Origin of the sequence: Pseudoalteromonas sp. SG41-1 (genome assembly GCF_014164575.1) — a bacterium.
In the GTDB taxonomy this organism is placed as follows: Bacteria; Pseudomonadota; Gammaproteobacteria; order Enterobacterales; family Alteromonadaceae; genus Pseudoalteromonas; species Pseudoalteromonas rhizosphaerae.
Map to the genome: position 1 here is coordinate 115,343 of NZ_JACJFL010000004.1, position 57,671 is coordinate 173,013.

At 40.7% G+C, this 57,671-nt stretch carries 47 protein-coding genes (2 of these 47 running past the window's edge); 27 read left to right on the forward strand and 20 right to left on the reverse strand.

Annotation, left to right across the window (positions count from 1 at the left end; translation table 11 throughout):
- The 6 genes from H5203_RS04905 to H5203_RS04930 all read left to right on the forward strand — a co-directional run.
- Positions 1-2,405 carry the 3' portion of a zinc-dependent metalloprotease gene (locus tag H5203_RS04905; protein ID WP_145240234.1) on the forward strand. It extends 112 nt beyond the left edge of the window, so the window shows 2,405 of its 2,517 coding nt (coding positions 113-2,517); its start codon lies off the left edge, out of view; the stop codon is at positions 2,403-2,405.
- A gap of 198 nt (positions 2,406-2,603) precedes the next feature.
- Positions 2,604-3,860 carry an efflux RND transporter periplasmic adaptor subunit gene (locus H5203_RS04910; RefSeq protein WP_182730697.1) on the forward strand — a complete coding sequence of 419 codons (1,257 nt, stop codon included), beginning with the start codon at positions 2,604-2,606 and terminating at the stop codon, positions 3,858-3,860.
- Between the two features lie 11 nt (positions 3,861-3,871).
- The gene (locus H5203_RS04915; protein ID WP_145240229.1) at positions 3,872-4,564 is read left to right on the forward strand and encodes an ABC transporter ATP-binding protein; all 693 of its coding nucleotides are present in this window, start codon (positions 3,872-3,874) and stop codon (positions 4,562-4,564) included.
- Positions 4,561-7,056, forward strand: coding sequence for an ABC transporter permease (locus H5203_RS04920; protein WP_182757876.1), 2,496 nt, complete (start codon positions 4,561-4,563; stop codon positions 7,054-7,056). Before H5203_RS04915 ends, H5203_RS04920 begins: the two co-directional genes overlap by 4 nt.
- Complete coding sequence (locus H5203_RS04925; RefSeq protein WP_259399541.1) at positions 7,022-8,422, forward strand: sigma-54 dependent transcriptional regulator; 1,401 nt, start codon at positions 7,022-7,024, stop codon at positions 8,420-8,422. The genes H5203_RS04920 and H5203_RS04925 overlap by 35 nt, the downstream gene beginning before the upstream one ends.
- On the forward strand, positions 8,409-9,650 hold the full coding sequence (locus tag H5203_RS04930) for a PAS domain-containing sensor histidine kinase (protein ID WP_182757875.1): 1,242 nt from the start codon (positions 8,409-8,411) through the stop codon (positions 9,648-9,650). The genes H5203_RS04925 and H5203_RS04930 overlap by 14 nt, the downstream gene beginning before the upstream one ends.
- Before the next feature lie 4 nt (positions 9,651-9,654).
- Here H5203_RS04930 and H5203_RS04935 read toward each other — a convergent pair whose 3' ends face one another.
- Both H5203_RS04935 and H5203_RS04940 read right to left on the reverse strand, forming a co-directional pair.
- Complete coding sequence (locus H5203_RS04935) at positions 9,655-10,443, reverse strand: PhzF family phenazine biosynthesis protein (protein WP_182757874.1); 789 nt, start codon at positions 10,441-10,443, stop codon at positions 9,655-9,657.
- Positions 10,444-10,524: 81 nt separating this feature from the next.
- The gene (locus H5203_RS04940; protein ID WP_182819442.1) at positions 10,525-10,968 is read right to left on the reverse strand and encodes a PQ-loop repeat-containing protein; all 444 of its coding nucleotides are present in this window, start codon (positions 10,966-10,968) and stop codon (positions 10,525-10,527) included.
- Between the two features lie 300 nt (positions 10,969-11,268).
- Between H5203_RS04940 and H5203_RS04945 the strand changes: the two genes are divergently transcribed.
- Together H5203_RS04945 and H5203_RS04950 are read left to right on the forward strand one after the other, a co-directional pair.
- Positions 11,269-12,408, forward strand: coding sequence for a PepSY domain-containing protein (locus H5203_RS04945; protein WP_145240219.1), 1,140 nt, complete (start codon positions 11,269-11,271; stop codon positions 12,406-12,408).
- A 46-nt stretch (positions 12,409-12,454) separates the two neighbouring features.
- Entirely contained in the window at positions 12,455-13,600 is a 1,146-nt protein-coding gene (locus tag H5203_RS04950) for a lipopolysaccharide assembly protein LapB (RefSeq protein ID WP_182757873.1), read from the forward strand.
- A 34-nt stretch (positions 13,601-13,634) separates the two neighbouring features.
- On the opposite strand, the gene H5203_RS04955 is transcribed toward H5203_RS04950, so the two are convergent.
- The 4 genes from H5203_RS04955 to H5203_RS04970 form a co-directional block, all read right to left on the reverse strand.
- Positions 13,635-16,475 (reverse strand): PD40 domain-containing protein, encoded by a 2,841-nt coding sequence (locus H5203_RS04955; RefSeq protein ID WP_182819457.1) that lies wholly within the window; start codon positions 16,473-16,475, stop codon positions 13,635-13,637.
- 145 nt (positions 16,476-16,620) lie between these two features.
- Entirely contained in the window at positions 16,621-18,156 is a 1,536-nt protein-coding gene (locus tag H5203_RS04960) for a PH domain-containing protein (RefSeq protein ID WP_182757872.1), read from the reverse strand.
- Entirely contained in the window at positions 18,149-18,721 is a 573-nt protein-coding gene (locus tag H5203_RS04965; protein ID WP_182757871.1) for a PH domain-containing protein, read from the reverse strand. Before H5203_RS04965 ends, H5203_RS04960 begins: the two co-directional genes overlap by 8 nt.
- A gap of 68 nt (positions 18,722-18,789) precedes the next feature.
- Positions 18,790-19,641, reverse strand: coding sequence for a D-hexose-6-phosphate mutarotase (locus tag H5203_RS04970; protein WP_145240211.1), 852 nt, complete (start codon positions 19,639-19,641; stop codon positions 18,790-18,792).
- A gap of 335 nt (positions 19,642-19,976) precedes the next feature.
- On the opposite strand from H5203_RS04970, the gene H5203_RS04975 reads away from it, so the two are divergent.
- The 14 genes from H5203_RS04975 (at position 19,977) to nudB (ending at position 34,678) form a co-directional block, all read left to right on the forward strand.
- Entirely contained in the window at positions 19,977-20,471 is a 495-nt protein-coding gene (locus H5203_RS04975) for a MarR family winged helix-turn-helix transcriptional regulator (RefSeq protein ID WP_145240209.1), read from the forward strand.
- A 118-nt stretch (positions 20,472-20,589) separates the two neighbouring features.
- Entirely contained in the window at positions 20,590-21,888 is a 1,299-nt protein-coding gene (locus tag H5203_RS04980) for a porin (RefSeq protein ID WP_145240207.1), read from the forward strand.
- Between the two features lie 298 nt (positions 21,889-22,186).
- Positions 22,187-22,582, forward strand: coding sequence for a YbaN family protein (locus tag H5203_RS04985; RefSeq protein ID WP_145240205.1), 396 nt, complete (start codon positions 22,187-22,189; stop codon positions 22,580-22,582).
- Positions 22,583-22,658: 76 nt separating this feature from the next.
- On the forward strand, positions 22,659-23,291 hold the full coding sequence (locus H5203_RS04990) for a PepSY-associated TM helix domain-containing protein (protein WP_145240203.1): 633 nt from the start codon (positions 22,659-22,661) through the stop codon (positions 23,289-23,291).
- The gene (locus H5203_RS04995) at positions 23,291-23,794 is read left to right on the forward strand and encodes a DUF2271 domain-containing protein (protein WP_145240201.1); all 504 of its coding nucleotides are present in this window, start codon (positions 23,291-23,293) and stop codon (positions 23,792-23,794) included. The genes H5203_RS04990 and H5203_RS04995 overlap by 1 nt, the downstream gene beginning before the upstream one ends.
- 36 nt (positions 23,795-23,830) lie before the next feature.
- Positions 23,831-24,673, forward strand: a complete 843-nt coding sequence (locus H5203_RS05000; protein ID WP_182717530.1) for a DUF4198 domain-containing protein — start codon at positions 23,831-23,833, stop codon at positions 24,671-24,673.
- 326 nt (positions 24,674-24,999) lie between these two features.
- The gene (locus H5203_RS05005) at positions 25,000-27,396 is read left to right on the forward strand and encodes a PKD domain-containing protein (protein ID WP_182819443.1); all 2,397 of its coding nucleotides are present in this window, start codon (positions 25,000-25,002) and stop codon (positions 27,394-27,396) included.
- A 227-nt stretch (positions 27,397-27,623) separates the two neighbouring features.
- Positions 27,624-28,514 carry a DUF4097 family beta strand repeat-containing protein gene (locus H5203_RS05010; protein WP_182819444.1) on the forward strand — a complete coding sequence of 297 codons (891 nt, stop codon included), beginning with the start codon at positions 27,624-27,626 and terminating at the stop codon, positions 28,512-28,514.
- A gap of 445 nt (positions 28,515-28,959) precedes the next feature.
- Positions 28,960-29,811 carry a pirin family protein gene (locus tag H5203_RS05015; protein ID WP_145240193.1) on the forward strand — a complete coding sequence of 284 codons (852 nt, stop codon included), beginning with the start codon at positions 28,960-28,962 and terminating at the stop codon, positions 29,809-29,811.
- Positions 29,812-29,863: 52 nt separating this feature from the next.
- Positions 29,864-31,717: a monovalent cation:proton antiporter-2 (CPA2) family protein gene (locus tag H5203_RS05020; protein ID WP_145240191.1), complete on the forward strand. Its 1,854-nt coding sequence runs from the start codon at positions 29,864-29,866 to the stop codon at positions 31,715-31,717.
- Entirely contained in the window at positions 31,710-32,606 is an 897-nt protein-coding gene (locus tag H5203_RS05025) for a LysR family transcriptional regulator (RefSeq protein WP_149982269.1), read from the forward strand. The genes H5203_RS05020 and H5203_RS05025 overlap by 8 nt, the downstream gene beginning before the upstream one ends.
- A gap of 116 nt (positions 32,607-32,722) precedes the next feature.
- Positions 32,723-33,412 carry a pirin family protein gene (locus H5203_RS05030; protein WP_182757865.1) on the forward strand — a complete coding sequence of 230 codons (690 nt, stop codon included), beginning with the start codon at positions 32,723-32,725 and terminating at the stop codon, positions 33,410-33,412.
- 28 nt (positions 33,413-33,440) lie between these two features.
- Positions 33,441-34,169, forward strand: coding sequence for a sulfite exporter TauE/SafE family protein (locus H5203_RS05035; protein WP_182735000.1), 729 nt, complete (start codon positions 33,441-33,443; stop codon positions 34,167-34,169).
- Between the two features lie 65 nt (positions 34,170-34,234).
- Complete coding sequence (gene nudB, locus H5203_RS05040; RefSeq protein ID WP_182819445.1) at positions 34,235-34,678, forward strand: dihydroneopterin triphosphate diphosphatase; 444 nt, start codon at positions 34,235-34,237, stop codon at positions 34,676-34,678.
- Positions 34,679-34,723: 45 nt separating this feature from the next.
- Here nudB and H5203_RS05045 read toward each other — a convergent pair whose 3' ends face one another.
- From H5203_RS05045 to H5203_RS05055, 3 genes are read right to left on the reverse strand one after another with little or no spacing between them, the layout of a single operon-like run.
- Positions 34,724-35,602, reverse strand: a complete 879-nt coding sequence (locus H5203_RS05045; protein ID WP_182819446.1) for a DNA-binding domain-containing protein — start codon at positions 35,600-35,602, stop codon at positions 34,724-34,726.
- On the reverse strand, positions 35,599-36,540 hold the full coding sequence (locus H5203_RS05050) for a DUF692 domain-containing protein (RefSeq protein WP_149982274.1): 942 nt from the start codon (positions 36,538-36,540) through the stop codon (positions 35,599-35,601). The genes H5203_RS05045 and H5203_RS05050 overlap by 4 nt, the downstream gene beginning before the upstream one ends.
- Positions 36,541-36,553: 13 nt before the next feature.
- Positions 36,554-38,827, reverse strand: coding sequence for a ferritin-like protein (locus tag H5203_RS05055; protein WP_259401911.1), 2,274 nt, complete (start codon positions 38,825-38,827; stop codon positions 36,554-36,556).
- A 552-nt stretch (positions 38,828-39,379) separates the two neighbouring features.
- Between H5203_RS05055 and H5203_RS05060 the strand changes: the two genes are divergently transcribed.
- On the forward strand, positions 39,380-40,690 hold the full coding sequence (locus H5203_RS05060) for a mechanosensitive ion channel family protein (protein ID WP_182819448.1): 1,311 nt from the start codon (positions 39,380-39,382) through the stop codon (positions 40,688-40,690).
- Between the two features lie 72 nt (positions 40,691-40,762).
- Here the strand turns inward: H5203_RS05060 and H5203_RS05065 are convergent, their stop codons facing one another.
- A complete protein-coding gene (locus H5203_RS05065; protein WP_182739472.1) occupies positions 40,763-41,908 on the reverse strand; it encodes a DUF1624 domain-containing protein in 1,146 nt (381 codons plus the stop codon).
- Positions 41,898-43,970: a TonB-dependent siderophore receptor gene (locus H5203_RS05070; RefSeq protein WP_182819449.1), complete on the reverse strand. Its 2,073-nt coding sequence runs from the start codon at positions 43,968-43,970 to the stop codon at positions 41,898-41,900. Before H5203_RS05070 ends, H5203_RS05065 begins: the two co-directional genes overlap by 11 nt.
- Before the next feature lie 175 nt (positions 43,971-44,145).
- Between H5203_RS05070 and H5203_RS05075 the strand changes: the two genes are divergently transcribed.
- A complete protein-coding gene (locus H5203_RS05075) occupies positions 44,146-44,592 on the forward strand; it encodes an energy transducer TonB (protein WP_182734996.1) in 447 nt (148 codons plus the stop codon).
- Between the two features lie 79 nt (positions 44,593-44,671).
- Positions 44,672-44,917, forward strand: coding sequence for a DUF3297 family protein (locus H5203_RS05080; RefSeq protein WP_149982278.1), 246 nt, complete (start codon positions 44,672-44,674; stop codon positions 44,915-44,917).
- A 55-nt stretch (positions 44,918-44,972) separates the two neighbouring features.
- Here the strand turns inward: H5203_RS05080 and H5203_RS05085 are convergent, their stop codons facing one another.
- From H5203_RS05085 to H5203_RS05110, 6 genes are all read right to left on the reverse strand, one after another.
- Positions 44,973-46,274 (reverse strand): DEAD/DEAH box helicase, encoded by a 1,302-nt coding sequence (locus H5203_RS05085; protein ID WP_182819450.1) that lies wholly within the window; start codon positions 46,272-46,274, stop codon positions 44,973-44,975.
- A gap of 225 nt (positions 46,275-46,499) precedes the next feature.
- A complete protein-coding gene (locus tag H5203_RS05090; RefSeq protein WP_259401912.1) occupies positions 46,500-47,411 on the reverse strand; it encodes a nucleotidyl transferase AbiEii/AbiGii toxin family protein in 912 nt (303 codons plus the stop codon).
- A gap of 26 nt (positions 47,412-47,437) precedes the next feature.
- Positions 47,438-47,842, reverse strand: a complete 405-nt coding sequence (locus H5203_RS05095) for a DUF6088 family protein (RefSeq protein ID WP_145240161.1) — start codon at positions 47,840-47,842, stop codon at positions 47,438-47,440.
- Positions 47,843-48,106: 264 nt separating this feature from the next.
- Positions 48,107-49,294, reverse strand: a complete 1,188-nt coding sequence (locus tag H5203_RS05100; protein ID WP_182819451.1) for an alpha/beta hydrolase-fold protein — start codon at positions 49,292-49,294, stop codon at positions 48,107-48,109.
- A 109-nt stretch (positions 49,295-49,403) separates the two neighbouring features.
- On the reverse strand, positions 49,404-51,224 hold the full coding sequence (gene glmS, locus H5203_RS05105; protein ID WP_182760551.1) for a glutamine--fructose-6-phosphate transaminase (isomerizing): 1,821 nt from the start codon (positions 51,222-51,224) through the stop codon (positions 49,404-49,406).
- A gap of 113 nt (positions 51,225-51,337) precedes the next feature.
- Entirely contained in the window at positions 51,338-52,096 is a 759-nt protein-coding gene (locus tag H5203_RS05110) for a DeoR/GlpR family DNA-binding transcription regulator (protein WP_182730667.1), read from the reverse strand.
- Between the two features lie 180 nt (positions 52,097-52,276).
- Between H5203_RS05110 and H5203_RS05115 the strand changes: the two genes are divergently transcribed.
- Positions 52,277-52,804 (forward strand): sugar O-acetyltransferase, encoded by a 528-nt coding sequence (locus H5203_RS05115; protein ID WP_145240139.1) that lies wholly within the window; start codon positions 52,277-52,279, stop codon positions 52,802-52,804.
- 172 nt (positions 52,805-52,976) lie between these two features.
- Here H5203_RS05115 and H5203_RS05120 read toward each other — a convergent pair whose 3' ends face one another.
- The 3 genes from H5203_RS05120 to H5203_RS05130 are packed head-to-tail and all read right to left on the reverse strand — an operon-like array spanning position 52,977 to position 57,350.
- On the reverse strand, positions 52,977-55,379 hold the full coding sequence (locus H5203_RS05120; protein WP_182730665.1) for an ABC transporter permease: 2,403 nt from the start codon (positions 55,377-55,379) through the stop codon (positions 52,977-52,979).
- A 1-nt stretch (position 55,380) separates the two neighbouring features.
- Entirely contained in the window at positions 55,381-56,085 is a 705-nt protein-coding gene (locus H5203_RS05125) for an ABC transporter ATP-binding protein (protein ID WP_182730664.1), read from the reverse strand.
- An 11-nt stretch (positions 56,086-56,096) separates the two neighbouring features.
- Positions 56,097-57,350, reverse strand: coding sequence for an efflux RND transporter periplasmic adaptor subunit (locus H5203_RS05130; protein WP_182730663.1), 1,254 nt, complete (start codon positions 57,348-57,350; stop codon positions 56,097-56,099).
- Positions 57,351-57,575: 225 nt separating this feature from the next.
- Here H5203_RS05130 and H5203_RS05135 point away from each other — a divergent pair, with 225 nt between their 5' ends.
- Positions 57,576-57,671, forward strand: partial view of a sigma-54 dependent transcriptional regulator gene (locus tag H5203_RS05135; protein WP_182819452.1) — the 5' portion only. It continues 1,302 nt past the right edge of the window; only the first 96 of its 1,398 coding nucleotides appear in the window; it begins with the start codon at positions 57,576-57,578; its stop codon lies beyond the right edge, outside the window.

Below are 57,671 nucleotides of genomic sequence, written 5' to 3' on the forward strand. Positions count from 1 at the left end.
TCAAAGATAAAACCGAGTTTGCGGGGATATTTAGCCTCTATCAAGATGAAAAAACCGGTGATCACTTAATGGTAATTGATGAATCACAGCTTGATACCCCATTTGTGTACTTTGCCCATACTGTCGATGGCGTTACTGATGCTGGTCACTTCCGTGGGGCTTATCGTGAAACAAAGCTTATTGAATTTAGAAAGTATTTTGATCGCATAGATATTATCAGTAAAACACCTCGTTACCAGTTTGATGAAAGTAGTGCTATTGCAAAAGCTGCTAATGCAAACATCAGTGAAGCGGTACTAGCTAGTATTAAGATTGAAAAACAAGAGCAAGGCAAAATTGCTTTTAATGTAAACAAACTATTTTTAAGTGAAGCACTACATAAAGTTTCTCCTTGGCCAAACCCAGATGATAAAAATGCCAAAAAACGCTTTAATCTTGGTAAATTGAGCGACAAAAAGTCACGTATTATCAAACAGCGCCCTTACCCTAATAACCTCGATATTGTTGTTGACTACGTATTTGAAAATGCTAACCCAAGCGTGCGCGGCTCAAGTGCAGTAAGTGATCCTCGCAACGTATCCTTAAAGGTACAGCATTCATTCGTAGCACTGCCAAAGAATGATTACCAATCTCGTATTGACGATGCTCGCATTGGTTATTTCACAAATCAGTTTGATCAAATGACCTCCCCAGACTGGGCACCATATAATGATGTGATCAAGCGTTGGGACTTACAAAAGAAAGATCCAAGCGCTGCGTTATCCGAACCTGTAAAACCAATTACTTGGTGGATTGAAAACACCACCCCAATTGAGTGGCGCGACACCATTGCAAAAGCAACCCTGGCATGGAATAGCTCATTTGAAAAGGCTGGTTTTAAAAATGCTATAGAAGTAAAAATCCAGCCGGATGATGCAAAGTGGGACGCAGGCGACATCAACTACAACGTGCTACGTTGGACTTCATCACCAAAGCCACCATTTGGCGGCTACGGTCCAGCCCTAGCAAACCCATTAACCGGTGAAATTTTAGGCTCAGACATCATGCTTGAGTTTGTATTTATGAAAAATCGCTGGATTTACGATACGCTATTTACACAAGGCACTATGAGCCACAGCAATGGTGCTGCTAATACCGGTGAACTAAACTGCTCGCTAGGACATGAAATACAACAAAATATGATGCTAGCAAACAGCCTTTCAACCGGTGCAAGCATTGAAGACAAAGAAATTTTACGTCAAGGTTTAACCCAACTAGTGCTACATGAAGTTGGCCACACACTAGGTTTAAACCACAATATGAAATCATCCATTTTGTGGAATGAAAAAGACGTTCACGACAAAAATAAAACACAAGGGATCGTAACAGGTTCAGTGATGGATTATGCCCCTGCTAATATTGCTCCTATTGGTATGGCTCAGGGTGATATTTTCCAAACCAAGCCTGGTCCTTATGATGATTGGGCAATTGAGTTTGGTTACAGCCAAGCATTAGCGGATGAAGCAGCTGAACAGCAACGCCTTGAAAAGATTTTAGCCCGTTCAATCGAACACAAACTTGCGTTTGGTAACGATGCCGATGATATGCGCGCACCCGGTAGGCATATTGATCCTCGCGTGATGATTGGCGATATGTCATCAAACCCAGCAGCGTATGGTGCTGATCGCATGGCGCTAATCAACAAACTGTTTACTGAGCTCAAAGATAAAGCGCGTGTTGCTGGTGAGTCACACCAACAATTACTGATCTCAGCAAACAGCTTATTTGGTCAATATCGCACCCAAGCGAATATAATTTCTCGCCAAATTGGCGGAGTCTACGTAGAGCGCGCTGTTGTGGGTGGTAATGATGCTGTTGCACCATTTACCCCTGTGCCACTAGAGCGCCAACAACAAGCCATGCAAATTTTAGCGAAAAATGTATTTGCCCCAGATGTACTTACCAGCATGCAGCCTCTATATAACTACATGCAACAACAACGTCGCGGCTTTAATCATTACGGCAAAAATGAAGATCCAAAACCACATAAAATGATTTTGGGGATGCAAAAATCAGTATTAGCCCAATTACTCCACCCCGCTGTTATGCAACGCATCTCAGACACGGCACTATACGGTAATGAATATAGCTTAAGTCAGTTTATGAACGATTTAACGGCGAGTATTTTTATTGACAGTAAAGCAGCTAATTCAATCAGTCATAACTTGCAAATTGAATATGTCAATCAGCTAATTGCTATCGCGGGACTAGGTAAACCAAGCAAGCACGATAACTTAGCAAAAACTGCAGCGCTTTATCAATTAACTCAAATTGCAGACAGCAGCACGCCATGGGGTGCAGATACAGCGACAAAAGCACATAAAAAGTATATCGATCGCCTAATCAATAAAGCGCTCGAAGCATAACTAACCACGCAATAATAAGGCCGCACCTTCAAGTGTGGCCTTTTTTATTTTTAAAACCGAACACCTGCGTGTTCGATATCGAACAGCTATCACTTTATAATCACCATATAAAAACTTAACCAACTGAAAATAAACAGTATTTATTTCTGGCATCAAACTTTCATTAACTACACTATCAACCACGTAGATTTGTAGATTATGAATATTAATATTGAGAAAACCACAAAACTAAACAAAGTTAAAATAGCCCTCATTGTTGCCGCACTCATACTGCTTGCAAGCATCAGCTATTTTGCTGTGCAACCTGCTGTGCCGCAGCTAAATGCGAGTACGCTCAATGTGGTGACCGTCCAACAAGGTGATATTGATATTATGACGCCGGTGTATGGTCAATATGCATCACGCTATGAGCGCCTAATTAGTGCCCCTGCAGTTGGTCAAGTTAGTGAAATTTATCTACGTGCTGGCGCAGATGTTGAAGCTGACACTGTGATTGCCAAACTCACCAACCCAGATCTAGAACAGCAATTTTTTGAAGCTCAAGCCAAGCTAGAACGTATGCACTCTGAATTTGCTGCATTTAAATTTCAAAAACAAAATGAGCAGCTGACCTTTCAAGCTGAGCTTGCTGATATTGATAGCCAAATACAAAGCGCTAAATTAGATGTTGATGTCAATCAGCGCTTATCAGAGCAAGGTATCGCCGCCAAAATTGATTTAGAACGAGCTACGTTGAAATACCAACAACTTAAAAAGCGTCTTGAGTTTGCAATCTACCGTTTTGAAAAACAAAAAGAAATGCACAAGTTAGAACTGCAGCAGCAACAAATTTTATTAACACAGCAACAAAAACAAGTAGATTTAGTCAGTAATAAAGTGACGGCATTAACAATCATCGCAGGGATTGCAGGTACATTACAGCGCTTAGATATTGAACTTGGTCAGCGAGTAAGCCAAGGACAAGCTATGGCGCGAGTGGGCTCAAAAAGCCAACTAATGGCTAAATTAAATATTCCGCAACGCATTGCTGAGCGCATAACACTTGGTGCTCGAGTCGAACTAAAACATCCATCAGGCATGTTAAAAGGCACAGTTAAGCAACTAACATCCGTAGTCGAAAACGGCTTTATTATTGCCGAAGTACACCTGAGTGAACCATTACCGACCAATCTGCGTCCTGCGCAGCCTGTCAATGCTTTAGTATTTGTTGAGCGTAAAGAAAATGCCCTCTATGTGAGCCAGCAACCAGGATTAAAACCTCTCGGTGCGCAACTGCTCTATAAACACTCAGCGAATCAAGCGCAATTACAGCAACAAGAGATCACCTTTGGCGAGCTAACGGGCAAAGATTTACTCATCACCGCAGGTGCAAACGCTGGTGAAAAAATTATCACAAATGATTTAAGCCAATGGCATACTTACAGCCACTTGGCGCTAGATACTGCAAAACTTTAAGGAAAAACACCATGACAGCACTCGTTACCATTAACAACATCAATAAAGTGTATAGCAAAGGCCAAGTTAAAACTCATGCGCTACAGGATGTTTCTTTAACAATAAACAAAGGCGAGTTTATCGCTATATCTGGCTCATCTGGCTGCGGAAAATCAACCTTACTGAGTATTTTAGGATTGCTGGATACGCCAACCGATGGCGACTATCAACTGGCGAATATTGACACTCACAGCCTCAATGTTGATCAACGCTCAAGTGTTAGGAATAAGCATATTGGCTATGTATTTCAGTCATTTAACTTGATTGATAGCCTAACCGTATTTGAAAACGTGGCTTTGCCGCTGGAGCACCGAGGTACGCCAAGTAAAGATATTAAGGCCGCCGTAGAGCAACAACTAGCGGCAGTTAACATGAGCGCCCGTTTACATCATAAACCAAGCCAACTCTCTGGCGGACAGCAACAGCGCGTTGCGATTGCTCGCGCGCTAGTTGGCAACCCCGACTTACTACTTGTGGATGAACCAACTGGTAATCTAGATAGCCAAAATGGCGATGCTGTAATGCGACTCTTGCTAGAGCTAAACAAACAAGGTGCCACTGTCGTCATGGTGACCCATGACGAACGGTATAGCCAAATGGCACAGCGTCAAATTCGCTTATTTGACGGCAAAGTACTTGTTGAACATAAGGAAGCGGTAGCATGAGTTTTTACCTTCGCGCTCTGCGCCATGGCGTTTTGAGGCTATTTACTTTGCCGCGCCTATCTTTGCCCATTTTAATTACACTCAGCTTTACGCTGGCAGCCGTGTTGGTTGTGGTCGCAATGAGTAGCAACCTAATTTTTAAACCGCTACCCGATATTAAAGACGAACAAAGTCTCTATACAATTAACCGGACGATGGCTGTCTCAGACGATATGCGAGTATCAATATTTACCACTAAACGCCTTGCACTGTTAGCTGAACAATATAAACAGTATGGCAAATTTGCAGGCTTTCAAGCAGATGAAAGTGCTATAAAAGTGGATGAGGTTGCTTATCCTGTATCGCGCTTTGATGCCAGTGATAACTTTATGACGGTAGTCGGCGGCGAGTTATTAGTTGGCGAACGACCAAGTCAAGAAAATAGCCAAAATGCAGTGTGGATTTCTCAAAGTTTATGGCGCAGTGCATTTCAAAATAATGCTAATGTAATCGGTCAAACCTTACAACTTGAAGGCCAATCACTGCAAGTTCGTGGCGTTGTTACTGATTTTTCATCTTTTTTATCGGAAACTGACGAAAGGTACGCCCAGCAAATATGGCTTTACTACAATTTAGCAGAGCAAGTTTCAAAGCCAACACAAATGACGATTGATGGCAGCCTGCAACCTCTGTTTAGAAAAACTCAGCAAGCAATTACAACAAGCGACATCGAAGATTTCTGGCTGCAATATTACCAACAAGAAAGTGAACAACTTGGCCCGATGAAGCAAATGTTTGAAAGCATGAATCCAGAAAGTACTGCGGTTCTCTATCGAGATAGTTTAATGGCTGAGCAACAAACTATGATCTGGTTTTTACTCGCCGCTGTCACCATTCTACTCATAATGGCAAGCCTAAACCTACTCAATTTATTTATTGCTCACTATCAGCAGCGTGAACAAGAATTTGCAACTCACCTATGCATGGGTGCCACCCGCAACAAGCTACTGGTGATGAGTTTCTTAGAAAATCTCAGCACCTTTTTACTTGCCGCAGTGTTAGGTTTATTAGGTGCTGCGTGGTTGATCCGCATATTACCCATAATCAGTGGCGGTAATATAGAGATGCTCGAACTGGTAAAAATTGACGCCGTAACTATATTGGTTGCACTAGTGGCCGTTTTAACTATCAACTTGTTTTTTGCGTTTCTATCAACCCAGCAATTTGATCAAACGCAGCTGATTAGCAATTTAAATAACGGCAATAAAGGCATTAATGCAGGGAAAATAACCATGCTTAGTCGCATACTGTTTATTGCACAATTAAGCTCTGCCGCCGTGATATTAACAGGTACCGCGATGCTAGCAAATGCGGCTTATAACAGCTTAAATGTCGATTTAGGTTTCACCCCTGGTAATACACTTGTTGCTCAGGTAAACCTACACAATAACGAAAAAGCTCTTTTAACGAATGCCGAGTTGGAAGCACAAAAAGTAGCGCTAGATAATGACCAAGATAGCGAGCAAAAAGCGAAGCAACGCTTTTTGGGCACCCTCGATATAAAGCGCCAATTAAGTCAGACTGTTCAAAAGATTCAACCAAATATAACCATATTACAAAGCCAAGGTGAACCGTTTAATTTTAATACCACAATTAGCATGAATCAGGATGATGAAACCCAAAAAAGGTTCACCTTTATGAATATAAACATAGCGGCTGATTATGTGGATAGCTTTGGTTTAACATTACTAGCTGGGCAAAATATTAGCCAAGCACAATACCAAGATTTAGATGATGTAGCACTTATTAACGAGACCTTTGCCAAACAAATCTCGACTGACGGTACGCTTGAATCTGTGGTAGGAAAAAATATTGCTAGCCGACGTATCATTGGAGTGGTTGCCGATACCTATACTATCATGGCTAAAAACCAAGGCTACCCAGCTATGCTTTATACTGACAAGAGCAACACCTCAACAATAAACTTGGTGATGCAACTGCCAGAAGGGCAAGAGTTTGATAAGAACGCCATTATTCAAGCAATTAAAAGTGCTCATCCACAAGTCAACGAAGTTAAAGCTCGTACACTGACTGAACGTTGGGATGAGCAAACAATGCCAGCTCGCGTACAGTTTTACTTTATCAGTGCATTATCGGTATTAACGCTATTGTTAGCCGCGGTGGGCAGTAATGGTATGGCAATCAGCTTTACAGAACTAAAACGCTTTGAGCTTGCCATCCGTATGGCAACAGGAGCAAGTCGTAGTAATCTGATGAAACGCACCATTAAAAGCTTTAATGGTTTACTGCTGAGCGCACTTGTCATTGCGATTACACTTGCATGTGGTATTTACTTACTATTGCAATTGCAAATACCTTTGTTGCCGGCATTTTCCTGGCAGGCACTTACAATATTTACTAGTTTATTGATTGCTATCGTCTTTATTGCCATTGTTTTGGTAGTATGGCGTATTATAAATGCTGATCCTATGCGTGCGCTTAGAGAGCAATAAATTTAAGGAGTTGGCAGCAGACGCTGCCAATACGACCATTATGAACCAACCCACTATTTTGGTTGTGGATGACGATGACGATATCCGCTTTGCACTCACATTACTGTTAGAGCAAGCCGGTTATCGCGTGGTTGAAGCTGATGGACCGGTGCAATGCATGCAATTGCTTAGCCGATTAACGCCTGCACTGGTGTTATTGGATATGAACTTTACTCGTGATACCACCTCAGGAAAAGAAGGGCTCGCGTTACTTGCACAAATTAACCCATTAAATATTCCCGTCATTTTAATGACCGCTTGGGCTAACATTGAGCTGGCAGTCACTGGTTTACAAAATGGCGCAAAAGATTTTATTGAAAAACCATGGCGTAAAGAAAAATTGCTAAGCCAAATTGCTAATCATATTAAGTCCGTAACGGCAAAGCCTGTAGACACTAGTTGGATTGCTCAATCCAGCGCGATGCAGTCTCTCGAGACACTCATCAAGCAACTGGCGCCGACCGATGCGAATTTATTAATTTTAGGTGAAAACGGTACCGGGAAATCGCAATTAGCAAAGCGAATTCATCTGCTCAGTGGCCGCTGCGAAGCGCCGCTGATAAGTCTCAATATGGGGGCATTAGCAGAGTCGTTATTTGAAAGTGAACTATTCGGTCATCATAAAGGGGCTTTTACCGATGCCAAGCAAGACCGCTTAGGCGCATTTAGCCGTGCTAAAAATGGCACGTTGTTTATGGATGAAATCGGCACTTTACCGTTTCATTTACAGCCTAAATTATTACAGGTGTTAGAAACTGGTGAGTTCACTCCGCTTGGCGCAAACGCCAGCGAAAATATAAACGTGCGACTAATCGCAGCTACCAATCAAGACTTAGCCAGCGCAATTACAAACGGCCAATTTCGCCAAGATTTATATTATCGCTTAAATACCTTTGTCATTCGTCTGCCTGCGCTACGCGAACGTAAAGACGATATCTCTGCGCTGTGCGAACATTTTATCAATCAGTTTGCGGCTAAGTACAACAAGCCCATATTGCCATTATCCGCCAGTGCTCGCGAGTTGCTAAAAAACCACCCTTGGCCTGGCAATATTCGAGAATTAAGTCATGTAATCGAACGTGCTGTGCTGATCTGTAACGGTGAAGCAATTGAAATAAGTCATATCATGCTCGACTATCAAACAACACAAAGTCAATCTATCCCTGCGCTGACTTTAGAGGAGCTAGAAAAACAACGCATAGTCGAAGTACTACAACAACATAATCAGCAGATCACAGCGGCAGCTAAAAGCTTAGGTATTTCTCGCAATGCGCTTTATCGGCGTATGGAAAAATATCAATTAGAGGGTTTGGATGAATCATTTTAAAATGAGCCATAAAGCCAAGATGATTGCCATTTTAAGCGCCATATTTGCCGCAATTCTTATTCCTACTGCTGCTTTAGTGTACCAACTAAGCCAAGACACTCTACTCACCGTCACTTTAGGGGTTTGCTTAAGTTATGCATTGATTGTTTGCGCCTATCGGTTATTCCATAGTCATTTTTCACCCGTGGCACAATTACAAGCTTATATTGATGCAAAACAGCAAGGGCAAAGTAACCTTAGCTTAGGCTACAGTGATCCAAGCTCCCCATGGGCAATACTCGGCGCACAAATAGAAACATTATTTACAACACAACAACCGCAGTCTGAGCACTTAATTGATGGGTTATTTCAGCATTGGCCACACCCTATTGCAGTATTTAACGAGCAAAGCCAACTGATATTTTTTAACCACCCAATGTATGCTCAGCTGAAAACGCCATTACTACGAGGAATGACTTTTACAGAATGTGGTTTTAGCCTTGATAATAACCAATGCAGCCATGCAAAATTAAACCAGGATTGGCAAATACAACGCATTGCCCTGAGCGATGCTAAACAAACACTTATTACCGCCAGCTATATAGGCCATCAGTTACAAGATGCAAAGCGCCAATCACAAGCTGATCTAATTCGTATTTTATCGCATGAATTAAACAACTCACTGACGCCCATGGCCTCAATGACAGATACACTAATGGCGGCAGATGAATTAGACGAAATACAAACGAGACAAGTGCTAACACGGATTAAATCGCGCAGTGAGTCACTGCTGCTTTTTATTAAAGCCTATTCAGAGTTAAGTCGTTTACCGAGCGCAAAACCGCAAACCTTTGATTTAAAAGCGCTCGCAATACTCAACGCCAAAGAACAAAGCGTTCAACTTAACTTCGCAGGTTCCCCATCCTTTTTTGCCGATAAACTACTGATAGAACAATTATTAATTAATGTATTTAAAAACAGCTATGAAGCCTGCGCAGAGCAAGCTTGCATAACATTGCGCTGTTTTGCACAAAGCGACATGCAAATATTACAGCTGACTGATAACGGTCCTGGTTTTGCCAATATTGATAATGCCCTGCAACCTTTATACACCACCAAAAAACAAGGCAACGGCTTAGGCCTTGCCTTGTGTAATGATATTGTGCAAAAGCACAACGGCCAATTGCAGTTAGCTAACACAGCAGATGGCGCGCAAATCACCATTAAACTACCGCAAAATAGCTGTTAAAAACTTACAAATAAATTGTGCCTTGCATATACCGCACTGCGTATCCTGTGAGAGTAACACTATGTTCACTGACTTCGCATTGCATATGGCCGCCACGACTAGAGGCTTGATAAGCCCTTAAGGTTTTTTTAACTAATTGCTGCGCCCAATAAGGCGCAAGACCGGTATGAATTGAGCCGGTAACGTAATCTTCATCACCGCCATTAGCAGGCCAAAAATAACGTGAAATAAAGTCGTATTTTGCGCTTGGTGCGGTTGCAACTACATCAAGTGGAGCTAGTGTTTTTAGCAAGTTTGAATCTGTTTTAAGGTTTAATATATCCTGCTCACTTTCATAAATCGCAAAGTAAGCTTGTTTGTTTTTCAACACCTTAACTGGTTGTATAGACAAGCCAGCAAATAGCTCAGAGGGTATTTCTGTTGTAACAAAAGGAGCTTGTTTTGGAAAAGTCATGGCAAAGCTGCCATCATCATTTTTATTAATCATTAACTGCCCGACCGCATCGGCTTGAAAGCGAATTTGCGATAAGTTGTATTGCTCACACAATACAAAAGCGGCAGCCAACGTGGCGTGTCCGCAAAAATCGATTTCCATCAACGGCGAAAACCAACGGATAGCAAAACTACCGTCAGTTTGACGACAAGTAAACGCGGTTTCGGAGACGTTATTTTCTGCGCCAATTTTTAGCATTAGCTCATTATCAAGCCAATTATCTAAATCAATAACTGCGGCATAGTTACCTTTAAACAGCTCGTTAGTGAAAGCGTCTATTTGATGGATTGTGAGTTGCATTTTTGCTCAATTTATCAGGCTAAGTTTCTAATAACTTGCCACAAATTGAGCTAAAAGAGTATTAAATTTATCTAGCTAATATCAAGCTGCGACAGGGCGCATTTTATAATATTGAATACAACCAAGTTGCGCGGCATTAGTCAGTAAGATCATCACAAACGTTAAAACATGCGAAGTACTTGGTGCTGCCATCGCTAATTCTGCAAATAAACCACATACACCCGCTATAAACTGTAAACTAAAATAACGAGAACTTAAGTTGCTTATATCACCACTGCGCAGCGTTTTATAGGTTTGCGGCATCACTCGTACAGAGCTCATGATCAAACCCACAAAAGGCAGCACCATATAAAAGCGCTCAAAGTACAAGTTATATGTAATAAAGTAGACACTTTGGGCAACACCAAAGGCCATCATTAGTAATGATAAACCCGATACACTGCGATTTTTACGAATTTTATTGAGTAACGGTAAAAAGCTAAACACTAAAATAAATGATGATAAAATAGGCAGGTAATGCGCCAAAGTAGACCTCGCTCGTTAGTAGTTGATTAATAAGTTAGCAACTTATAAACAAAACAACAAATCAGTGTAAGTTACTGTTTTTATATGCTTTATGTAAGGCGCGGCATTGTAAAGGTCCTATAAAAACAAGCAACCATTTGTACAAAATAAACTCATTGCTAATGCGGCAAGTTAACCTTACAGTTTCCGTTTTTCGACTGACACTTTGCAGTTAGCAAGTAAACATCTCATCGCATAGAATTGAAATAACATTGATAATTGTTATCATGCAACAAATTAATTTTGATAGCTCTTTGCCTTATGAGAAAAACACTTTTTAAAATACACAGTTGGATTGCGCTTTGTGCTTTAGTTCCACTTATTGTGATCAGTATTACTGGCAGCGTATTAGTGTTTAAAAGTGAAATTGATGGCTTACTCATGCCAGATAGTCACTTTGTCGTTGATAGTCACGCAGAACGCAAACCCATTGATAAATTAATAGCGGTTGCTGAGCATGAATTTCCTAGCTATATAGTAGGTAGTTGGGAAATATTTAATGATGATACTGCTGATCGGGTTTATTTAATCGAACGCGGTACCGACACTTGGTATAAATTTCATATCAATCAATATTCTGGCGAAATACTCTCGCAGCCAGTTAGCACCAGTCACTACTTCACAGATTGGTTTTTAGAACTGCATTACACATTTTTGCTAAACGATTTAAAAACTCTACCAGGTCAAACAGGCACCGTCCTTGGGTTCTTTTTTGCAATCTTTCTATTTATCCTCGGCGTTACAGGCTTAATAATTTATCGTAAATTTTGGCAACGTTTATTTTCAGTACGCTTCAAGGCGACGCTGCAAATTGTACTAAGCGATATTCATAAAATGACAGGGGTACTTGGCTCACCCATTATTTTAATTTTGGCGATCACTGGCGGCTACTTTAATTGGGCTGTGTGGTATCACGAAGTAGTCGAACACGCAGAAGAACAGCATTTTATACTCACTAAAAACTTACATAGCGATACCATTAACTTTCAAGCCATTCTAGATGACAGCAAAAAACAAATCCCGACATTTAATGGTACTTTTTTAGTTATGCCACTGGAGCCTGACGAAAACATTACGCTATTTGGTGAAGTTGATAGCAATAATCCACTGGCAAGCGAATACGCTAACACCGTTACTTATGATAAACAAACCGGTGAACATATAGCTAACTGGGATATTCGCGAAGTCGGCATTGGTTGGCAAGTAATTGATAGCTTTAGAAAATTACACTTTGGTTATTTTGCCGGTTTACTCAGTAAAATCTTATGGTGCGTGATTGGACTAAGCCCAGTATGGCTTGCAGGCACTGGTTTTTACTTGTGGCTTAGCCGCCGTAATCGTAAAAAACAATCACAAAGAAATCGCGAGCAAAGGCGAACAGCGACAGCATTTAATACTTGATTAAATTTTTACCTCAGCGTACCTTTATCTAAACGCTGAGGTGACTATGAAACTTTACTTTTCTTTATTATTAATATGTTTATTAACAGCTTGTAAAAGCACAGAACAGCAGAGTTCGGTTGCGCCAACACTAACTAGTTTACTAAATCACACTCTCTTTGAGTTACAGCAAGTCCCTTCAGAACAAGTTATTTTTCAACTGCCCAACGATGAAGCTAAGATCTTTCTATCTTATGTCGAGAATCAACGCCAAGACGGTTTAACTGACGATATTATTCTTTATAACTACATTGAACGCAGCTTTAGTAATTTTAGCTATCATGGCGATACCCTCACAGCAGAGCAAACCCTCGAGTTATCTCATGGTAACTGTATAAGTCTGGCAATATTAACCCAAGCCTATGCAAACTTAATTGATCTGGAAACTGGTTTTCAAGAAATGACAAGCCAGCCTGTTTACGCCAAAGAAGGCAATCTGGTATTTATTGCTAACCATTTTCGTACTAAGTTATATAGCCCTTTCACTGAAGATGAAGATCAAATTACTTTTATTCGACCAGGAGTACTTATTGACTATTTTCCTTCGCGAGGAAGTTTTTATGTTGGCAGTGCTAGTTATGAGGATCTCATTGCCAAATATTATAGTAATTTAGCGGCTGATGCTTTACTGGAAAATGATTATAATCAAGTGTATAGCTTGTTAATTAAGGCTAATCAGTACGCCCCAAATGATGCTGAGTTATTCAATCTTGCGGCTATATTACATCGTCGAATTAACGATAAAACAACCAGTCAATTAATTTACCAAACAGCGCTTGATCAGCAATTACAAAGTTTAAACTTACTAAGCAATTACAAAGTACTCGCAGAAGATATTGGCAATGAAATGTTAGTTGAACAAATTAATTCATTGTTAGGTGCTCAAGAAAAAGATCCTTATGAATTAATTGCTCTTGGTGAAACAGAAGCATTGAGTGGGCGCTTAATGAGCGCTAAAAAACACATAGATGAAGCAATAAACAAGGCACCTTATTTGGCTGATCCCTATGTAGCTCTTGCAAAAATCCGTTATCAACAAGGTAATTTAAATGACGCTCATAAATTACTCAAACAAGCTATGGATCTCGAAAGAGATCATCAACAACGTAGTATTTATGCGGCAAAGCTTGCCGCTATAAGAAGTCACCAATAACCGCCTTGAGTGAAAAGACTCAAGGCGTAAGCGTTTACAACGAATAATAAAACCCGAGCCAGCCTCTAAGCTCATCATCAAAGCTGTCGCCTTCTACTCTGACTAGGCCAAAATCAAGCTTCACATCATTGAGGCCTGCAGGGCCTAAGCCAAAACTAAAGGGGCCTTGCCATTTCACACCATAGCTTTGCCCGTATACCTGTTGGTCAATCTGATGCTGTTGATAGTACAACCATGGCATGCCTTCTGCCCAACTAATACCTCCACCATAACCTTGATAGCGTTTGCCAATAGCGCTGTAAAAGGGCAGTTCAGGTGCAAAAACAAAATCACTGCGAATATTTTTTGATAACAACGAAGAGCTAAAACCACCTAATCGCAACTCACTATCATCTCTATATTGCTGGCTATAATTAGCATACATAGGGATTGCCAGCGCTTTACCAAATAGCTGCGCAGCAACATCATAGCCCTGCCAATTTTGCGTGTCGCTATCGCCACTATACCAACGCGCATCAATCGCTTGGCCAATGGCATAATCTTGTCTGTCATAGCTCCAAGATTGCTTCAAGCCGACTCTAAGCCACTGTGAACTCTGCTCTTGCTTGATATTTGCATCATCTATCTCTGAGTAGTTATAAGCCAGTTCTGGCTGTACTTTAAACTCTCCAAAGCTCAGTGGCAGGCTGGCAGCAATATAGCCGCCTTGCACTGACTGATCAGCCAACAGGCCATGCTGATATTGCTTGCTGGCATTCAAATCATAAGAAAATAACTGGCTGTCAAACTTGATTGCAAGCGCACTGTAACGTGCTTGGGCATAAATGCCTTGCAGTGCAGTGTCATGTAAATCAACACTGTAGCCCAGCTGCCAATCTAATTGCTTGAGTAAATCGCTGCCTTTAATACTCGCTGAAAATAATGCCGCAGAGGCTGAATGATATTGTTCACCTAACGCAAAAGTGGCTTTTTGCTGCCAAATATCGTAGTGCGTTTGCTCACCAATGGGTTGTTGATATACTTGAGCTTTTGGCAAGGTGTGCTCATTCACAAGCAACAAAGGCGCAATACTGTTAGTTGCAAAATCGGTGATTTCTTCTTCGTTATTATTTACCTGTAGCTGCATAATGTCAGGGCCATCACTACTGATTGAAAAATACAGTAAATCCCCGTCAGATAATGCGAGTGGATTAGCAACCGCTTGTTGACCTTGAGTCAGCTTGAACAAACGTTGTGTAGTTAAATCATAACGATAGATATCCGTTGCCTGAGCTAATCCTGCAACAAAATAAAGCTGCTTGCCATCCGCACTCCAACTTGGTTGTGATAAGTATTGATATCCCTTAGGCATTGGTACAGCAATTGATTTTTGTCCATCAATATCTTGTATATACAATTGCCAATTATGATTAAACTCAGTTTTAAGAAAGGCGAGTTGCTGTTGATCGGGGCTAACTACAGGATAATCGTAAACCGTTGCTAGACTTTTTTCGAATAATGGTTGAGCTTGACCGGTTTGTAAATCAACTCGCACTAACTCTGAGTAACCTCCTTTAACCTGTTCTCCATAAAGTGTTTGCCCATTATCTGCAATACTAAAGCGCCGCAGGGCAGCTAAATCAGTTAGTTTGGTAACTTCACCGGTTTGCGTATCCCAGCTAAATATATCTGATATACGCTGATTATCAATATTATCTACGTTGCTGTAGGCTGAAAAATACAACACGTCGTCATTTAGCCATTGTGGGTTTTGAATACCCGCACGGTTGATTTGATTCAAGACTTGCTTTTGCTTACGTTGAAACACCTTGGGTGGTTTATCAGCAACATCTTTAGGATCATCAGCGAGTAGCTCTTGTTGCTCTTGGTTAAACTCTTCTGCAGCTTTGAGGTTATCCTCAGTACTGTAGAGTTTTAACTGAGTCTTGCCGTCTTGATCACGCTCCACCACTGCAAGTTGCTCGCTATTTGGTGATAAAGCAGGACCACTAGCATAGTGATCTAACGCCAACCAAAGCTCACTAGTAAGTGACTGTTCACTTCTTTCTTTACTCATTGCTTGATAGGTATACTCAGCAATAAAACGTCGATACAACTTACTCGCAGAGTCACCAAAGACCCCTTCGAATGCGTCATCAAATTCGCGTTGCTTAACCCCTTGCATACGCGTCCAAACAGCATCAAGGGTTTGCTCTGAATAGTTTTTCTCTAGCCAAGCTAAAAATCGGGCGCCCATTAAATACGCCATAGAGCCAGCCATAAAGCCACCATCTGTACTATTCAACTGATCATAGCGGGGCAATGCACCTTGCTGAGCAAATTCGATTAAAATCGCCTCGCTGTAGTTATCAAATAACCGACCACGCCCCGTCATTTTCGATTCAAGTAATGTTGCGTAACCCTCTGCCACCCAGCGAGGCATCTCGCTGTGTTTTATATCGTATAAATCCCAAATATTCCTGAGCTCTTGACGCCATTTACTGCGGGTAGGTTGTGCTAAATGCACTAGATGAATATATTCGTGCAGTACCAGTAATTGCTGCCAACCACTATTATTTGAGATCACTGTATCTGACTGCGGTGGTGTAGTAAAAAGCGCCATCAATGGCTTATTTGAAACCGGTAATGCAAAACCATTAGCGGCATTGAGTGGATCAAACACCACCACATCAACCGCTTCATCTAAAGCACGGTTTTGTTGCTCAAGCACTTTGCTGCGGACGATTTCTAATTCATTGGCCGCAGAGCGTGCCCAATCTGCATTTTCTTGACTGTAATGAACATTAAAGTGTTCGGTATGAATAGTTTGCCATTGCACGGCGGCCTGTGTATGTGTGGCTAATAATAACGAAGTAGCGAGTAACGTTTTTTTCATCATGTTCCCTGATCTCTTATTTTAAACCCATTATTGTCATAACTTAGTCTAAAAAGAGAGCATAAAAATGTAAGAAAACGTGAGTTACCGCTATTACGCTTTATAACCTAATAAAATACCATCCTAAGAACTTGAAAGCGGTGAATTACATCCAACTTCGTTGATCAGATTCAGCTTGGCAGAGAATAAAGTCGATAATTTCATCGGCTTGCTCTGCTTTGATATAAGGCATAGTCGCTGTGCCCGCAGCGAGTTGTATAGACAAGCTCTTCAAACCACTTTTTCGCATAAAATAAGTGCTTACTGCGCGCGTGCTTTGCACTTTATATAGTTCAAACACTCGATAATGCACACTTATCATGCCACTGCGAAACACTGCGTAATATCGCCCTTGATATTGATAAAAATAATAACCGTATCGTCGATATGATAAGTACACCAAGGAACTTAGTAATACAGCACAAAGCAGGCCATATAACGGGCTGTAACCTTGTCCTGCATAGCCCATAAATGCAATTAAAGCGCTCGGTAACAAAGCATAAAAGCATAGATTTTTGATCAGTAACGCTTTTTCGACACCTTTAAAGTTGAGTGCTTTAAAATCATCACTGGTTAAATTAAGCCAAGGATGTACCCACTGACAAACTTGTTTTACTTGCTCAAGTGAAAGCACTGGCATCACTAAGCTTTGTTTGCTCTTTGCGCCCGCGCTAAAGCCGCCGCTGGTTGCTTGCAAGCACTGCACGGTATAACGTTTAAGTAGTCGTGCAATTAGGTTTTGCTTAATCAGCAGCGATTGTACTTTATCAAGACTCACCGACAACTGATGACGCTCTAATAATCCTGCAATGCGTTTAAATTTTCCGGCCTGAAAGTAAAGCTGAAAATTATAAAAGCGGATTAATGACATTAATACCGATAATAAAACGGCAACCAACACAACAAGCACAAGTATTGAAAACACAGCGAGTGCTGCAGCATCAACCAACACGCCCACTTCTTGCTGATAGAATGATTCTAGGCGATTGATCACCGCTTTTTCTAAAAACTCCAGCACAACATTCATAAAAGGCGCAAGCGCTGCTAATGCCAAAATAGCCATATTCGACATCAAGCCAAATTTTGCAACTTCTTTATTGCTCAGCACCAAACATTGTTGTGGTTCGTTGGTATGTGTATCTTCAGGTTGCTGCTTAGCTGCAGTTTGTTGTTGGGTTTCTTTATAAGCCAATACTCGCTCGCGCATTTGCTCTGCATATAGCGATGTAACCCCGGGTAATACAGCCTCTTGGCTAGTGCTGCCAGCGGCATCAAAAATACAGTTAACCAAACCCAGAGGCTTAAAATAAAACGGTTCGGCAATATTAACATTCTGCACTCGCAAAAAGTTCAAGGTTAAACGCTCTTTTTTAAACACCCCTTTATTGAGTAATATTTCATGCTCATCAGTAATGCAAAAGCGAAAATTAATATAGTAAAAAAATGAATAAATTAACAAGCTAATAATCGCTACCGCTAATGCAACTTGCCCCCAAAACCACTTATTTTCAACTTGCGTAACAAACACAACCATAATAGGTAGTAAGTTAAATACACCGTCTTTGACAAATCGGAAAGCAAAATGCACGATAAAATAAACCAGTGACCAAGACGAAACACGCTGCCATTTCAAATTATCCATTTAACGACTCATCAGTAGCTAATACACTATCACCGGCTTGATTGCTGGTATTGTTAGATACTTGTCTTGCTTCAGTGTACTTTTGAATATACTGACGGATATTTTTACAATCATCATGACTTAAGCCACTAATGTTGAGATCGGCGCTCATTCCGCCAGCACTGTACAAACGCAAGCTAGCCAAGCCCAATTTTCGCTCCAAAGGGCCACGATGTATTTCTGTGTGCTGCACTCGTGAGAAAGGTAAAATCGTCACCTGCTGCCAAATAACGCCTTTGCGATAAGCTATATCATGCTCACGCATAGCAATTCCTTTAAGTCGCATACTGACAACATTATAAGCTAGCGATAAAACTAAAATAATTGGTAAACCAATCAGTAAGCTCGTTTGTGCCAGTGCTGCAAACTCCTGATTAAAAAAGCAAACAGCGCCTAATATTGCAGTTAATGGTAGATAAAACAGCAGCCAGTTAAGCTGAGCGTGCAGCAACGCTTTATCTGCCAGTGGCTTATATACTATTTGTTGATGTTGGGGTAAGACGTCCAGTTGGTGGTTTTCGAACACTTTTTTTCCTTAACAAGCCAACGATTTGATACGTTGGCTTTGATTTATAGCAAAGTTGCGGCCCTATATTACACCCAGCGAATGGTCGTCGCTAAGGTATGACTTTCGCCTGGCGCTACAATCGCACTATCATCCATTACATTTGCCGCTTCAAGGCACAACATTGTATGGTATTCATCATCAGCAAAATTAGATAAACGCTTAGACTTATCAATCCACGGGTTCCACAGCACACAAGAGCTGGAGTTTTCACGGCCGACTTCAATAATTCCATCCGGAGTAATAATACGCTGGATAGTTGCGGCTTGGGTATAAACCATATCTGTTTCACGAGCAAAACCAACCAGTCCATCTTGATCAAACGGGCCTTCGCTAAACTCAATATATTTGGAACCTTGCAGCCCATCCACTTGAGTTTCTTCAATAGCAGGGGTTGGAAAATAAGTGTGCAGCGCTTGCGTGAAAGTAATAGTTTGGTTACTTAAATTAGTGGTTGTTAAACGCACTTCAAGCTGATTAGTTAGTATAAATTCAACCTTTAGCTTTGATTTGTGTGGCCAGTAGGTTTCATCAACTTGTGCCATTGGCAAGGTTAAGCTAACTCGAATTTCATCGTCTTGCTCTGCAACTTCATCTGCTCGCCATAAGCTCGTACGTGCTACACCGTGAATTGGCCACTCAGGATTTGGATTGACACCAAACCATGGCCAACAAATAGGAATGCCACCACGTATACTTTTACCTTCTTGGTAATCTTCTTCGCTTGATACCCAAATTAATGGCTTTTTGCCACTTGGCGTGAATTCAGTGAGTTGTGCACCTTGTAGAAAAATTTTAGCGCTACAAAGCTCGCTTGCAACATTGATATATTCTAAACCAGTGTCAGTTTGTTCGATGCTTACAGATGGAGATAACTTCATTATACGTCCCATAAAAATGAAAAACCTATCTCACCTTACCCAATCCCCAACCAATTAGTAAATATTATTTAGTGAGTTTTTATGTCAAATTTACAATTTTTCACTCTGTCATGACTTATAGGTAAGCTCAGCACCAAAAACGTTTAATTAAATAATATGCAAATGAACTAAATTTAATTTCAACTCAAAACAAATAAAAAACAGCCACAGTTCTGTGTAAAGCCAATAATACAGTATAAATCGACCTTATCTATTTGAACTCTATTTATTAGATGTGTAATATTTATTGATTGCGCGAGCGCCTTGACCGTAAACCATCTGCGAATGAGATAAAAATGAAAAAATATGACGAATTATTGGTTTCTTTACGTAAAGTGATCCGCGCGATCGACCTCCATTCTAAGCAGTTAAATAAAATCTCCGGCCTTACCGGTCCGCAGCTATTAATTATGACTGAAGTAGCACAAACTGATGGTATTACAGCCAGTCGCATTGCCCAAAATGTAAACCTGAGTCCTGCAACTGTAACTAATATCTTGGATCGCTTAGAAAACCGCGATTTAGTGACGCGTGTTCGCAGCCAATTAGACAAACGTCGAGTGAGTCTTTACCTCACTGCAAATGGTCAAACGATTCTGCAAGCAGCACCACAACCGTTACAAGAACACTTTATTGAAAAGTTCTCAGCCTTAGACGAGTGGGAACAAAGCCAGCTACTATCATCAATGCAGCGTATTGCTACTATGATGGATGCTCAAAGTATAGATGCAGCTCCTTTATTAGAAGTTGGTGTGCTGACCCGCGCCGCTGAAGGCAAACCCACCGAATAAATAGTTTATAAAATCATATTAAACAAATGATTACCCTAGAACGCATGGTTAGTTAACTTGGGTTAAAGGTACAATTAGTCTATTCTATACAGACCTATATCAAGAATAGCGATTTATCATGCTTAAACTATCAAAGTTAGCTTTCGCGACTATGCTAGGCGCAACAAGCAGCGCCTCATATGCTTCAGACATTGATGCTATGCAAGCTCAACTTTCTCAACTCCAACAACAGATGCAGCAACTGCAACAGCAGCTTGCGGCTGAAAAAGCAAAACAAGCTAAAGTTAATCAACAGCTTGAAGAACAGACCAAGACTATCGCAAAGCAAACTCAAGATAATACCGAAACAGCCCTATCCGGAGTTAAATTTGGTGGTGCAATTCGTACTAACTACAGTCACACCTCATATGATGACGGCAATAAAAACCGTGGTGGCGATTTTGATTTTGATATTTTCCGTTTAAATGTTTCTGGCGATATTGGTGGAGTGCTGATCGGCGGAGAGATCCGCTTTTTTGATTACATGACCGCAATAAAATCAGCATGGGCAGGCTATCAATTTACTGACGACTGGCAAGTGCAAGTAGGTATCACAAAAGTGCCGTTTGGTAATGATCCTTATAACTCCCATAACTATTTCTTTAGTGCAAACTACTACGTTGGTTTAGAAGACGATCATGATTTAGGCGTGATGTTTAAACGTAAAGTAGCTGATAACTGGCAGCTCGATTTAGGTTTTTTCAAAAATGACGAACTCGGTGGTGTCGATGGTTATGTTGAAGATCGCAGCCATCGCTATTCGTACGATATTGTTGGTAGTCGCACCGTCGACGAGGGTATTTATGCCGAACCGAGCAAAGGGCTTGGTGAGTATAATACCTTTGCCGGCCGCTACGCCTATTACTTTGAACACGGCAAAGGCATGACCACAGAAGTCGGAATATCAGGCTTGGCCGGTGGCTTACATGACGGCCAAGACCGCGCAGGAAGTTACAACGCATGGGCACTGCATGTAAACAGCGTTATCAATAATTGGAATATTCAGCTACAGCATGGCGAATATGACTACAATATCGATGACACTAATCGTATCGCGGTTGGCGCATATGGGTTTTATGACTCTATTGCGACCGATGCAACCACAAGTAGCTTTAATGTCGCTTACAGCGTACCGGTTGAATGGGGTCCAGTAAGCAACCTGCAATTTTATAATGATTACAGCGCGATCTATAACAAGTCTGATGACACTGCCGATACTTGGATGAATGTTACCGGGGTATCCGTCGCGGCTGGCGGCTTGTTCACTTACTTTGATTTAGTTCATGCCCGCAATCAAGCATTTGTAGGTGGATCTGTTGCCGGTGATAGTAATGAAACCGAGCGTCGATTTAATATTAATATTGGCTATTACTTTTAATCTTTAAAGTCAGCCTGTAATTAGGGGAGTTAGTCTTAAGAGGTTACCCCCTCATAAACTCATCCTTCATAACGCTGTAAGCAATGACTGCAAGCAATTACATTCCCATCAACTCATAATAGGATATAAAAAGAACAGCGGCATCAGGTTGAATCGCAAGCTGAGGCGCTGAACGTGGCAGAGTATAACGTCATCGAGTACAATTAACTGACAATGCTGAGTAAACTAGCAGCATATTGTTTAACGTTGCTTGCCAAGCATTTAGCCGTTTTCAACTTTATCAGGCACAAGTCTATTCATGAATTTAAAAGTAATTTTAGCCACTTATAAAAGTATTGGCTATCAACTATTAGGACTAGCCTTGGTTGGGCTGGGAATTATAGGTATTGTTTTACCTGTGATGCCCACCACTATTTTTTTCATTTTGGCATTAGCGTGCTTTACTCGCTCGTCCCCAAAACTCGCTGCTTGGTTACTCAATCATCCTCGTTATGGCGTAACCTTACGCCATTGGCAAAAGTACAAAGTAGTACCCGTAAAGGCGAAGTGGTTTGCGGGTATTGGTATGTCACTTGGCTTTATTGTATTGCTGCTTTGTGCACCGCCGTGGTGGGTTTTACTGCTGGTAGCCTGCATCGAAATAGCGGTTATGATTTATTTACTCTCTCGCCCTTCAAAATACCTACCAATGTAAATTTCGTAAATAATGTTGTGATAACTAATGCAAATCATTACCATGTAGATAACATTGCTTAACTACTAAATTATTTATGCCGTTAATAAATAAACGAACTTTATATAGTACCAGTCGTGCGTTGCATATTTATCTATCAACAGCACTGCTGTTTTTGCTTATTTTATTTTCTGTCAGTGGGATTGTACTTAATCATGTTGATTGGCTAGAAGGCGATAAAAGTGATGGGCAACTAACCACATCACTCCCAAGTGCATTACTTGAGCAGGGCCAAGAAAACCTAGCAACCTTACCCATTTTATACCCTGAAATAGAAGCTTACTTAGCCAACCAATATGGCTTAACTAAAGTAAAAAGTATCGACTGGGAAAAAGAAGATGCACTCGTGATGCTCGACTACCCACTGCCTGCAGGTTTTGCCTTCGCAGAACTTAATTTCATCAGTGGCGAACTGAATCTCGAATATCAAACTGGCGGCTTTTTAAGCTTAATTGGCGATTTACATAAAGGCCGTCATAGCGGCGAAGCATGGAGCTGGGTGATTGATATATCAGCCGTGTTAATGATTTTTTTTGCTATCACCGGGATGATTATTTTATTTCAAAATAGAAAAAAACGCTTAGTAGGAATATGGCTAACAGTGCTTGGGGTCGCAACACCAGCAGTCATTTATTTATGCTGGGTTCCGCAACTAAAAGGAGTGTCTTAATGCTAAAACTTAATACCTTAATAAGCGCTGTTGTTTTATTTACAGCAGCTTTGTTTCAACCTCATGCGAATGCCGCTGAACTTGAAATAGAACTAACCCTACCTGATCTAGACGTACAACCTTACCATCGACCTTATGTCGCGGTTTGGCTAGAAACCCCAGAGCGTAAGCATGTAACCACGGTTGCCTTATGGGTTGAAAAAGCAGAATGGTTTAAAGACTTACGCCAGTGGTGGCGTAAAGCCGGAAAAAGTGACGCTAACTTTGATGGTGTAACAGGTGCAACAAAGCGCCCAGGTACTTACACCATTAACTGGAATGGCACAGATCTAGATGGCAAAGCCGTAGCTGCAGGCAAGTATTTACTTAATTTAGAAGTCGTTCGCGAAGAAGGTGGCCGTGATTACACCCGTGTAGAACTTGATCTAAATAAAGACGGCAAGATCACCATCGATGGCACCAATGAATTTTCACAAAGCTTCGTCACCATTAAAAGTCAGTAAATGTAGCTGCTAAAACAATTTAAATAAGGAAAGACTATGAAAATCAATTTACTTAAAAGCGCATTTATCGGCGCACTTACTTTCACTGCCCTAGCATCTAGCTATGCCAATGCACATGCTCGCTGGTTAGTGCCTTCGCACACATCTCTTTCAGGCGACAAAGCACATTATGTGATGATCGATGCCAGTATTTCGAATGAAATTTTCGCACCAGATAAAGCATATCGTCCAGCACAAAAAGGCGCGGAATATGATGATAATCTGATTATGGCAATCGGCCCTGATGGCAAACCAGTTAGCGATAAAATTCGTGCATATTATCTGCAACGTAAAAATTCAGCGGCGGTAAAACTAGCTGGGGAAGGTACTTATCATATAACGATGAGCCAAGAACCACGACTAATGACTTTTTATAAAGATGCCAAAGGCGAACGTGGCCGTGTATTTGGCCCTAAAGACAGTAAAGATATCCCAGCTGATGCAACCGATATTAAAACCACAAAATCGATTGCAACGGTAGATACATTTGTAAGCCGCAACGGCACCTCAAAACCTGCGCTACTTGGTCAAGGCTTAGAGATCAGCGGCCCGACTCATCCTAATGATTTATTTGTTGGTGAAGAGGCGCGTTTTCAGTTATTAAAAGACGGTAAACCTGCTGCCAACATAGAACTTGCCATCTTAAAAGGTGATACACGTTATCGTAACGAACGTGGCGAAGTTAAAGTAACCACAGATAAAAACGGCTTTTTCACTAACACATGGCAACACCCTGGACTATACCTGATTGAAGCAAGTGTGAGCGAAGGTTCAACTGAAAAAGGTATCGATAGCGTACGTTATTCATTATTTACTACCTTAGATGTAGCACCTGAATAAAATCCCTCATTAAAAATAAAGGCCAAGTAACTTAGCTTGGCCTACAACTCTAAATAAACACATAAACAACTTAGCGCCAAAATTTTTCTAAAATTTGAATTTAATTCTTTTATTTTCCCTCTTTTGGGTTCATATTATAAACAATTAAATTAACATAACTATAAAATATTTAACGGAAATAAATATTATGAAAAATGGACTTTATACCAACCTAATTCAAACCAGAAATAATCCTCATTTAAATTTAATAGCAAGCACTACAGGCTTAGCTTTACAGTACCACTAAACACAACAAAACCAACAAAACCAACAACAAGGAAAGTAATATGAAATGGAGTTTTTTAATCCAGCTAGCTTTGATCCTAACTCTCACAGCCTGTGGCTCAGGAGGTGGTGACTCAGAAAAAAAACCAACCAATAAAGTCACTAACAATAAACCCATTGCCATGATCAGTGCACCAACCGGTGAAATGCGGGTAAATACCGCGCTAACATTTAGCGGTACAAAAAGCAGCGATCCCGACGGCGATTCATTAGTTTATAAATGGCGCTTAACCACTGCAGACGGACAAAATGAGCTCGCTCTTGCTGTTGATAATGAAAATAAAGTTGAAGTATCACTTGCTGAAGCAAAGAGTTATAAACTAATTTTAGTTGTGAGCGATGGCAAACTTTCGAGCGCCCCAGTTGAAAAATTAATTGAAATTAAAGCCGAGCCAACGCAATTAATTGCTCATGCAGGACTTACTCAAACAGTAAAACAAGGTGATGTGGTTGCATTAAATGGTGCGCTAAGTAGTACATCTAACGGTGTAATAAATAAATACTTATGGCAGTTTACGGCAAAGCCTCTTGCCAGCAATGCAATCATAGAAAATAATAATAGCGTTACCAGCAAATTCATTGCAGATAAAACAGGTGCTTACGCAATAAAGCTAACCATTACTAATTCACTGGGCGAAACAGCAAGCAACGAGGTAATGATAAAAAGTGAGTCTTTATACGAAAATTCAGCTCCTCAAGCGGTTATTAAAGTACAAAATAAAACCGTCGCTCCTCGCAGCATAGTCACATTAGATGGCAAGCAAAGCAGTGACCCTGATCAAGGTGATACACTAAGTTATCTGTGGACTATTACCGCACAACCTGCCGATAGCAACCCGACACTCACTGATAACTTAAGCCATACCGCAGGCTTCTCTTCTTTAGACCTCGGTGAGTACACGCTCTCACTAACAGTTAAAGATCAATACGGTGAAACTGATACCGCCACAGTTACTTTAACTGTAGAGATAGCAAATCAAGCTCCTATTGCACAACTTGTAGCTGAGAGAAACATTAACTTAGCTGAAACTATTACTCTGCAATGCGAACAATGCAACGATCCTGAAGGGCAACCCTTGAGCTACCTTTGGCAGATAAAAAGCAGACCTGAGAATAGTATAGCGCAGCTAACCCAAGGTACGACAGCAACCCCTTCTATCAGTGCTGATATTGAAGGTGATTATGTGATCACATTAATCGTATCAGACGGACAGCTTAATTCTGAGCAAGCAACAAGCGTTCTTCACGCTCAAGCCAATGCAAAACCAACAGCGATTATTGCTGATGTAGCACCTATTTTAGTCGATGAAGAAATTCAACTTGATGGCTCACAAAGCACAGATCCTGAAGGCAAAGAGCTTACCTACCAGTGGGAAATTTTATCGCCATTAGGACGTGCTACGCTTTCTAACACAGACGTTGCTAAACCTTACTTTAAAGCATCAGGTGCAGGAAGTTTTGTTATTTCGTTACGTACCAATGATGGTAATAAGGACTCCGATACGCAAACAATTACTATCATAGTTAGAGACAATGCAAAGCCAGTCATTATTTCTAAAGGCGAACAATTACGTCAGGCTTTTGTTGGTAATATAGTAACATTTGATGTTAGCCAAAGTTACGACCCAGAAGAGACCAATCTTAATTATACTTGGGGGCTTACCAAGCCTAATGAGTCAAATGCAGCACTGGTAAACATAAAAGATGGCGTCGCTGAATTTACCCCTGATATTATAGGTAGCTATAATGTCACTGTTACTGTTACTGATGCTGAGGGCAATGCAGCTGTAATGGAGTTTGCGATCTCTGCTACCGATCCCGCTTTACTAACAGGCATAGTTAAAGGACAAATTACCAACGTAGCTAAAGTTGGTATCAATAACGCTATACTGATGATAAATGGTAAGCAGCATACTACAAATAGTAGCGGCTTCTTTGAGGCAATAGTTAGTGTTGAACAAGGCGCAACTGTTAGTATTTCTACAGCAGATGAAAGACTGGCAACTAGCGAGTATAGTTCAGCAGCGATAACACAAAATGATTTCATCATTAATATTAATCAAACAAGCCTACCGGTTTTTCAAGATGTAGAAGTCTCTGTATTCGTCTGTCCTGATTTTACTGGACCCGACACCGTAAATCTGCGCTTTAAAATGATCGATACTATTTTAACGTCGAATAGTTTTCAGGCTCAGTATGATGAAACCAAGCCTTTGATATTACAAAAAAGTAATAACACATATCTAGATAGCACACTAAATATTGCACTCCCTGTAACTGCAACATATGAAATAACCGTGGTTGAAGACAATGTGCGCAATACATCTTATTCAAGTACTGCTATTTACTACTCTCAGTCGCTCCCAAACTTAGCGATAATCACCATTTGTAATAATTAGAAAAAACTAAGCCACTTCACGCGTGTTGAAGTGGCTTAGCGTACCTTCCAGATCCAATCTAAAGAATATTAAGAACAACCCTAAATTTAGTATTTTTGACCACTTATTCGCTATACTTATCTGATAATAAAAATAAAAACCAATAAAAACAAATCATTAAATTTTGGCTTTGTTTTTGCTATAAATTAGCAAATCGTAAAATATAATTAACAATGAGAAAATAAATAATGATCAACAAACCTCTTTCTTTGCTAGCCAAAGCCCTTCCTATTGCCACTAGCCTATTGTTTCTCAGTGGCTGTATTGTGCATGTTTCAACCTCGTCAGCCAATATACAACAACAGCAGCAACGCTCAATATCAGCGTCACAATTACAGCAACTAAGTATTAATGCTGAGGCGGGTTCACTTAAAGTGATCGGCTCAACCACAGCAACTAACATCAGCGTAGATGCCACTATTTATACAGCAAAAAGTGATGACCCTTACATACTTACTCTGGAACAAAAAGGCGATAAAGCCGTACTTATAGCAAAAAATTATAGTTCATCAGGAATAGTGGTATATCAAGGTAATTCACCCAGTATTGATTTAGTTATTACTGTGCCAAGCTCATTTAACCTTGAGATTGACGATGACTCTGGCGATATAGATATTGCTGGTGTACTAGGTAAAATCATTATAGATGACGACTCAGGGAGCATTCGTATTGATCAAGGTCATCACGTCACAATTGATGATGATTCAGGGGATATCGATCTGCAAAATATTACTGGTAATGTAGAGATCAGTGATGACTCTGGCAGTATTACTGCACGTAACGTTGCTGGCAATATGACTATTGAAGATGATTCGGGTGATATAACCCTTACTAATATCACTGGCAGCGTAGATATTGACGATAACTCTGGCAGCATCAATGCCAAAACTCTAGGCAGTTACATCACCATTGAAGATGAATCGGGTGATATTTATGTTGAACATGTAAATGGCCTAGTCACCATTGAGGATGGCTCAGGCAGTATTCGTGTTAACGACAGTAAAGGTCTCACCATCATTGACGCTGGCTCTGGTGATTTGAGCATCGATAATATCAACGGCCCAGTAAAACTTAACTAACTCTTGATGTAAAACGGCCAAGTAATTGGCCGTTTTTTACTGTCTAATTTTGTGTTGTCGGTCGTGTGCTCACAACAACTGCTATATTTTGCTAATCGCAAATACCCTCAGCGTCTTATCGCAATGCTTGATGAGCGTAAATGTGTCATCGTTAGTTTCCCTACCTGCGGTATTTTGCATTAAAAACATCAACAAGTAATAGTAAGCACTGTTTACTACGCATAAAGCTCCTTTTAGTGCCATACAACACACCATTAAAATTCTTTAAAAAGAATGTTAACACCTATTTTTACTAATTTTCGTTCTTTTAACCTGAATATATTATTAATCAAGCATCAATAGTGACACTCGAAATTAAGTGATCATCTATTGTTAGGGCTATAACTTATGTATTCAATTAATCGAATCAACGTGACTCTGCTTGGTCACCTTTAAGGAGCAAAACATGGCTAAAATACTCAACCCAACTGAACATGATATTGGTGGCTTAAACGTAAAGCGCGTACTGCCTAATTTTGATAAAAAAATGGTGGGACCATTTATCTTTTTTGATCACATGGGACCAAACGATTTTCCTGTTGGCCAAGGGATCAATGTTCGCCCTCACCCGCACATAGGCTTATCAACACTCACTTATTTATTTCGCGGCAGCATTTTACATCGCGACTCGCTAGGTAATAATTTAGAAATCCACCCAGGCGATGTGAACTGGATGACGGCAGGTAAAGGCATTGTTCACTCAGAACGAGAAAGCTTTGAAGTGCGCGCTAACCCGCATCATATTGACGGCTTACAATGCTGGATTGCGCTACCAGAAAATATGACTGAGATTGAGCCTTCATTCACCCATATAAAAAAACAGCAACTACCACACATAATTCATGAAGGTATCATGATGCGCTTAATTGTTGGTGAAGCTTACGGATTAAGCTCCCCAGTTAAAACCTACTCCCCCATGTTTTATATTGATGTGGTTGGCAGCGCCAATAGTCAAATTAAGTCGCCTAACCCACAGCAAGAAACCGCGTTATATGTTATTTATGGAAGCGTTACCGTGGGTCAACAGGATTATCAAGCAGGTGATTTTATCCTACTTGATAACCTCGATACTGATATTCACTTTGCCAGTGATGCACGCTTTATTTTGCTCGGTGGCGATAAATTTGAAAAAGTCCCATACTTGCATTGGAACTTTGTTGCTTATAGCAAAGAACGCTTAGAGCAGGCAAAACAAGACTGGCAAACTCAACGTTTCCCAAAAATCCCTGGTGACGATAAAGAATTTATTCCGCTATAGTAAACAGTATTTTAAGGCATAATAAGTTAGCCAGTATTAGCAAAGGACAACTATGTTAGAGATCGCATTAATTTATTTAGCCGCAGCCATTGTTGCGGTGCCTATCGCAAAACGCCTTGGGTTAGGCTCCGTGCTCGGCTATTTGCTGGCAGGTATTTTAATTGGCCCGTATTTGCTGGGGTTAGTGGGCGATCAAACGTCTGTTATGCACTTTGCTGAATTTGGTGTAGTAATGATGCTGTTTTTAGTCGGCCTTGAACTACAACCTGCTAGGCTTTGGAAGTTACGCCACTCTATTTTAGGGCTTGGGGGGTTGCAAGTAACCCTAACAGCGGCGGTAATTTTTGCAATTTGTTATTGGTTTATGGCCATGCATTGGCAAACAGCACTAGCAATTGGTTTAATGCTCGCGCTTTCTTCAACAGCAATTGTGCTACAAAGTCTGGAAGAAAAAGGTTGGCTGAAAAATGAAGCCGGCCAAAATGCGTTTTCGGTACTGCTATTTCAAGATATTGCCGTTATTCCTATTTTAGCATTACTACCATTATTGGCGTTTGAGCCAATGTTAAATGCCACCAGCACGCATAATTCGCTAACTGCCGATTGGCCAGTTTGGGGGCAAGTAACCGCCTCAGTAACAGTGATCGCGGCAATTATTTTAGCTGGTAAGTATATTTCTGCGCCACTATTTAGGTACATTGCTGAAACCAGAATGCGGGAAATATTCACTGTATTTGCGTTATTTTTAGTGGTAGCGATTGCGCTGATTATGCAAAATGTTGGCTTATCTCCAGCGTTAGGGACTTTTTTAGCGGGTGTGGTACTGGCAGAAAGTGAATTTCGTCATGAGTTAGAGGCCGATATAGAACCCTTTAAAGGACTGTTATTAGGATTGTTTTTTGTCGCTGTCGGTGCCTCTATCGACTTTGCATTGTTATTTAATCAATTTACTTTAGTGGTTACATTGGTTGCAGCTTTAATTGTTGTAAAGGCCGCTGTTTTGTATGCCTTAGCACGAACTTTTAAAATTCATCATACCCAGCAACTGTTATTCACTTTAGCCCTAGCACAAGGTGGTGAGTTTGCTTTTGTACTCCTGACGATGACTAATACATTGCAAATTTTAACCCCAGAACAAAGCAACTTAACCACCTTAGTCGTGGCCATCTCAATGTTAATAGCCCCTTTACTATTAATGCTTTACGACACATTACAAAAACGTAGCAACACAACAACAAAACCTGAGTTTGATAAACCAGAGCAGATAAGCCCAGCCAAACACGTAATCATTGCTGGGTACGGCCGTTTTGGACAAATTATGGGGCGCTTACTGAGCACCCAAGGGTATGATATTAGTGTCCTTGATCACAGTCCTAGCCAAATTGATCTGCTGCGTCGCTTTGGTAATACGGTGCATTATGGTGATGCAGCACGTAAAGAACTACTCGAAGCCGCTGGAGCTGATACCGCACAATTACTGGTTATTGCTATTGATAATGCCGACAAAACTCTCGAAATAGTTAAACTTGTCCGCAAACACTTTCCGCACTTAAAGATTGTGGCGCGCGCTAAAGATCGTCGCCATGCTTACCAATTACTTAATTTGCACGTTGATGCGTTTAACCGAGAAACCGTTGACTCTGCCATCAACCTTGCCGTTGAAACCCTAGAACTATTAGGAAATTCAAAGGAAGACTCGCAGCGCGCAGGACACTTATTTAGAGAGCACGATCGTGCCTCAGTACTGCAACTAGCAAAACTGTGGGGCGATGATCACAGTTATGGTGTAGCGGTACGCCAACGTACTGAAGATCTAAAACAAGTACTCAATCAAGATAAACGTGCCAGAGAATCACTCAATACCTGTGACCAAGGTGACTGCGAGGACAACCATAAAGATGCTTAAAATAACTTTAGAGCAATGGCGTATGTTTAGGGCTGTGGTTGAACATGGCGGTTTTAATCAAGCTTCACTAAAAATTTATAAAAGCCAATCAAGTATTCACAATGCTGTTGGTAAAATTGAGACCGCTTTAGGTGTTAAGTTATTTACTATTGAAGGACGTAAAACCGTGATCACCGAAGCTGGTGAGATGATGATGCGCCGCGCTAATTACCTACTCGATGAAGCCGCCAAAATAGAAGCAATTGGGCAGACTCTCAGTGAGGGGATTGAAAGCAAATTACGTATTGCTGTTGATGAAGTTTTTCCGCAAGCACTGCTTTATAAAGTACTCAACAATACCTCGGCAATGTATCCATTATTACGTATTGAATTATACGAATCAGTACTGACTGGCGCGAATGAATTACTAGAGAACACCAGTGCCGATATTGCAATATCGGGATTCACTGGCAAAGCCGGGTTTAGTGAAGAGTTGTGCAATATCGAGTTTACTGCTGTTGCGCACCCAGATCATGCGTTACATAGCATCACTCGGCCTATCACCCTTGAAGATTTAAAATCGCACCGACAAATTGTGGTACGCGATTCTGCCTTACACAATAAACAAGACGGTGGCTGGTTAGGTGCCGACCAGCGCTGGACAGTAAGCCATATGCGGACTTCCATTGATATGATCAGCAACGGCTTAGGCTTTGCTTGGCTGCCTAGCACAGCGATTACCAATCAGTTAGCACAAAATCGGCTCAAGCCCCTTAATCTTAGTCACAATAGTAAGCGCAGTGCCATGCTACATTTACTGTTTAAAGACGGTGATCGCCTTGGCCCGGCAGCGCGCACATTTATTGGCGAGTTACGATATCAAGTAATGCAGGCTGATCTTGATTGCTAATCAAGGGCTTTCATTCTATTAATTAGAACAAATAGTCCTTTTAAAAGCGATTTTAATCTTCCTTATAAAACTTATACTGCTGCTATTCAAATTAGGGTTTAATCAGGAGTTAAGTTATGCACTACATACGCAAAGCCAGCGAGCGCGGCCAAGTTGATCTTGGTTGGTTACAAAGTCAGCATAGTTTTTCATTTGGCCATTACCATGATCTAAAACACATGGGGGTGTCGGTACTTAGAGTGATCAACGAAGATAAAGTACTTGCTGGTCAAGGCTTTGGCACTCACGGACACCGGGATATGGAAATAATTTCCTATGTCATTTCCGGCGCATTAAAACACCAAGACAGCACCGGCAATGAATACATTGTTCCTGCTGGTGACGTGCAACGGATGAGTGCCGGTAGTGGTATTATGCACAGTGAATATAATGCTTCAAATTCAGCAACAGCGCACTTTTTACAAATTTGGATACAACCCAAATTGCGTGGTATAGCCCCTAGCTATGAGCAAAAAAGTATTCCGCAAACAACTCAGCTTACACCACTTGTTACACCAAATGGCGAACACGGCAGCGTGAGCATCAACCAAGATGCCAGTATCTATCGTTTAAAACTTGATGAGGGTCAATCGCATACATTGCAAACAGCGGATAGAAAAGGTTATTTGCATATTATCTGCGGGCATATAGACGCAAACAAGCAAAATTTTAGTAACGGCGATGCCTTTGCACTAAATCGCAATGAACGGGTAACATTAACAGCCACCAGCAGCTTAGAAGCGCTGTGGTTTGATCTACCAGCATAAAGTAAATAATCAGTAAGTAAAAAAACCAATGACAGTAACAACCCTCTCTATCATCGCATTTGTCGTATTGCTCACCGGCGTGTCAAAATCAGGCTTTGCAGGAGCGCTTGGAGTGTTTAGTGTCCCTTTACTAATGCTAGTGATGCCCCCTGTTGCCGCAATCGGTTTGATGCTACCGGTACTTATTGTTGCCGATGTCTTTAGTTTAAAAAGTTACTGGCAACAATGGGATATACAGCAACTTAAACGCTTACTACCGGGTTTATTGGTAGGCGTAGTTATTGCACATGCGTTAATTGGCTGGTTAGATGCGGCGTTTATAAAAACAGCGATTGCTATTTTATGTATAGTGTTTGCTATTCGCAGTTTAGCCTTTAGCAAGTTTACTTTTAGTGCCTTAAATAGCCGTTTAGGTGCCTTCTCTATGGGCGGTTTAGCCGGTATTGCAAGTACCTTAGTACATGCTGGCGGCCCACCTTTAATAATGTATTTCAGTACCATTAAGTTACCACCGAAACGATTTGTCGCAACTGTGGCGATTATTTTTGCGATGATGAATGCCGTCAAGCTTATTGGCTTTATTAGTCTGGGTTTAATCGAAATAAAGTGGGCATTAATTGCACTTGCCAGCTTGCCGATTGCTTTTTGTGGTAATCGTTTAGGGATCTGGTTGCAGGGCAAACTCAATACTGCGCAGTTTCTGAAAATAATGAATGTACTACTCTTGTTGCTGGGTATTTGGTTGTTAGTGATGTGATCTGGCTAGTTAAACATTTCGTAGTTAGGTAAACTGATTCAACAAACGCTATTTAAGGCTCTATTTTGTTAAATAACCAACCACTTCGTAAACCCTTCTCTGTACTGGTTGTTATTTATAAAAAAAATAAAGACTGTTTACTGATCCAACGTACCGATGATGCTAACTTTTGGCAATCAGTCACCGGTGGGATTGATGAAGGCGAAACGCCTGTTGTGACAGCTTACCGTGAGCTATTAGAAGAAACAGGGATAGATGCCCGCGCGCTGGGCTTAACAATACGCGATCACCAAAAAACCAATCAATATACCATTAGAGAGTCATGGCTACACCGCTATCAAGCCAATGCGTTAATTAATACTGAGTATGTTTTTAGTATTTGCGTACCCGATGATATCGCCATTACTTTAGATCCGAATGAGCACACCGATTTTATTTGGCTAACGCAACAACAAGCGGCTGACAAAGCCTGGTCGCCAAGCAATCGCGATGAAATCTTGGCGTTATAGTTTATTTAATTGTTATCAATTAGGTTAACTGCTTACTTGTAGCACTTATTGAAACAACAAGCCCATATTGATTGCTTGTGGCAACCACATCATTGCGCCTGAGGTTAACTCATCGCTAGAAACCTCTAGCTGTAATGCTGTTTGCTTAATCGCCATATTAAAGCTACTTCCTTGTATACAAAAACCGAGTAGCAAATACTGCCAATGAGCTAAAGACCAGACTCTAAATCTATAATGTATACGTGTTAAAGCAAGGTAACATGGTTGCTGAATAGGTAAAATCAACTCATCAGGCATTACTTCTAATTTTGCTATGCAGGCTTCAATTTGTGAAATGAGCTCTAAAATAGGGTAATCTAATGTTATTACCCGCAAACAAGGCGCCGCTTGAATATCAGTATTATTTACTAAACACGTGAGCATTTGCTGTTCGATAGAAAGCTCGGTTGCCGTTACATTTTTTTCAAGACCTTGGGCTACTAACACCTCAGACTTGGTGCGTTCAAATAAGGCTATTTGAGCAGGTAAATCGACCATAGTTTGTTGAGCAACATCGATTATACCTTGTGGTTTAGTTTGTGCTAAAAATTCGGCGAATTGCTCACCTAAATAATATAGACTCCAACTTTTAGAAGGCACCGTCACAATAAATGCTTTAGCAAATGTGGAAAATAACGAATCTCCCATATACTGCGCCAACAATGAAAACTCACAACGTAAACAATCCACAAGCCTTAGCACATAACCTGCAGCGTAAATATCTACTCGCTGCTGGGCTGAAATTTTATCTGTACTTTTAATTAGCGTATCAAGCATAACGCCATCATGCGCATATGCCTGTAAGAGTTTATCATCCAAATCACCACGAACAATTAATACTGTTTGCAACCAATGCTGCACTTGCCTCAATGAATGTTCACTCATAATTTCTCTTTAGCTAAAACCAGCGGTGTAGAAATACAACCTTGTTGGTGGTTATTTTGTACTGGAGCATGAGGAATTTGACCCGCTAATACAGTTTTAGCTTTGTTTAACTCAGCGACTAATTCAGGAAACGCAGGAATATTTGCATCCCATTCCAGTAAAGTCGAGACAGGCCCACATAAAGATTGCGCGAGTTGATACAATTCCCATACAGGTTCAGGAACTGGTTTATCATGGGTATCTATCAAACAATGCCCGCTGAGTGTTGGCCCCGCCAAATGCATTTGCACAATACTTTTAAGCGGTAAGTTTTTTATATATGTCCTTGGGCAAAAACCGTGATTATACGCCGACACATAAACATTATTAACGTCTAGCAGCATAGCACACTGTGTTTGTTCGACCAGCTGCGTAAAAAACTCCGGCTCCGTGAGCGACGAGTTTTGAAACTCTAAATAAGTAGAGGGGTTCTCCAGCACTAATGGCCGCTGTAAAAAGTCTTGTACCTGATTAACCCGGTTAATAACATGCTTTAAGCTTTCCTCAGTAAGCGGCATAGGTAGTAAATCGTGGCTATTTACTCCTGCAAAGCCTGTCCAACATAGATGATCTGATATCCACGCTGGTTTTACAAAATCCGCCAATGCTTTTAACTTTTCTAAATAGTCAAAATCAAGCGCAGAGCTACTGCCTATATTCATAGACACACCATGCATAACAATAGGGAAATCAGCCATCAATTGTTCTAATACATGACGGCCATAGCCATAATTATCGATGTAATTTTCACTAATGATCTCAAACCAATCAACCCCTGTTACTGGTTTTTGCATTAAGTACGGATAATGCTCACTGCGCAACCCCAAACCAAAGCCTAGCGGGTTTATTTGCTCAATAGCAGAAGCAGCAAAAGGCTGCTTCTGTATGTATGATGTCATGTATTCAATCCAATTAAGTTGAAGGCGGAAGCGCTAAGCGAATATCATCTGCAGGTGGCGGCGTAGTTTGCACTCCTTTTGCATTACAATAGGCCTGCCACGCGATACTGTAAACCGCATCACCTTCTTTAAATGGCATTTGCTCTAGAACTTTACCTGTTTCTGGGTCGGTATATGGTTTAGCCGTAGATGCATAGTCTGGTCCATCACCAAATTCAAATAATTGCATCTGGGGTTTTGCTGATGGCTCTTTTGGGAATAGCTGCGAGGCAGAAATCGGCACAGCACAGCCACCTAAATTATTACATTTGTTATTTGCAGGAGCGCTAAATGGACCATCAGCAGGGGCGCTACCACCACAGCTTCCTCCCGGTGTTGTGCTATGCACAAACCCACACCCACCTTGCGCTTTGCAATTGTTCGAACCTTTACAGCTGTGGAACACTGTTGCGGGAGGCAAATTATTTGAATTTTCTTTTGTATAATCCATACCTTGGCATGCATGGTATAAAACATCCTTAGACATATCCGCAATACCCGCAACCAGATCTGGAGCCTGCCCTGTTGTAGCCCAACAAATAGATACTCGATCGCCCGAACCACCCATTGCAGGACCTGGAAACTCAGTCGTTTTACCACCCCAATAGCGATCCAATGCTGTGGTAAGTCCTTTTAAAGTGCCAACCGCTGATTCACTAAAAATTTGATGTGTTTGTGCACGACGTTCAGGGCTAGAAAACAAATTATTCAATGCTTTTTCTACATCAACTACAGCAGGTAAATCTGGGTGCTTATGCTTAGCCTTATCGCCACCTTTCGGGTTAAGCATTGCTACTGTAAATTTACCGCACAAGTTATGCCACGTTTGCCAGGTCATATACACTTGGGCCGCGTTGTTATCACTGTAAGATTGACCCTCTTGGTATTCATATTGAATAATCAAATCAAGTACATCAGCAAAGGTAATAAAATGATCTTTTTTAGTATTTGTAATACGTGCGCATGCAATACCTGATACTGGAAGTGGCTTTTGCCCAGCGCTATCCGCTGGGTAATCTTCTTTTAGGTTATCAGCATTAGGTTGAAACTTAGCAGCGACCTGATGATCATCTGCCTCAATCGGTGTGCTTTTCAATGCTACCGTTTGTTGCTGCAAATACGTTATTACCCAACTCTCTGCCGCCCAGCGGCTGCAGATTTCAGAAACAACACCTTTACCTTCACCTTGATCCGTTATTGCATTGATATTATTAACAATTTCAATTTTTAACTTATCTAGCTCATTACTTTCATTGATTGAACCATTAATCCCCGGGTATTGCGGTTTATATTCGGCTGAGTCACGAGTATTAAAATAATCACGTTGCACGGAATCAGGTTTAGCTGGATTCACCAAAATATCAATTAAGCTACTACCATCCTCATACACAATTTCAAGATAGTCCCAATAACAGCAATACATATGCCCGATAGAACCAAACATAGGTAAATCAACTTCTGTATCTGTTGCTTTAAACCAATCAAAAGGAGCTGTTTCAAAGTATTTAGGGCGAACTCCACCTAAATCTTTATTAATTATTAATTTTTTTGCACTTTCCTCGGTTTCTTCAATCAATAAAAACAGTAAAGCCTGCTCTTTTGTCAATGCAGCTGCATTGACTCGCATATCTTGTAGTGTTTGACCCTGAAAGTGAGTTGTAAAGTATTCTTTCACTTTAGGGCTAAGTTTTGATAAATCACGGCTGCAGTCTTTAAAATCTAAGATATGCGGGATTTGCGTTGTATCGTCATAACAATGCCAACCAAACTTTTCTGTTTGCAGTGCATTACTGGTAAATGAAGGAGTTAGATTTAGTTTACTGGCGATATTAGAAGCCAACTGTAAATGCAGCATTTCTTCTATAAACACACTATAAACAGCATTAAACGCCTGTTCATTTACGCTCAGTGGCTTGCTGGGTTTTGGCGTTGGAGTAATATCTAATTTTGCTATTCGTTCATTAGGAATAAAGCCTGCTGTTGCCCCTAACCCAGGCCATAAACGCTCGGGATACAAGCCTTCATCCCCACCTATTGCATGCATGCCTTGTATTGAATACAGACCTGTCATATATAACGGGATGGTAAATAACTCAACGTTAATCGCAGCTTGTGCGATGGCTTTTATACACGCAATATCAGCGTCTTTGTAACTTACGGGACGCTCTTTAATTTTTTTGTATTGTTTGATGCTGACTTTAAGATCAAGATCGAGGTTAATCCTTACCGCCTTTTGTGCACTCTGCATTTTCAATTGCTCCATGATGACAGTTATATGCGACCAAGAAACTTGTCGCGTAAGTCAAATGAGTGTAGAAGGTTTCATCAGCGATGCAGTATTACAATACATTACAAAAGTAGATATTTGGTACAGAAGTAAAACTAATACTTTAAAACCAAAGAAAAAGTGACTAAAAAAACATTGATAATAAAACCACTATTTTAAAAGCATTTAGATAAGTAAGTCCTTATTGCGATTGCAGATATTTCGCACTATATGAAAGCTAATAATTTTTTAGTCCCAAAAGCTCACAACCTACAACTTTTATTTATTGCCACTCCCATGCTATCAAAAGCATTATCAAATTTACTCCAATAGACACTCTAACTTTGTTTGGCTAGCATAACGACAAGCGGCCGAAAAGCTTGCTCACTCAGTAGTCGCGGTGAAATACTCACGCTAAATGACACAGTAAAGCTCTACTATTTGTCAAATTTATTGATACGTTTATTTATTCTGTAAATTTTTAGACTTATCAGCCATAGTAAAGATCTTATTTTATCTAAAAAAGTACTCCGTATGGATAGTGAGTTTTTTTCCAAACAATTTGAGTCTGTTTGGTTATTGATCCAATCAATGCTTAGCCAACAAGCAACGTATCTACAATTATTGGTGATCATCACCAGCTATGCTGCCGCCTATTGGATTTATTCTAAAACAGTTAAAAAGCGCGTTGATAAGCACACTAAAGTGGCGTCCGATCACCCAATAAACATTATGCTGTTTCGACTTAGCAATATCGTTTACCCGCTAGTAGCAATCATTTTACTACAAATATTTACCTCTATCGGCATCACTGTAGACTTGCAAGTGTGGTTAATGAATACCGCGCTCAACATTGCTATATTGCTGTTTGCTTACTCAATTATTAAAGAGTTTGTTAGCAGCCCTTTTATGTCAGCACTGTTTAAGTTAGTTGGCCTGCCCGTTTTGCTGTTGCACCTACTGGGCTTTTTGCCAGCATTTATAAAAACCCTTGAAGCGGTTTCGATTAATTTAGGCAATATTCAAGTCAGTTTATATGGCCTAACTCGGGTATTGTTTTTTGGCGCTATTTTATTTTGGTTAGGTCGCGCTTCCAGTAATGTTGGTAAGGTTATAATTCGCAACCAGCAAACTCTGGATATCAGCACCCGCGAAGTCTTTACCAAACTCTTCGAAGTTGGCCTGTTTTGTGTCATCGCGTTATTACTGCTTAATATTATGGGCGTTAACCTCACCGCTCTTGCCGTGTTTGGTGGTGCGTTAGGTGTTGGCCTTGGTTTAGGGTTGCAATCAATCGCTTCTAACTTTATTTCTGGCATCATTATTTTGCTCGATAAGTCACTCACCATTGGTGACTTTGTTGAATTAGAGAACGGCAAAAGTGGCTTTGTTCGAGAGTTCAAAATGCGCCATGCAATTTTAGAAACTTACGACGGCAAAGACATACTGGTTCCTAACGAAACCTTTATTTCATCACTGCTGACCAACTGGACCCATAAAGACCCAAAACAGCGCTACCGTGTTGATTTTAGTGTGGCATACGCCACCGATGTTAGAGCCATGGTAGAAATAATTAAACAAGCTGTTGCCGAGCATCCACAAGTAATTAGCGGGCCTGATGTACCATTTGAAGAGCGTCCTGACTGTGAAATAGATAGCTTTGGCGATAATGGCATTAATATGTTTGTGGAATTTTGGATGCAGGGAATTGATGATGGTAAAAACCGGGTTGGTGGTGATTTACTATTAATTATTCTAGAAACCCTCAAAGCTCATAATATTGCGATACCATTCCCACAACGCGAAGTTAGAGTGCTTAATGAAGACATGCTAAAAAAAATGTAAAAAATAAAGGCATAAAAAGCGGTGTTATAAACTTATAACACCGCTTTTAACCACTAAGTAAGTGTTATATCTCTAAAGATACTTTAACCAAGGTTTATTTGCTTTGCGCTTATAGTGACTAAATGCCTTAGTTGGCCAATATAACGTAACGGCTAACACAACCGTAATTAACCAAATCCATGTAATATCATTTACGGCAAAATATGCACCATGATTAGCACCAAAAATAGCTCTGCAAATTGTGTATAAAATCAATAAAACGTAAAGATGAAAAATATAAAAGAACATCGGCACCGAGCCATACACTCTTAAAGCATTACTAAAGCGATTTAACGGACGCTCAAAAAACCATAAGCCAAAAAACATCAGCGCTAAAGTGATTAATAAAAAGCTTAGTGAAGGTGGATATTTGGTAACGTTAAATATCGACATAGCCGTTTGCACTGCTGTTGAAAACTGCTGCCAAGGTAGCGTTTCGCCATAGATATTTAAGCCGCGTAAAATAGCAAATAACGCTATACACGCTAAGCCCAAACCAATCAGCCACTGTTTACGATCTTCACTGTCTCGGTTATGTGCATACAGTGGGCCTGCGCAGTAACCAAGTAATATAACCCCAATCCAAGGTAATACTGGGTAACTGATTTTGACATTAACTAAACCACCTTCAGAGATAAAGCCGCGATCGTGCAGAATAGTCCATAAGGTATAACCCCACTCATCTGGACTGAAGGTAATTGGTGTGAGTAAGTTATGGCCAAAAACGATCAATAAACCCAATGCTAACAATAGTCGTTGCGGTAAGTTAATTAGTAATGCCAGAGCCAGCATACACAGGCCAATAGCCCATATCACTTGTAGAAAAATAGTCGGGATAAACCAAATCCACAAAAAGCAAATAACCGTAACTTCAAGGGCAATTAAAAACAACCCCCGCTTAACTAAAAAACTACGTGCAGAGCGTACTTTACCTGAGCTTGGGTGGCTATAAAGCCACGCCGAAAGCCCTGTTAAAAAGATAAAGGTTGGCGCGCAAAAGTGCGCAGCAAAACGGCTCCAAAACAGCCCTGGAGAGGTAACGTCAACATCCATTGGGTCTAATACCGGCATTTGCGAGAAAAAACGCTCTCGCACATGATCAAGTAGCATGAGTAAGATAACCACGCCACGCATAATATCGATACTGTGAATACGGTTTTTAACTTGTTCAGAAGTCATATGTTATACCCAATTTAAACTGTGTTGGTGCACCAGGGTAGGCCCATAATGCGTTGTAGCTACTGGCTATGTAGCTTTCATCAAATACATTATCAACATTAAGTGAAACATTTGTCCGTTCAGTCGCCTGCCATTGAGCAAATAAACCCACCAGCTGATAACTTGGTAAGTTAAAAGATAAGCTTATTGGGTCGCCCAGTCGCTCTGAAATATATTGATAATGACCACCAAATTTAATGTCTTGCTCAAGTACACGGGTATTGTGATTTAAAGAAAGCGAAAAATTATTTTTTGGTACGTTAACTAACGGGCTACCTTTAGGAATAGGCTCTAACCACTCAACATTAATCATGTCTTTGGCCGTTTCAGCCTTTACGTAAGCATACGAAAGTGTGTACTGAGTGTTTTCACCTAAACTACCAGTCAGATCAACCTCAATACCTTTACTGGTTACTTTACCAATAGGTTTTGAATAACCCTTATCATCAGCCACCAACATGTTGCCTTTGCTAGCATCAAATAAAGCGATGGTACCGCTAACGTTGTCAAAGCCAAACTTCACACCCACTTCAAAGGAATCACTTTCTTCAAAACCAAACGATTTACCCTTAGCATCAGTACCACTTAAAGGTATAAACCCTTCGGAATAGCTGGTATAAAGGTTAATCGCATCATTTAGCTCATATACCATCCCTAGCCGTGGGCTAAGTCGGTTCATCGTGCTATCTGAGGCAACGCCTGACTTAGTCTCGAAAATATTCTGCTTAATTTCATCAAACCGCAATCCCAGCATTAATTTAAAACGCTCGGTAAGGTCTAACTGATCTTGTACATAAATACCGTATGCCTTTTGCTTTTCGTTGTTTTCATACAGTTGCGCAACATCGGGGCCTTGCCCTTCACTGTAGTTTGGCTGATAAATATTTAATGTGTACGTATCTTTACCACCACGATAACGATAAAGCCCAGTGCGAAGCTCATAGTCATACCCATCAACACCAATCAAAACATGGTTAGTGATATCAGCAAGATCAAAATGACCACTTAATTCTGCGCGTACTGACAAATCATTAGAGTAATAATCTCTATAACGGTGTTGACGCGTAAGCATAGGATTATCTAAAGACAAAGTCTGTCTTGGAGGAGATAGTTCAGCATCAGACGAAAAACCTGTTAACGTAGCGGTACGATGGTTAGCGCCCAATAAGAGTGACCAGTCGCGATTAAAGTCATAGTCATAATTAAGTTGGTGTCCGCGAGAGTGCACTTTAGTTGGCGCATCATTAGGGTTACCTAAAAAGCGACTTCTAGGTACGGTGTCAAAATTATCGTTAAGTACAACAATACCTCGGTCATACATTTGCTGCTGGTCAACGTACTCAAACTCATACGTTAATGACGATTTATCATTGATGCTGTAATACAAAGAAGGCGTGATCACAAACTTATCATGATGTACGTGATCTCGAAAACTGTCACTATCTTGCCATGCACCATTAATTCGAAATGCAATATCTTCAGTTAGGCCGTTAGTGTAATCACCTTGCACACGTTTATGATCTTCACTGCCAAGTTCAGCTTTTAACTGGCCTTGCTGATAGAACTGTGGTTTTTTAGTAATGATATTAATTGTACCACCTGGTTCAGAACGACCATAGAGTGCAGAACCAGGACCTTTTAACACTTCAATATATTCAATGTTAGATACATCACGTGGTCCCGCAAAACCTCGCCCACCACTAAAGCCATTAATTAAATAGCCGGATGGCATATTTTCATTACCCGATAGCCCCCGTATAGAGTAGCTATCCCACAATGCCCCGCCATTATTTTTACGAGAAATACTGGCAGAAAAATCCAGTGCATCTCTAAACTTGGTAATGCCATTATCAACCATCATTTCTTTACTTAATGTGGTAATTGACTGCGGTAATTCTTTAAGCGGAATATCGCCTCTAAAGGCTTGCTTATGTGCAATGGTGATGGTTTCTATATCTGATTCTGTGGCATTAGAGCCAAAAGAAAGTGCTGCAAAGACAAGAGTTAATGCTGAGTACTTCATGATCCACTTTTAATAATAGCTAGGTTTATTTGGATATAATATAACATACTAAAAAATAGTGATACATTATAACGTTTAGTTTAATAAAAAATAAATAAACCTGTCTAAAAATCAAGCTGTTAATTATAAGCAAATTACGTTAAGGTTTAGCTCTGAGCAATATTTAAGGATGATTATGAAAGCCCTCGTTTACATAGCCTGCTTAATTTTTTCGTTTAATACTTTATCGCAAAGTAATGATATTTCAGATAAAAGGCCCATAGCAGACATTCAAGCTCAATACTTAGATCTACAAGGTGTTTGGCACCGACTACAAAAAATACCTAATCATGAATACCCGCTAGAATTATTGAATATTCAGGGTAAAGGCTGTGCAGAAACCAGCTTTGTCATTTCAAAAAGCGGCACAGTGAAGAATATAATAATAAATAATACCGATCCAAAACGCTATGGCCGCCAGCTACAAACGGCTACCCGACAACTTGTTCGTAAATGGCATTGGCCTGAGCAAGAGCAAGCGACTAACCTCACTATGCGCTTTGATTATTGCTTTGACAAAGATGTCACTCGTGACGAAATAATTAGCCACTGTATTAAGCAATCAAAGCAACTGTGCAGTTAATTTATTTTGATCAGTATATTGAGCCTAAGGCCTGTATTGCCTACAATGGCACACAATATATTCAATGCAGATCACAATTATGACTGATACAAATAAACCAGAATTACCAGATCAACTTTCGATCAACCCACGTAGCAAATTTTATGTAGAAGAAGTATTCGAGCATGAAATCGGCATTACACTTAACGGCAAAGAGCGTTTTGACGTTGAAGAGTACTGCATCAGTGAAGGTTGGATCAAAGTAGCCGCACCTAAAGCACTAGACCGCCGCGGCCAGCCATTACTTATGAAAGTAAAAGGCACAGTAGAAGCGTTTTATAAGTAAACTAACTGTTTACTGTAAATGAAAAAGCCGACTGAAGTCGGCTTTTTTGTGTTTGTTACTTACGACGCCAGCCGCTCCATACATCATCTATATCATCGGCTTTATTTCTGTTCTTTTTCTTACCAGTACCTTCAGGCTTGGCCATTGGCTTGTCGTTTTTAAGCGCAAGTGCTGCATCAAGGTTGGCTTGGTTTACGGCAAAGCCTGTTACTTCTTCACGATCTAAACGTAGCTTGTTTTTCTTCTCGATGATTTTAAAGTGATGAAAGTCTTCATAATCAATCAGTGATAACGCTAAACCTACTTCACCAGCACGGCCACTTCGGCCAATGCGGTGCATGTAATCAGCTGGGCTGCGTGGTAAGTTAAAGTTAATCACTACTGGCAGTTTGGCAATGTCTAAACCACGGGCGGCAATATCCGTGGCTATTAGTACTTCTATTTCGCCATCTTTAAACTTTTCGATTACCCGAGTACGTTCACTTTGGCCTTTATCACCATGGAACACTTGCGCATTCACGCCGCGTTTTTCGAGCTTACTGGCTAAGTGCTCACAATCTTTTTTAGCGTTGACAAAAATAAGCGCCTGACGCCATTGCTGCTGTTTAATTAAATGCGCTAAAACCGTAGTTTTTTCGCCTTTATTTACCGTAAATACACGCTGTACTAAAGTGCTTTCGTCTTTGCTTTGTAGTTGGATTTCAACCGGATTGTTTAGCAGCTCTTGGGTTAAAAACTTAACTTGCTCAGGGAAAGTCGCTGAGAACAACATGGTTTGCTTTTTAGCAGGCATTAACGCCAACAACTCAGCAAGCTCTTCAGTAAAACCTAGGCTCAACATGCGGTCAGCTTCATCAAGCACTAAAGTTGAAACTTTATCGAGCTTAATCGCATTACTTGAGATCAAATCAAGCAAGCGCCCAGGCGTTGCCACGATGATATCTGCACCGCCACGTAATGCCTGCATTTGGGTATTAACCGACACACCACCAAACACCGCCACCGTTTTAATCGCGCCATTAAAGTTTGCAGAGTATGACTTAACGCTATCGGCTACTTGTGTAGCCAGCTCGCGTGTTGGTACTAAAATTAGCCCAGATACAAAGTTACCTTTGCTCGGCGTTTTATTAGTGTTTTGGGCTAAAAACAGCGCTTGTAGCATAGGTAATGCAAAGGTTGCTGTTTTACCTGAGCCGGTATTCGCCCCTGCAATTAAGTCACTTCCCGCCAAGATACTTGGAATTGCTTTTGCCTGAATCGGCGTAGGTTGCGTATATTCAAGATCAGACAATCGAGCAATTAGCTCTGGAATTAGGCCAAGCTCATTGAAATTACTAGGATTTGCGGCTGAGGTCATAAAAAGTGCGGGCTCATTACTAAAAATAGCCTGCAATTTTAGCGTATTTAGCACGTATTAAGTAGGGGTTAGTGGTTTTAATGTTTTCATAGGTAACAGCTGCGCGATTCGAGCCAAGTTACGAGTAAATTTGTGATATTTGTAGGCTCGGGTTTATCCCGCGCTTTTATAATTGTGTTTAGAGTAGTTCTTTTATTCAAAGTACTTAAATGAATGAATTAAATGTTACCCAATAAGCTGCTCTGAAATTACTTTAAATGAGGCAATGCAAGTATCAAAGTCATGAGGATTTTGGCTGTATACCATTGGCGCAACAAACGCATTAAAACGCTCACGAAACTTCTCATTATTTTGAAGCTCCTTCAATCCCAGCTTTAGCTCATTACAGGGATCGTCAACAAACTCCTGATGTTGATTGCCAAATCGAAGTCTATCTTCCTCCAAAACAAAATAAAACATTGGCTTTAACACATCCATATCAACCTTATGATTAATAAAAATACAATGAACATCATAGATGTGACGAACCAGTGTATCATCATCCTTACGATTTGGATTACGCTTAACAGACATAGTACGGCGTAACATAGAAAGCACTTTTTCAACCAGCGTAGAATCAATCGATATACACAACATAGCCTTCACTTCAGCAGGTTGCTTGTAGCTCTGAGCCACCAACGATGAAATAGAGCGAAGCTCAGTCCCATGCAGTTCAATAGTCTCAATAAACTCTAATTTTATATACGGGCGTAGACACGGTGCTTGATGATATTGCTGTGGGTATTTTATTTCTATTTCGACATAGCGATACTCATCATTCACCGTTTTATCAGTGTAATTAAGATAAGGATGGTCAGCCAACTTCATTATGATATGTTCAATTAGCGCTTTACGAGCTTTTTTCTTTGCTCCCTTACCCTTTTTGATAAACTCATCTGTAGGAATTAGTTTTATGTCGACGTCTTCAGACATTCGCAGGATTTTAATATTAGATTTAGCCAATGCAGTTCCGCCAGAAAAAACCAGTTGATGGCTTTCACTTTTTACACATTCCAACATTGCAAGAAGAGACACGACCCAATAGTCTTTTTCTGGAATTGATGGATTACCTAAATCCAATGCATTAGATACCTCCAAAAACTGCTTTTTCAGTTTTGGTATACTCATCTGCGATAACTCAACACTCTATTACCAACTTTAAGATTTCGATTAAATTGCTTAGAGTCCCAGCTGTACTTAATAGAAGCAGGTATTTGGGTAGATTTACCGTTAATACTCCTAAGTGACATTGCATCCATTTCAAAATCTACACCACGCAACTTTAAAATTTCACGCATGATTGCGTCAGTGCCACCAGGGTTTGTTGGCATAGGCTTATTAGTGAGACTATTGATCGTCGCTTTAGTATATAAACCATAGCCAATTTTTATCAGTTCACCTTTATCAACTAATTGCTTTAGTACACGCCCAACCTGATCGTAGCTCGCATAATTGTCGAAATCTTTACGTTCAAACACATAGCGGCGAGAACGCTTTATTTTTTGATAAATGCGGTCAATTGCAGTCATGGCTAATTCTCCTACGTAATGATTTGTTTTAGTATAACTCAAAACCACCTCTGCTTAAAAATAATACGGCACTGAAAAAAGAAAAAACACGACAAAAACTATCACTGAAAATACACAAGCTGTTGTTTAAAAGCAGATATAAGAAAGTTAAACAAAACTGACATAAACTTTAAATTGCAGTCGACCTAATTATTGATAAAACCTTAGTAAGCAACGTAATAATGTTCGTTGAATAAAAAGCCAACAACTAAGTTAACAATATTATTAGTTCTTGCTAAGTTTTGCTTGTAACCTAGCTTTTGTTTCTTTTAAGTAGTTTATATAAGGATATGAATCGTCCGCAATTGCTAAAGCAGATTCCATATGTTCAAGAGCTTGGCGAGTATCACCTTGCATTTCATAACCATAAGACAGGGCTGAAAGCGCATCGACTGATTTGGGGTGGTTTTTTATATTGTACTTAAACACCTCAATAGCACGGGTAAACTGCTTGCTGCCCGTTAAGTTATAACCGAGTGATCTAACAGCACGGTCTGGTGGCGCTATCTGTTCGCCCCATTGTTGAGATAAGTTTTGGTAATAAGCATCAATAGATGCTACATCGTTGCTCAAAGCACTTATGGGCATTTGTTTAGGTAAAAATAGATTGTAATAAGCATTAAATGCGCCAGCAGCAGACGTTAAGTTATGCGAGATGCCAGCAAACGCATCACTAAAAAAGCGTAACCCCTGCACTTTATGCGATTGCAGTGATTGCTGTAGTTCATCGTACCTTTCGCGCATAATGCCAGCTTCTTCGCCGATATTGGTATAAACGTAATTGTTGAGCTCTTTCGTATTAGCGATAAACGATTTTGTGCTTTTTGCCGATGCACCATAATTCCACCAAACAGCAGGGCTATACGCAATGTGCGCTTGAAATAGTTCAGGGTTTGCCTGCAATGCATATAGCGCAAATACACCACCAGCAGAGGCACCAGCGATCACTCTAAAGTCGTGGGTGCGATAATTCTTATTAATAAAAGGAATGAGCTCTTGCTCAAAGAACGCTAAAAACTTTGCCGCGCCGCCCCCTTCACCGACAGGCCCTTGTGGCTCTTTATTCACTGTAGGATAAAAATCTCTGAGTCGATTAGTGCTTTCAATAGCGACAATAATAACCTCAGGCGCACGGTTATCATTTTGTAAACGCTCAATAACAGCACTGGCAAGCGGTATATTACCTGCTCCATCTAGGCGATATATAACAGGGTATACCTTATTTGGCTCAGCTTGATAGCTTTTAGGCAACTGCACTGTAACTGTGCGTTCTTCGTTTAAAACAGCCGATTTAATAGTGTGCGTGTGCACAGAGTAATCTGTACTTTGTTGTTTAGTGTTAGATTGTGCAAAGGTATTTTGTGAACTAAAAACAAAAAAGCTAACAAAACACAGAGTGGTGAGTAAACGCATAACTAATCCCTTAGAGAATAATGAGTTACTTAAGCTAACAGAGTTTCAGGCACAAAAAAAGCGCATTAAGCGCTTTTTTGATATGAAAAAACATTATAACCTTTTGATTTTATTCAACAGTAACCGATTTCGCTAGGTTACGTGGTTGGTCAACGTCAGTGCCTTTAATTACTGCTACGTAGTACGAAAGTAACTGTAGTGGGATTGTATATACAACTGGAGCAATTACGTCATCTACGTGGTTTACGTTGATCACACGCATGGTTTCGTCTGACTCAAAGTGTGAGTCTTTATCAGCGAATACATAGATAATGCCGCCGCGAGCACGGACTTCTTCTACGTTTGATTTAAGCTTTTCAAGCAATTCGTTGTTTGGTGCTACAACAATAATTGGCATGTCTGCGTCAATCAATGCTAATGGGCCATGTTTAAGCTCACCTGCTGCATAGGCTTCTGCGTGAATGTATGAAATCTCTTTAAGCTTAAGTGCGCCTTCCATTGCGATTGGGTATTGTGAACCACGACCTAAAAACAGTGAGTGGTGCTTGTCGGCAAACTCTTCTGCAAGATCAGCAATGCCATCAGCAAGCAATAAAGTTTCTTCTAATTTAGCTGGAAGCAATTTAATAGCGTTAACAATCGTACTTTGATCTAAGCCTTTCTCTTGCGCAATAGACGCAGTAAGCATTAACAAACCAACAAGCTGTGTAGTAAATGCTTTAGTAGAGGCTACACCAATTTCAGCACCGGCTTTGGTCATAAAGGCAAGGTCTGATTCGCGTACAAGCGATGAGCCTGGTACGTTACAAATAGTCATTGACCCCATATAGCCTTGCTCTTTAGCTAAACGAAGCGCAGCTAAAGTATCAGCCGTTTCACCAGATTGTGAAATCGTTACTAGTAGGCTGTTTTCGTGTACAAATGACTGACGGTAACGGAACTCAGAGGCAATTTCTACGTTACAGCTAACACCTGCAAATTGCTCAAGCCAGTAGCGGGCAACCATACCTGAGTGGTAAGACGTACCACAGGCAATAATTTGTACGTGTTTTACGTCTTTAAATATTTGCTGAGCGCTTTCACCAAAGGCATCAATCGCTACGCGGTCGTCGTTTAAACGTCCTTCAAGGGTGTTACGTACAGCAAGTGGCTGTTCGTAAATTTCTTTAAGCATGTAGTGACGGTATTCACCTTTACCTGATGCATCTTGTGTGATGTTTGATTCAATGACTTCACGTTCAACGGCATTGCCGTCTACATCAAAAATTTCCACACTGTTACGGGTGATACGCGCTACATCACCTTCTTCAAGGTAGATAAAGGTACGAGTTACTGGTAATAGTGCTAATTGGTCAGAGGCAATAAAGTTTTCGCCAAGACCTAAGCCAATAACTAATGGACTGCCTGAACGGGCAACAATAATTTCATTATCGTTGGCTTTATCAAATACTACTGTACCAAATGCGCCATCAAACTGCTTAACCGCAGCTTGTACTGATGCAAGTAAAGTGGTGTGTTGCTGGCGGAGTTGATGAATTAAATGCACCATTACTTCGGTATCTGTGTCTGATAAAAACTCGTAACCATCGCCTTTCAGCGCTTCACGTAAGCTGGCGTGGTTTTCAATAATACCATTGTGCACTAAGGCAATTTCGCTGTTTGAAATATGCGGGTGCGCGTTTGCTTTCGTCACGCCGCCGTGAGTTGCCCAGCGAGTATGTGCAATACCGGTAGTCCCTTTTACGCCAGCTTCATCAAGCGCGTTTTCAAGGTTAACTACTTTACCCACTGCTTTTACGGTATTAAGTGTATTACCATCTAAAAGTGCCACACCAGCTGAGTCGTAACCACGGTATTCAAGGCGCTTAAGGCCTTCAACTAAAATTTTATTTACTGGGCGTTCTGCAACTGCCCCAACTATTCCACACATAATTTCTCCTTTTGTACATGCCAAAGCGTCAACTTTGGGTTTGTATGTGTTGTTTAATATTTAAATGAACATCACAGGTGTTGTCGGCCTGTAATAAACACGAATTTGTAAATTTATAGCTCAGCGCAGATCAACTGCACACCACACGCTTGTATTGCTTGGCGAGTATCGAGTGCTAAGTTGCTGTCGGTGATAAGCGTAGTCACTTGCTGCCAAGGTAATTCTAAATTAGGGATTTTTCGGCCGATTTTTTCTGACTCCACCAGCACTATAACTTCACGAGCAGCGCCCGCCATAACTTGGCTTAGGCCTACAAGTTCATTAAAGGTAGTGGTACCGCGCTCAACATCAATGCCATCAGCACCAATAAATAGCTGATCAAAATCATAAGAACGTAAAACCCCCTCAGCAACTTGCCCCTGAAACGACTCAGAATGCGGGTCCCACGTACCACCGGTCATTAAAAGTGTTGGCTCGTTTTCCAGCGCTAATAAGCGATTAGCCACTTTAATTGCATTAGTCATCACCACTAAACCGCGCTTATTACCCAGTTCAGGGATCATTGCTGCTGTAGTACGACCACTGTCGATAATAATGCGGTTATGATCTTTGATTAGTGCTGCTGCGGCTTTGGCAATCGCCACTTTACGTTTTGAATCAATATCATCGCTTACAATTTCTTGCGGCAATGCAATCGCGCCACCGTAGCGGCGCAGTAATAGTCCGCTTTTTTCAAGCGCTGTTAAGTCTTTACGAATGGTTACTTCAGAGGTTTGAAACTGCTCAGCTAAAATATCTACGGCTACTTCACCTAACTCATTAACTTGAGTAAGAATAAGGTGACGACGTTGCTGGGTGTTTCGTTTAGTCATTAAGTAAACCATTTAAGTTTCGTTTCGAAAGTTACGAGATTTTAAACGAAACTATGAAAATGGCAAGTGAATGTATAAAAATACCTCTAAATTCATAACAATATAATAAACCCTTCCAAGCGTTGATCTTATTAGCAATCAAGTTAAGCTAAGTGAAATTATAAATAATGGCATTAATTCATGAATAAATTCAACAGCCTTGATAAGTCATACTTAGAGCAACGTAAAATCACCCATGAAATCTGCCGCTTGTTTGCTAAAAGCCCCAGCAAAGGCAATTTAAAACGCATTAAGGGGCTTTTTGCGCAGTGTGGCGATGGAGTGGTTATTGAGGCAGGCTTTCACTTTGACTATGGCTCGCAAGTTCAAATTGGTGATCGTACTTTTATAAACATTAACTGCACTATGTTAGATGCGCCAATTAATGAAGGAGCCATAAGCATTGGCGACGATTGTTTAATCGGCCCGAACGTTCAGCTTTTGACAGTCTCTCATGCAGTTAATCCCATAGAGCGGCTCAATAAAGAAAACTTTGCAGCACCTATAACCATTGGCAATAACGTATGGATAGGCGCAGGCGTTATTGTACTTGCAGGTGTTAGCATTGGCGATAATGCTGTAGTAGGCGCAGGGTCTGTCGTCACCAAAGATATTGCAGCAAATACTGTTGTTGCAGGTAATCCCGCAGTGATAATTAAAGATATTTAAACAGCACGACTCAAGTTTTCGAGCATATAAAAACTCGGCTTAACCTCCTGTCGCGGGATAAACCCGCTACTGCCTCCCCGCTCAAATTGTTGGTCGTCATTTATAACGAAAAGAATATACAAAAGGCCTATCGATGTTCTGATAGGCCTTAAGTAGGGTTCTGTGCTAGTTATCATTCATACCTTAATGTTAACGAAGGTCTTGTACTGGCGGCTTTAAAAGCAAGACTGGCAACTGTAAGCCAAGTAATAGCAGCCACGCTTAGTGCAGCAATTAAGTAAACCCACATAGCTTGATCAACACGCTCATTAAAATTAGCCAACCAATCTCCTACCAGCCAATAAGTAAGCGGATATGCTATGGCCACACTAACCACGACTAAAATCAAAAACTCTTTCGCCAGTAGATTCATAATACTGATGCGTGATGCGCCAAGCACTTTACGCACCGCGACTTCTTTTTGGCGGCGTAATACCGAGAATGACGCTAAACCAAAGGTCCCCACACACGCTAAGAAGACAGCTAAGCCAGAGAATAAAGTGACAAACTCAGTGGCACGTTCATCATTACGATAAAGCGCACGATAATTGTCAGCCATCATTTCTATTTTTGGGTCATAAATATCAAGTGTTTCGGCCAAGATGCTAGCAAGCTGTGACTTTATATGCGGGAGCTGTGTTAAATCCAGATTAACGATAATTCTACCAACCCAACTGCTGGTGTAACCGCAAATGAAGATGGTTGAGGGCTGCGTATCTTTAACGCTACCTACTTTTATATCTTTAACAACGCCAACAATCGTTATGGTAAGTTCTTGGCCGTAACCTGTGTCTGTGCGCCAAATACTACCAATTGCATCTTCTGCAGTTACATAGCCCGCTTGTTTAGCTAAAGATTCGGTCAATATTGCTGACGCGGTAGCTTGAGTATCACTGACTTTATTAAACCAATCAGCCCCCATTTTTGCACTAAAGTCACGCCCAGCTACCAGTGATAAATCCAAAGCACTCACAGCATCATTACCCACACCAATAAAGGGTAAAGTTTGTTTAGTAAACTGACCGTTATCAGCCGTAAATGTACGAGACGAGTTATAAGCACCGGTTAGTGAAATATCTATTACGCTGGCTTGTTTCACACCATTAATAGCGTTAATGCGATCTAACAGCACATTGTTTTGGTTATAGAATATATCTCCTGCGTCAATATCACTGATCATTAGCTTGCCTTCTTTTGCGTAACCAACAGGGAGTGACTGCAAATGTGCCAGCTGCTGTTGTAACAATAAGGCGGCAATGATCAGTGCGACCGACAACGCAGACTGTAAAACTAATAAACTTTTTCTAACGGCAATGGCTGTGCGGCCGCGTTGCATGTCACCACTAAGTACACGCTTAGCACTAAACGCCGACATAAACATCGCAGGATAAATCCCTGCAAGCAAACCAACCAATAAGGTAACAACGGCAATTGCTGCACCTAAGGCTGAGCTGTAATTAAGCGCTAGCTGACGATCAACTAATTGGTTAAAAGCTGGTGTTAATAATTCAACCAACATGCATGCTATCAGTGCTGCAATAACGGTTATAAGTAATGACTCAACTAAAAACTGGCAAACAATTTGTGTCTTACTCGCACCAAGGGCCTTACGAACACCGACTTCTTTTGCGCGCTTTGCAGATTGCGCAATACTCATATTGATAAAGTTAAAAGCCGCTAGCAGTACTAATAAAATACTCAAACCAATACAAATACGCAGCGTTGAAAGCGAGCCATTCATTTTCATTTCAAAATTAGAGCTTGCGGTTAAATGCAAAGCAGTTAAGGGGTGTAATGTAAGCTGGGCTGAATCATACTCAGAATCTTTATAAACAACTTCTCTATAGCGATGCTCAATAGCTTTAGCAAGCTTGCCAACATCAGCGTCAGGAGTAACCCGGATATATGTATAGCCATTGTTATTTTGAAAGTTATTATTTGCAGGTGGCTCTTTAATTAATGCTTGAAAAAAGAAGTGCGTATTATCAGGTAAATCAGAAAACACAGCACCGACTTGCCAACGCTTATTTCCCTGTATTAAAGTTTCACCAATAATAGCTGTGCTACCAAAAATCCGTATTGCATACTGCTCGCTGAGTGCAATCATATTTGGCGTTGCAAGTACTTTTGCCAGATCCCCAGCTGCAATATCGATATTGATAAAATCAGTCACGTTACTACGCGCCGCAAGCACATTTTCTAATTTGTAACCAACGCCATCACGAACAAACTCAGAGCCTGGCGGAACCAAATCAAGTGAGAGTATGTCTTCAATTTCAGCCATGTCTTTAAAAGACGCGATCACATCTTTATTGACAACTGGTGCTCCCATTCCAAGTGATGGGAAATATTGATATACACGATACACGCGATCAGCATTAGGTTGCTGTTCATCATAAGAAGCTTCATTAAAGGCAAACATGGCCACTAAAATAGCCGCAGCTAAACCAACACTTAAGCCAATGATGTTAAGTAAAAAATGTTGTTTTTGCTGTTTAAATGCCCGTAGGGCTGTCACTAAATAATTAATAAACATGTTAAGCAACCTCAGCAGCGCTTTGCTGCACAACATTCGCTTTGTCAAGCATCACTTGGCCGTCGAGTAAGCGTACTAAACGGTCAGCATATGCACCTTCTTTCTCTGAGTGGGTCACCATAATTACTGTGGTGCCTTCGCGGTTTAGCTCGCGCAACATAGCCATGACTTCATCACCATTTTTAGAATCGAGGTTACCGGTTGGCTCATCGGCTAAAATTAGTTTAGGATTAATCACTAATGCACGCGCCACGGCTACCCGTTGCTGCTGACCACCCGAAAGCTGCTGTGGTAAATGCTCGCCTCGGTGATCAATGCCTACGCGCTTTAAAATGGCTTCAACGCGTTGTTTGCGCTCACTTTTTGATATTTTTTGATACTGTAACGGCAACTCTACGTTCTCAAATACAGTTAGCTCGTCAATTAAGTTAAAGCTCTGAAATACAAAACCGATTGATGCTTTACGTAGCTCCGACAATTGCTTTTCGCTGTACCCTGCGATGTCTGTTCCAGCAAAATCAAAGCTACCTGCACTTGGTGAATCCAACATACCTAAAATAGACAGCAAAGTTGATTTACCACAGCCAGATGGCCCCATAATCGCTAAAAAGTCACCTTCGTTTACGGTTAAGTTAATGTTACTTAGCGCTGTTGTTTCAACATCTTGAGTACGAAATACGCGGCTTAAATTAGTTAGTTTGATCATTGTTATTTTCCTTAAAATTGTAGTTGCTGTGCTTTATCAAAGTTACTGTAGCTAGAAGTAATCACTTGCTCCCCAGCATTGAGCCCTTCAAGCACTTCAAAATAGTTTTGATTCTTTTTGCCTAAGCGAATATCACGACGCACTGCTTTATCACCGCCTTGCTCAATAACATAAACCCAGTTACCGCCCGAGTTGGTAAAAAAGGCGCCACGTTTAAGCAGTAGAGCATTGTTTTTGTCACCCCCCAGCATTAACTCAATATCAATGCTTTGCCCGCGCTTAATGCTTTTGGTATTACTTGGTAAATCCACTTCAATTTGAAATTGCGACTGCTGTACGCGGCTATCAATTTTGCTCACCTTGGCGTTCACAGTGCCGCTTTCAAGTTCAATCATCACGGTCATGTCACGCTGTACTTGGTTTAAATAAAACTCATCAAGGCGTACCACTAATTTATATTCATTTGGAATATCAATTTGGCCTAATCGCGCGCCACTGTTTTTAGATTCACCAATTTCCACATCAAGCTCGCTTAGGTAGCCTGAAACAGGCGCTTTGATTAATAAATTGTCGAGATTTCGACGCGCAAACTGCAGGTTTTTTTCAAGCATTTTAGCGCTGTCTGATAACTGTGCGACTTGCACCTCACGGATTGAGTTTTCTTGCTTTTGGCGCTCAAGCGTGAGCTCTTTACGAGCGTGGTAATAATTTAAATCTTCTTCTAACTCTGCAAGTTGCTCCTGCGCTAATACGCCACTTTTAACCAAAGGTTTAGTTTGCTGTAAACGACGGGTGAGGTGCGTAATTTTTAGCTCTATTTCTAATAAGTCACGGCGTAAATTTAACCGGCTGGTTTCCATAGTCATTTGCGTATTGCGTAAAAAATTTAGCTGCTCAGTTACTTGGGCTTCGCGACTCATTACATCTAGTTGTAAGTTGGTATTGCTCAAACGCACTAGTGGTTGGCCTTTCTCAACATATTCGCCTTGCTCCACTAAACGCTCCTCAACTTGCCCACCGGCGATGGTATCAAGGTAAATACTGGTTTTTGGTACCACTTGACCGCGTAAACTTAAGGCATCTTTAAATGCACCTTGTTTCACCGTGCTAACGGTTAAGCTACTGCGTTCAATATTCTGGCTACGACCTGTATTACCTGTTTGTGTAAACCCATACGCAGCGGCAGCAACACCCAATGCCAATGCTGCAAAGGTGAATTTCTTTAAATACTTTTGGGTAAATGAGCGTTCTATTTTCTTATCCATGTTGGCCACCTTGATACAGGTTTAATAAACTAATTACCGATAGTTATTACAAACGCTGTGCCAACTTTATTTAACATTAAAATTCAATACCTTATAATTAAATGAAATTATTATTATGTTTGTAGTGTCCGTTAATAGAACACTTTTTTATTTTATAAACGTCCATTTATGGACACTGTTCCTTTTTTGTTTTAGGCTAAATAAAACTCTATAAAAATAAAAATCATGAAACACACAGGCTCGCTTTTAATCGTTGATGACAACCCCGATATTCTAATCGCCGCACGGTTATTGCTAAAGCAGCATTATCAAAGCGTTAAA

Bases quoted from the DNA above. Each gene is read 5' to 3' on its own strand.
- H5203_RS04975 (WP_145240209.1), top strand. From the start codon at position 19,977: ATGAAAAAATATGACGAATTATTGGTTTCTTTACGTAAAGTGATCCGC.
- H5203_RS04915 (WP_145240229.1), top strand. From the start codon at position 3,872: ATGACAGCACTCGTTACCATTAACAACATCAATAAAGTGTATAGCAAA.
- H5203_RS05015 (WP_145240193.1), top strand. From the start codon at position 28,960: ATGGCTAAAATACTCAACCCAACTGAACATGATATTGGTGGCTTAAAC.
- H5203_RS05120 (WP_182730665.1), bottom strand. From the start codon at position 55,379: ATGTTTATTAATTATTTAGTGACAGCCCTACGGGCATTTAAACAGCAA.
- H5203_RS05075 (WP_182734996.1), top strand. From the start codon at position 44,146: ATGAAAGCCCTCGTTTACATAGCCTGCTTAATTTTTTCGTTTAATACT.
- H5203_RS05030 (WP_182757865.1), top strand. From the start codon at position 32,723: ATGCACTACATACGCAAAGCCAGCGAGCGCGGCCAAGTTGATCTTGGT.
- H5203_RS04990 (WP_145240203.1), top strand. From the start codon at position 22,659: ATGCCGTTAATAAATAAACGAACTTTATATAGTACCAGTCGTGCGTTG.
- H5203_RS04945 (WP_145240219.1), top strand. From the start codon at position 11,269: ATGAGAAAAACACTTTTTAAAATACACAGTTGGATTGCGCTTTGTGCT.
- H5203_RS05025 (WP_149982269.1), top strand. From the start codon at position 31,710: ATGCTTAAAATAACTTTAGAGCAATGGCGTATGTTTAGGGCTGTGGTT.
- H5203_RS04950 (WP_182757873.1), top strand. From the start codon at position 12,455: ATGAAACTTTACTTTTCTTTATTATTAATATGTTTATTAACAGCTTGT.
- H5203_RS05000 (WP_182717530.1), top strand. From the start codon at position 23,831: ATGAAAATCAATTTACTTAAAAGCGCATTTATCGGCGCACTTACTTTC.
- H5203_RS05125 (WP_182730664.1), bottom strand. From the start codon at position 56,085: ATGATCAAACTAACTAATTTAAGCCGCGTATTTCGTACTCAAGATGTT.
- H5203_RS04935 (WP_182757874.1), bottom strand. From the start codon at position 10,443: ATGCAACTCACAATCCATCAAATAGACGCTTTCACTAACGAGCTGTTT.
- H5203_RS05010 (WP_182819444.1), top strand. From the start codon at position 27,624: ATGATCAACAAACCTCTTTCTTTGCTAGCCAAAGCCCTTCCTATTGCC.
- H5203_RS05045 (WP_182819446.1), bottom strand. From the start codon at position 35,602: ATGAGTGAACATTCATTGAGGCAAGTGCAGCATTGGTTGCAAACAGTA.
- H5203_RS05100 (WP_182819451.1), bottom strand. From the start codon at position 49,294: ATGCGTTTACTCACCACTCTGTGTTTTGTTAGCTTTTTTGTTTTTAGT.
- H5203_RS05020 (WP_145240191.1), top strand. From the start codon at position 29,864: ATGTTAGAGATCGCATTAATTTATTTAGCCGCAGCCATTGTTGCGGTG.
- H5203_RS05110 (WP_182730667.1), bottom strand. From the start codon at position 52,096: ATGACTAAACGAAACACCCAGCAACGTCGTCACCTTATTCTTACTCAA.
- H5203_RS04910 (WP_182730697.1), top strand. From the start codon at position 2,604: ATGAATATTAATATTGAGAAAACCACAAAACTAAACAAAGTTAAAATA.
- H5203_RS04955 (WP_182819457.1), bottom strand. From the start codon at position 16,475: ATGAAAAAAACGTTACTCGCTACTTCGTTATTATTAGCCACACATACA.
- H5203_RS05115 (WP_145240139.1), top strand. From the start codon at position 52,277: ATGAATAAATTCAACAGCCTTGATAAGTCATACTTAGAGCAACGTAAA.
- glmS (WP_182760551.1), bottom strand. From the start codon at position 51,224: ATGTGTGGAATAGTTGGGGCAGTTGCAGAACGCCCAGTAAATAAAATT.
- H5203_RS05080 (WP_149982278.1), top strand. From the start codon at position 44,672: ATGACTGATACAAATAAACCAGAATTACCAGATCAACTTTCGATCAAC.
- H5203_RS05055 (WP_259401911.1), bottom strand. From the start codon at position 38,827: ATGCAGAGTGCACAAAAGGCGGTAAGGATTAACCTCGATCTTGATCTT.
- H5203_RS04995 (WP_145240201.1), top strand. From the start codon at position 23,291: ATGCTAAAACTTAATACCTTAATAAGCGCTGTTGTTTTATTTACAGCA.
- H5203_RS04970 (WP_145240211.1), bottom strand. From the start codon at position 19,641: ATGAAGTTATCTCCATCTGTAAGCATCGAACAAACTGACACTGGTTTA.
- H5203_RS04925 (WP_259399541.1), top strand. From the start codon at position 7,022: ATGCTGATCCTATGCGTGCGCTTAGAGAGCAATAAATTTAAGGAGTTG.
- H5203_RS04930 (WP_182757875.1), top strand. From the start codon at position 8,409: ATGAATCATTTTAAAATGAGCCATAAAGCCAAGATGATTGCCATTTTA.
- H5203_RS05005 (WP_182819443.1), top strand. From the start codon at position 25,000: ATGAAATGGAGTTTTTTAATCCAGCTAGCTTTGATCCTAACTCTCACA.
- H5203_RS04985 (WP_145240205.1), top strand. From the start codon at position 22,187: ATGAATTTAAAAGTAATTTTAGCCACTTATAAAAGTATTGGCTATCAA.
- H5203_RS05130 (WP_182730663.1), bottom strand. From the start codon at position 57,350: ATGGATAAGAAAATAGAACGCTCATTTACCCAAAAGTATTTAAAGAAA.
- H5203_RS05050 (WP_149982274.1), bottom strand. From the start codon at position 36,540: ATGACATCATACATACAGAAGCAGCCTTTTGCTGCTTCTGCTATTGAG.
- H5203_RS05095 (WP_145240161.1), bottom strand. From the start codon at position 47,842: ATGACTGCAATTGACCGCATTTATCAAAAAATAAAGCGTTCTCGCCGC.
- H5203_RS04980 (WP_145240207.1), top strand. From the start codon at position 20,590: ATGCTTAAACTATCAAAGTTAGCTTTCGCGACTATGCTAGGCGCAACA.
- H5203_RS04960 (WP_182757872.1), bottom strand. From the start codon at position 18,156: ATGGATAATTTGAAATGGCAGCGTGTTTCGTCTTGGTCACTGGTTTAT.
- H5203_RS05085 (WP_182819450.1), bottom strand. From the start codon at position 46,274: ATGACCTCAGCCGCAAATCCTAGTAATTTCAATGAGCTTGGCCTAATT.
- H5203_RS05035 (WP_182735000.1), top strand. From the start codon at position 33,441: ATGACAGTAACAACCCTCTCTATCATCGCATTTGTCGTATTGCTCACC.
- H5203_RS05060 (WP_182819448.1), top strand. From the start codon at position 39,380: ATGGATAGTGAGTTTTTTTCCAAACAATTTGAGTCTGTTTGGTTATTG.
- H5203_RS05065 (WP_182739472.1), bottom strand. From the start codon at position 41,908: ATGACTTCTGAACAAGTTAAAAACCGTATTCACAGTATCGATATTATG.
- H5203_RS04920 (WP_182757876.1), top strand. From the start codon at position 4,561: ATGAGTTTTTACCTTCGCGCTCTGCGCCATGGCGTTTTGAGGCTATTT.
- H5203_RS05070 (WP_182819449.1), bottom strand. From the start codon at position 43,970: ATGAAGTACTCAGCATTAACTCTTGTCTTTGCAGCACTTTCTTTTGGC.